At 42.7% G+C, this 57,671-nt stretch carries 51 protein-coding genes and 1 pseudogene (2 of these 52 running past the window's edge); 30 read left to right on the top strand and 22 right to left on the bottom strand.

Features of this window, described 5'->3' with window-relative positions; genetic code table 11:
- The 5 genes from Q0895_RS01905 to Q0895_RS01885 form a co-directional block, all read left to right on the top strand.
- Positions 1 to 1,493: the 3' portion of a contractile injection system protein, VgrG/Pvc8 family gene (locus Q0895_RS01905; protein WP_299185087.1), read on the top strand. 1,489 nt of this gene lie to the left of the window's left edge; 1,493 of the gene's 2,982 nt are visible here — the last part of the coding sequence; its start codon lies beyond the left edge, outside the window; the stop codon is at positions 1,491 to 1,493.
- The gene (locus Q0895_RS01900) at positions 1,493 to 3,835 is read left to right on the top strand and encodes an N-acetylmuramidase domain-containing protein (protein WP_299185086.1); all 2,343 of its coding nucleotides are present in this window, start codon (positions 1,493 to 1,495) and stop codon (positions 3,833 to 3,835) included. The genes Q0895_RS01905 and Q0895_RS01900 overlap by 1 nt, the downstream gene beginning before the upstream one ends.
- 11 nt (positions 3,836 to 3,846) lie before the next feature.
- Entirely contained in the window at positions 3,847 to 4,551 is a 705-nt protein-coding gene (locus Q0895_RS01895; RefSeq protein WP_299185085.1) for a hypothetical protein, read from the top strand.
- A gap of 198 nt (positions 4,552 to 4,749) precedes the next feature.
- On the top strand, positions 4,750 to 5,949 hold the full coding sequence (locus Q0895_RS01890) for a hypothetical protein (RefSeq protein WP_299185083.1): 1,200 nt from the start codon (positions 4,750 to 4,752) through the stop codon (positions 5,947 to 5,949).
- 58 nt (positions 5,950 to 6,007) lie between these two features.
- Positions 6,008 to 6,607 carry a hypothetical protein gene (locus Q0895_RS01885; RefSeq protein WP_299185082.1) on the top strand — a complete coding sequence of 200 codons (600 nt, stop codon included), beginning with the start codon at positions 6,008 to 6,010 and terminating at the stop codon, positions 6,605 to 6,607.
- Between the two features lie 77 nt (positions 6,608 to 6,684).
- Here the strand turns inward: Q0895_RS01885 and Q0895_RS01880 are convergent, their stop codons facing one another.
- Together Q0895_RS01880 and Q0895_RS01875 are read right to left on the bottom strand one after the other, a co-directional pair.
- A complete protein-coding gene (locus tag Q0895_RS01880; RefSeq protein WP_299185080.1) occupies positions 6,685 to 7,137 on the bottom strand; it encodes an IS630 family transposase in 453 nt (150 codons plus the stop codon).
- Positions 7,138 to 7,192: 55 nt separating this feature from the next.
- A pseudogene (locus tag Q0895_RS01875) lies at positions 7,193 to 8,268 on the bottom strand (IS3 family transposase).
- Between the two features lie 156 nt (positions 8,269 to 8,424).
- Between Q0895_RS01875 and Q0895_RS01870 the strand changes: the two are divergent.
- From Q0895_RS01870 to Q0895_RS01830, 9 genes are all read left to right on the top strand, one after another.
- Positions 8,425 to 8,700, top strand: a complete 276-nt coding sequence (locus Q0895_RS01870) for a hypothetical protein (protein WP_299185078.1) — start codon at positions 8,425 to 8,427, stop codon at positions 8,698 to 8,700.
- A gap of 16 nt (positions 8,701 to 8,716) precedes the next feature.
- A complete protein-coding gene (locus Q0895_RS01865) occupies positions 8,717 to 9,127 on the top strand; it encodes a DUF5991 domain-containing protein (protein ID WP_299185077.1) in 411 nt (136 codons plus the stop codon).
- A 144-nt stretch (positions 9,128 to 9,271) separates the two neighbouring features.
- Positions 9,272 to 9,994 carry a TIGR02594 family protein gene (locus Q0895_RS01860; RefSeq protein ID WP_299185076.1) on the top strand — a complete coding sequence of 241 codons (723 nt, stop codon included), beginning with the start codon at positions 9,272 to 9,274 and terminating at the stop codon, positions 9,992 to 9,994.
- A complete protein-coding gene (locus Q0895_RS01855; RefSeq protein WP_299185075.1) occupies positions 9,972 to 10,526 on the top strand; it encodes a hypothetical protein in 555 nt (184 codons plus the stop codon). Before Q0895_RS01860 ends, Q0895_RS01855 begins: the two co-directional genes overlap by 23 nt.
- 638 nt (positions 10,527 to 11,164) lie before the next feature.
- On the top strand, positions 11,165 to 11,545 hold the full coding sequence (locus Q0895_RS01850) for a hypothetical protein (RefSeq protein WP_299185074.1): 381 nt from the start codon (positions 11,165 to 11,167) through the stop codon (positions 11,543 to 11,545).
- Between the two features lie 145 nt (positions 11,546 to 11,690).
- Complete coding sequence (locus tag Q0895_RS01845) at positions 11,691 to 12,188, top strand: M23 family metallopeptidase (protein WP_299185073.1); 498 nt, start codon at positions 11,691 to 11,693, stop codon at positions 12,186 to 12,188.
- Positions 12,189 to 12,190: 2 nt separating this feature from the next.
- A complete protein-coding gene (locus Q0895_RS01840; RefSeq protein ID WP_299185072.1) occupies positions 12,191 to 12,613 on the top strand; it encodes a hypothetical protein in 423 nt (140 codons plus the stop codon).
- 447 nt (positions 12,614 to 13,060) lie between these two features.
- The gene (locus tag Q0895_RS01835; protein ID WP_299185071.1) at positions 13,061 to 14,308 is read left to right on the top strand and encodes an FAD-dependent oxidoreductase; all 1,248 of its coding nucleotides are present in this window, start codon (positions 13,061 to 13,063) and stop codon (positions 14,306 to 14,308) included.
- Positions 14,309 to 14,372: 64 nt separating this feature from the next.
- Positions 14,373 to 14,711, top strand: coding sequence for a RidA family protein (locus Q0895_RS01830; protein WP_058368998.1), 339 nt, complete (start codon positions 14,373 to 14,375; stop codon positions 14,709 to 14,711).
- 115 nt (positions 14,712 to 14,826) lie between these two features.
- Here the strand turns inward: Q0895_RS01830 and Q0895_RS01825 are convergent, their stop codons facing one another.
- Complete coding sequence (locus tag Q0895_RS01825) at positions 14,827 to 15,732, bottom strand: LysR family transcriptional regulator (RefSeq protein ID WP_299185068.1); 906 nt, start codon at positions 15,730 to 15,732, stop codon at positions 14,827 to 14,829.
- Between the two features lie 217 nt (positions 15,733 to 15,949).
- Between Q0895_RS01825 and speB the strand changes: the two genes are divergently transcribed.
- From speB to Q0895_RS01810, 3 genes are all read left to right on the top strand, one after another.
- Positions 15,950 to 16,921, top strand: a complete 972-nt coding sequence (gene speB, locus Q0895_RS01820) for an agmatinase (protein ID WP_299185067.1) — start codon at positions 15,950 to 15,952, stop codon at positions 16,919 to 16,921.
- Between the two features lie 168 nt (positions 16,922 to 17,089).
- Complete coding sequence (locus tag Q0895_RS01815; RefSeq protein WP_299185066.1) at positions 17,090 to 18,793, top strand: 5-guanidino-2-oxopentanoate decarboxylase; 1,704 nt, start codon at positions 17,090 to 17,092, stop codon at positions 18,791 to 18,793.
- Positions 18,794 to 18,977: 184 nt separating this feature from the next.
- On the top strand, positions 18,978 to 20,384 hold the full coding sequence (locus tag Q0895_RS01810; RefSeq protein WP_299185064.1) for a YjiH family protein: 1,407 nt from the start codon (positions 18,978 to 18,980) through the stop codon (positions 20,382 to 20,384).
- Between the two features lie 198 nt (positions 20,385 to 20,582).
- Here the strand turns inward: Q0895_RS01810 and Q0895_RS01805 are convergent, their stop codons facing one another.
- On the bottom strand, positions 20,583 to 21,629 hold the full coding sequence (locus Q0895_RS01805; protein WP_299185063.1) for a helix-turn-helix domain-containing protein: 1,047 nt from the start codon (positions 21,627 to 21,629) through the stop codon (positions 20,583 to 20,585).
- Between the two features lie 182 nt (positions 21,630 to 21,811).
- Here Q0895_RS01805 and Q0895_RS01800 point away from each other — a divergent pair, with 182 nt between their 5' ends.
- From Q0895_RS01800 to Q0895_RS01765, 8 genes are all read left to right on the top strand, one after another.
- Positions 21,812 to 23,617, top strand: a complete 1,806-nt coding sequence (locus Q0895_RS01800) for an acyl-CoA dehydrogenase (protein ID WP_299185061.1) — start codon at positions 21,812 to 21,814, stop codon at positions 23,615 to 23,617.
- Between the two features lie 75 nt (positions 23,618 to 23,692).
- On the top strand, positions 23,693 to 24,475 hold the full coding sequence (locus Q0895_RS01795) for an SDR family NAD(P)-dependent oxidoreductase (RefSeq protein ID WP_299185059.1): 783 nt from the start codon (positions 23,693 to 23,695) through the stop codon (positions 24,473 to 24,475).
- 341 nt (positions 24,476 to 24,816) lie between these two features.
- Entirely contained in the window at positions 24,817 to 25,581 is a 765-nt protein-coding gene (locus tag Q0895_RS01790) for an SDR family oxidoreductase (RefSeq protein ID WP_299185058.1), read from the top strand.
- A 324-nt stretch (positions 25,582 to 25,905) separates the two neighbouring features.
- On the top strand, positions 25,906 to 28,251 hold the full coding sequence (tynA, locus tag Q0895_RS01785; RefSeq protein WP_299185057.1) for a primary-amine oxidase: 2,346 nt from the start codon (positions 25,906 to 25,908) through the stop codon (positions 28,249 to 28,251).
- Positions 28,252 to 28,414: 163 nt separating this feature from the next.
- Positions 28,415 to 29,839, top strand: coding sequence for an aldehyde dehydrogenase family protein (locus Q0895_RS01780; protein WP_299185056.1), 1,425 nt, complete (start codon positions 28,415 to 28,417; stop codon positions 29,837 to 29,839).
- Positions 29,840 to 30,045: 206 nt separating this feature from the next.
- Entirely contained in the window at positions 30,046 to 31,092 is a 1,047-nt protein-coding gene (locus tag Q0895_RS01775) for a histone deacetylase family protein (RefSeq protein ID WP_299185054.1), read from the top strand.
- 273 nt (positions 31,093 to 31,365) lie between these two features.
- On the top strand, positions 31,366 to 31,788 hold the full coding sequence (locus Q0895_RS01770; RefSeq protein WP_299185053.1) for a tetratricopeptide repeat protein: 423 nt from the start codon (positions 31,366 to 31,368) through the stop codon (positions 31,786 to 31,788).
- A gap of 212 nt (positions 31,789 to 32,000) precedes the next feature.
- Positions 32,001 to 33,545, top strand: a complete 1,545-nt coding sequence (locus tag Q0895_RS01765) for an acetyl-CoA hydrolase/transferase family protein (RefSeq protein ID WP_299185052.1) — start codon at positions 32,001 to 32,003, stop codon at positions 33,543 to 33,545.
- Between the two features lie 104 nt (positions 33,546 to 33,649).
- Here Q0895_RS01765 and Q0895_RS01760 read toward each other — a convergent pair whose 3' ends face one another.
- The gene (locus Q0895_RS01760; RefSeq protein ID WP_299185051.1) at positions 33,650 to 34,591 is read right to left on the bottom strand and encodes an acyltransferase; all 942 of its coding nucleotides are present in this window, start codon (positions 34,589 to 34,591) and stop codon (positions 33,650 to 33,652) included.
- 241 nt (positions 34,592 to 34,832) lie between these two features.
- Between Q0895_RS01760 and Q0895_RS01755 the strand changes: the two genes are divergently transcribed.
- The 3 genes from Q0895_RS01755 to Q0895_RS01745 all read left to right on the top strand — a co-directional run bounded on the left by Q0895_RS01755 (position 34,833) and on the right by Q0895_RS01745 (position 36,406).
- A complete protein-coding gene (locus Q0895_RS01755) occupies positions 34,833 to 35,075 on the top strand; it encodes a hypothetical protein (protein WP_299185049.1) in 243 nt (80 codons plus the stop codon).
- Positions 35,076 to 35,174: 99 nt separating this feature from the next.
- Entirely contained in the window at positions 35,175 to 35,588 is a 414-nt protein-coding gene (gene arfB, locus Q0895_RS01750) for an alternative ribosome rescue aminoacyl-tRNA hydrolase ArfB (RefSeq protein WP_299185048.1), read from the top strand.
- A 101-nt stretch (positions 35,589 to 35,689) separates the two neighbouring features.
- Entirely contained in the window at positions 35,690 to 36,406 is a 717-nt protein-coding gene (locus tag Q0895_RS01745; RefSeq protein ID WP_299185046.1) for a cupin domain-containing protein, read from the top strand.
- Positions 36,407 to 36,434: 28 nt separating this feature from the next.
- On the opposite strand, the gene Q0895_RS01740 is transcribed toward Q0895_RS01745, so the two are convergent.
- From Q0895_RS01740 to Q0895_RS01670, 15 genes are all read right to left on the bottom strand, one after another.
- Positions 36,435 to 37,259 (bottom strand): enoyl-CoA hydratase, encoded by an 825-nt coding sequence (locus Q0895_RS01740; RefSeq protein ID WP_299185044.1) that lies wholly within the window; start codon positions 37,257 to 37,259, stop codon positions 36,435 to 36,437.
- Positions 37,260 to 37,484: 225 nt separating this feature from the next.
- A complete protein-coding gene (locus Q0895_RS01735) occupies positions 37,485 to 38,849 on the bottom strand; it encodes an aromatic acid/H+ symport family MFS transporter (protein ID WP_299185043.1) in 1,365 nt (454 codons plus the stop codon).
- Between the two features lie 492 nt (positions 38,850 to 39,341).
- Positions 39,342 to 40,637, bottom strand: a complete 1,296-nt coding sequence (locus Q0895_RS01730; RefSeq protein WP_299185042.1) for a M20 family metallopeptidase — start codon at positions 40,635 to 40,637, stop codon at positions 39,342 to 39,344.
- Between the two features lie 129 nt (positions 40,638 to 40,766).
- A complete protein-coding gene (pcaD, locus tag Q0895_RS01725; RefSeq protein ID WP_299185041.1) occupies positions 40,767 to 41,549 on the bottom strand; it encodes a 3-oxoadipate enol-lactonase in 783 nt (260 codons plus the stop codon).
- A gap of 102 nt (positions 41,550 to 41,651) precedes the next feature.
- Positions 41,652 to 42,884 (bottom strand): 3-oxoadipyl-CoA thiolase, encoded by a 1,233-nt coding sequence (pcaF, locus tag Q0895_RS01720; protein ID WP_299185039.1) that lies wholly within the window; start codon positions 42,882 to 42,884, stop codon positions 41,652 to 41,654.
- An 82-nt stretch (positions 42,885 to 42,966) separates the two neighbouring features.
- Positions 42,967 to 43,626: a 3-oxoacid CoA-transferase subunit B gene (locus Q0895_RS01715; RefSeq protein ID WP_299185038.1), complete on the bottom strand. Its 660-nt coding sequence runs from the start codon at positions 43,624 to 43,626 to the stop codon at positions 42,967 to 42,969.
- Positions 43,627 to 43,652: 26 nt separating this feature from the next.
- The gene (locus tag Q0895_RS01710; protein ID WP_299185036.1) at positions 43,653 to 44,369 is read right to left on the bottom strand and encodes a 3-oxoacid CoA-transferase subunit A; all 717 of its coding nucleotides are present in this window, start codon (positions 44,367 to 44,369) and stop codon (positions 43,653 to 43,655) included.
- A gap of 148 nt (positions 44,370 to 44,517) precedes the next feature.
- Positions 44,518 to 45,702, bottom strand: a complete 1,185-nt coding sequence (gene benE, locus Q0895_RS01705; protein WP_299185035.1) for a benzoate/H(+) symporter BenE — start codon at positions 45,700 to 45,702, stop codon at positions 44,518 to 44,520.
- 225 nt (positions 45,703 to 45,927) lie between these two features.
- A complete protein-coding gene (locus Q0895_RS01700; RefSeq protein WP_299185034.1) occupies positions 45,928 to 46,713 on the bottom strand; it encodes a 1,6-dihydroxycyclohexa-2,4-diene-1-carboxylate dehydrogenase in 786 nt (261 codons plus the stop codon).
- A gap of 183 nt (positions 46,714 to 46,896) precedes the next feature.
- Positions 46,897 to 47,913 carry a benzoate 1,2-dioxygenase electron transfer component BenC gene (gene benC / locus Q0895_RS01695; protein WP_299185033.1) on the bottom strand — a complete coding sequence of 339 codons (1,017 nt, stop codon included), beginning with the start codon at positions 47,911 to 47,913 and terminating at the stop codon, positions 46,897 to 46,899.
- A gap of 176 nt (positions 47,914 to 48,089) precedes the next feature.
- Positions 48,090 to 48,587 (bottom strand): benzoate 1,2-dioxygenase small subunit, encoded by a 498-nt coding sequence (benB, locus tag Q0895_RS01690; RefSeq protein WP_299185032.1) that lies wholly within the window; start codon positions 48,585 to 48,587, stop codon positions 48,090 to 48,092.
- Positions 48,588 to 48,707: 120 nt separating this feature from the next.
- Entirely contained in the window at positions 48,708 to 50,087 is a 1,380-nt protein-coding gene (benA, locus tag Q0895_RS01685; RefSeq protein WP_299185031.1) for a benzoate 1,2-dioxygenase large subunit, read from the bottom strand.
- A gap of 135 nt (positions 50,088 to 50,222) precedes the next feature.
- On the bottom strand, positions 50,223 to 51,146 hold the full coding sequence (catA, locus tag Q0895_RS01680; protein WP_299185030.1) for a catechol 1,2-dioxygenase: 924 nt from the start codon (positions 51,144 to 51,146) through the stop codon (positions 50,223 to 50,225).
- A 142-nt stretch (positions 51,147 to 51,288) separates the two neighbouring features.
- On the bottom strand, positions 51,289 to 51,579 hold the full coding sequence (catC, locus tag Q0895_RS01675; protein WP_299185028.1) for a muconolactone Delta-isomerase: 291 nt from the start codon (positions 51,577 to 51,579) through the stop codon (positions 51,289 to 51,291).
- A 42-nt stretch (positions 51,580 to 51,621) separates the two neighbouring features.
- Positions 51,622 to 52,782: a muconate/chloromuconate family cycloisomerase gene (locus Q0895_RS01670; RefSeq protein ID WP_299185027.1), complete on the bottom strand. Its 1,161-nt coding sequence runs from the start codon at positions 52,780 to 52,782 to the stop codon at positions 51,622 to 51,624.
- 257 nt (positions 52,783 to 53,039) lie between these two features.
- Between Q0895_RS01670 and Q0895_RS01665 the strand changes: the two genes are divergently transcribed.
- Complete coding sequence (locus Q0895_RS01665) at positions 53,040 to 53,957, top strand: LysR family transcriptional regulator (RefSeq protein WP_299185026.1); 918 nt, start codon at positions 53,040 to 53,042, stop codon at positions 53,955 to 53,957.
- 27 nt (positions 53,958 to 53,984) lie between these two features.
- Here the strand turns inward: Q0895_RS01665 and Q0895_RS01660 are convergent, their stop codons facing one another.
- Together Q0895_RS01660 and Q0895_RS01655 are read right to left on the bottom strand one after the other, a co-directional pair.
- Positions 53,985 to 55,121, bottom strand: a complete 1,137-nt coding sequence (locus tag Q0895_RS01660) for a glycerate kinase (protein ID WP_299185025.1) — start codon at positions 55,119 to 55,121, stop codon at positions 53,985 to 53,987.
- 253 nt (positions 55,122 to 55,374) lie between these two features.
- Complete coding sequence (locus Q0895_RS01655) at positions 55,375 to 56,724, bottom strand: GntP family permease (protein ID WP_299185024.1); 1,350 nt, start codon at positions 56,722 to 56,724, stop codon at positions 55,375 to 55,377.
- Positions 56,725 to 57,010: 286 nt separating this feature from the next.
- On the opposite strand from Q0895_RS01655, the gene cobT reads away from it, so the two are divergent.
- Positions 57,011 to 57,671, top strand: partial view of a nicotinate-nucleotide--dimethylbenzimidazole phosphoribosyltransferase gene (gene cobT / locus Q0895_RS01650; RefSeq protein ID WP_299185022.1) — the 5' portion only. The gene runs 416 nt beyond the window's last position; only the first 661 of its 1,077 coding nucleotides appear in the window; it begins with the start codon at positions 57,011 to 57,013; the stop codon falls past the right edge of the window.

The following is a 57,671-nucleotide window of genomic DNA, read 5'->3' as shown; positions in this document are numbered from 1 at the left end:
TCATTAGCCGCAGCCTCTATGACGGTATCGGCATGGGTGACACCGATAATAAAGACATCACCAACCGCGATGAGGGGCTGGCTAATAGACATAACCTACAAAACGGATCCTCACCAAGATGGCATGGTGGCGGTATGGAACATTCGCAAATCAAGGATGACGACGCGCATAGCGGCTGGTTAACCGGTATCGCTCAATACGGACTTAACGATCAATCTGAAGTCAGCCTTCTCTTTGATGACAGCCCAAGCAAGATCGGCATGCAGTGGAGCGTTAATACCAACGCCCATGCTAACGCACAGCACCCAACGACCACCAACAAAGCGGTCTTTGCCCCAGATGAGCACATCCTCGAGCTTGGCGTCCTACGCCATCGCTACAGCAACCATCAATCAACGATAAGCGGTCACGGGGTTAACCTCGCCACCGATCATGGTTTGCAAGCCGCAGCAGACAGTGGCGTACTGCTCTCCACCTTTGGGATCCGGCACAGTCAATCCGAGCATGAATCGGCGTGGGTCAACGACGCAGGACAACGCCAGCTGAAACTTGGCACAGAGCTGAGTGAGACCTTAGCAGAGGCTAAGCAAGCACACTTGCAATCGACGAAAGCCATGAAGACCGCTAATCAATCGATAGAAGCTTTTAAAACCGCAGCGCAAGTGATGGACGACACGCTACAAACTGAAGTCTTAGGCGCACCCGATGTACTAGTAGTCAGCAAAGACAGTATTTTGGCATCAAGCAACAACACCCTAACCACAGCCAAGACCATCGTACGCCAATCAGGCGCTACCCAATCGGATGTGGTGGCAGGCAACTATACCTTAACGGCAGATACTATCGAGTCATTATCCGGGATAGCCGGACAGGCTGCGCTATCAGGACTGCATATCAGCGCCAACACAAAGCCGCTAGCGATACAAGCACAAGGGGGTGAGCTGCAATTGCACAGCCAGCAATCCATGACCATCGGTAGCGAGTCGGGACAGGTGAATATCGCAAGTCCTAAACGTATCAAGCTGCAAACCAGCGCGGGGGCGTCACTGACGATTGATGAGAGCGGGATTAAGCTCGTTTGCCCGGGGGAGATTAAGATAAAGGCGGTGAAGAAAGCGCTAGTCTCTGGAGCAAGGGCAAACTATTCTGTACCGATGATGCCTGAGACCGTTCCGCTGTTTAGTAATAAGCTAGATGTTTATGATTTGTTTTATCATAGAGATTTTAGTGAAGTTGATTATGTTGCGATGATGGATGATGGCCAGATTGTTGAAGGAACATTGGATGCGCATGGGCGGACTGATAGATTGATGTCTATGGAGTCTAAAGGCGCTGAAGTACTAGTGGGATATCTAGATAACTGGAGTATAGAAATTGATACAGAAGAGGAGGAGTCTGAAGCCGTTGAAAACGTTGAATTTGAGTACTCAGATGAAGAGTGTGCCTGCCTAGCACCAGAAGAAGACATTGATTTTTTAGAGGATGAAAAATAATGTCAAACAGTCAAAAGAAAATTACGGCAGGATTCATATTACTCGATGCAAACAGCAAACTCTTAAAAAATATTGAATATAAGGTTACAACAGTTGCCAATGAAAAAGAGCATCACTTAGTCAAAGGTAAGACTAATAGTAAAGGTGAAACTTACGAATTTGTCAAACCAATAAATACTAACGTATGTCTGTATGTAAAAATAGGAACAAAAGACTTTCAAAGGGTTGCCAGCTTATCGCTACCTTCAACTGAGAAAAGCAAACTTAAAATGAGAGCAAGAGTTAGCGCTATTTTAATCGACTCAAAACTAAAAAAACATGGTGAAAGCCCAGGTAGTATTAAGCGTAAGGACTATCAGGTAGTCAAAGGTGACACTTTAGAAGGTATTGCTAAGAAACATAATACTAATGTAGCTCAGTTGAAACGCTTAAATCCAAAGATACAAAGCATTCATAAAATTTATGAAGATGATTGGCTAAAGGTTCCTGCTCAAATAGGTGACGTGAGTAAAGAAACTACGGAAGAATTTCCTTCTAAATCAAAACCAACTAAGCCAGCTAAACCAGCTACAGTAGACCCTAAAAGCGATTCAGATAAGCCTTGGTATGATAATGTTTTGGAGGGTGTTAAAGGTACTGTTGATAAAGCAGACGCTATGATTGACAGAGTAGAAGAATCACTTAAACAAGGTCAACAAAAAATAATAGATGAGACTATTGATGCGGTAGAGAGTATCTCTGATGCGAGTGAGAAGCTATATGATAAAGTATTTGATGATAAGGAGGATACTATACCATCTAATACCAATCCTCCCCAAAATAAGGGTAAAGTTGATGAACCTAAATTAGATGTGAAGAAAGAAACTGGCAATAATCAAAAGGGTAACCCTACCGAACAAGTTACCTATGACAGTGATACGACTGTTTATCATATTTATTTCGATGGACGTATAGAACGTGCTAACAAACAAGCTGTTGGGTATGCTGCATTTATTTATTATGATGAAAATGGCGGTAAGCATTACCTAGGAAAGACGGAATATGTAAAGATAAAACGCTATGGAGGTGGTGATAATGTATATCTAGTCAACATTGGTGGAGACGAAGAAAGTAGTAAGTTTGGCGGTAGTAAAATTAATGATAATAGCAAAGAATTATCAGCAGCAGAGAAAGAGAAAAGGCTATCAAAATATAGAAAAGGCAAAATTGGCTATAATATATTTATGAATTCTAAAGAGTATCAACGCTATTATTTATCTGGGGTTGCAATGGCTACATTTTTAGGAGCACTATGCAAATTAGGATATGATGATATCTCTTTTAACGGAGCCAGTAAAATTGACGGAAGTCCTGGCCCTAGTAGTAGTCATACTAATGGTAAATGTATTGATGTAAGATATTTAAGAAAAGATAAAAAAGCGCTAAAAATGATATTAAACAATCATGATTACGACTCTCAATACGATCATGAGAGAAATGTGAAATTAGTTAATACTTTTCATGATTTTGGATGGGGTAAAAGAAAAAGAGCTGATGATTCTATAGTAAGAATGCTTAGTGTATATTTTACTAACCCTAAAGCTGGCTTGAAGAATTATCTTTTTGAACATTGCAAAGATCATGCTGGACATGATAACCATCTTCATCTTCAGGGGCTAGTGCCGAACATTAAAGATATTGATGTTGTATCTAGAGTTCCTGAAAATAACGAAAAGAACTCTTTTCTTGCAAAGTGCATTCCTCTCTACAGCGGTGAAAACCTTAATGCATCAGATTATCAAAGTGCAGCTAAAACTTTAGGATGTGAAGTAGCAGCAATTAAGGCTGTAGCAAAGGCAGAAACTAAAGCAGACGCTTTTAGACAACACAAGGGTAATACGTTCCCAAGTATACTTTTTGAAGCACATAAGTTCAGATCACATACTAATTCAAAATTCGATAGTTCACATCCTCGTCTTTCAGCTAAATATGGAGAATTTAAGTACGGTTTATACTCAGCTCAGTACGAAAAACTTGAAGAAGCAATAGACCTTAACCTATCAGCTGCCTTAAAGGCATGTTCTTGGGGTAAATTTCAAATTCTTGGTTCAAATTTTGAAGCTTCTGGTTTCTCTGATGTACAATCGATGGTTAAGGAAATGTTTAAAAGTGAGAAGGAGCATCTAGAAGCCTTTGTGAACTTCGTTAGTGCACATCCAACAATGAAAACAGCATTACAGAATAAACATTGGAAGACGTTTGCTAGTAACTACAATGGTCCTGATTATAAAAAAAATGAGTACGATAAAAAAATGTCTACTTACTATACTGAGTTCAAGAACACCCCATCTAAGTTACCTTAATGAGAGCTACAATGAAATTTATAACCGTAATTAGCTTATTAGTCATCAATCTAGTAGCTTGTAACTCCTACTCAGAAGAGGTAAGTCAGATAAACACTATCTCTGAGAGAAAAGTAGAAAAGACTCCTAAAGAATCAATTGATAACAATATACAATTAGAGAAAATTAACAATAATTGTATAGCCATATTGAATGTTAAAGGTAATATTGTATCTGAAATATATTTAGCTGGTAGTAAGCAAGAAGAATACTTTCTTCCTTGTGTTAAAAAAAATTACACAAAGATAATAACAACGCCAACTGCAACTTTTTATGTTTTCTCACTAGAGCAAGTTACACCAGATAATCGTTATTTTACAATAACTAGGATTATAGAGTTAAAAAATAACAAACTTATTGACAATATTAAGGCTTCTAATTTAATAAATGGATGTTTCGTAGAAAACCCAGTTAGAGATATTGATTCAATTAAGGAGTTAATGCTCAATATTACAGAATTAGAAAATCAATGCAATAGTAATACTCAACGCTTGAAAACTAATAAAACCATATCTTTATTTGATGATGAAATGAAAAAAACCGATAAATATCTATCAGCAAGTGAAATTTTTTATATTATTGAAAATAAAAGAGTTCAAGGAGAAACATGGTATAAAGTAGATAACGAGTCAAAAGAAAATTTATGGTTAAGTTGTAAAAGTATAAATTTTTGTTGAGCTAATATAATACATAAACTATTTATCCGTATATTTTTTGACTTGTAGTCTTACTATAACTGTTTCGTTTGAATTTTAGAAACATGATCAGTGAAAAGCACTCTGATGTTTTTTAAGTAGGTATTAAAATATTCGCAAAGCTTTGTAGGTGTTCACTTAATAAAGCCGCAAGCTATACTAACCCTAGGACAAGTAATTATGAAGAAAAAAGTTAAACATATATTGATAATTACTTCCACATTATTCCTAAGCTTAGGTTGTGAGAAATCTGTTAATACTTCAAATGAGGAAGTTGCATCATTTTCAACTAACGCTCAAAGCAAAAAACCATCTAACTATTCTCAAGTTTCAGATACGAAGACACTAGAATGCTTATTAGATAATAGCGAATCAATAAATATCTACTATAATGACAATTTTGAAGAATTAAGAATAAATAGCTATAGTATTTTCACACTGACAAGTATCAATGATATACAAACAGATGAGAGTCGCCTACTTGAATTCACTCGTATATACAAGAACGATCAAGGGTACACAGCAACTTTAATGTCTCAAAATTTCATTAGAAATTTAGAATTAACAGACGCAGAAGGTCAAACTACATCATATGCATTCAATTCTGGACTAAAGTGTAATACTTTGCTGAGTGATGAATATTCAACTCATATAGTTAGTGTAGATAAAGCTTTTATACATAAGAGACCTAATATTAATTCTAAGACTTCATCATATTTTATAGCAGGTGATGAGATTGAGGGGCTATCTATTAAGGATAATTGGGTAGAGACCTCTTATATAAAGGGTTCAAAAACAGGTTGGTTACGTCTTAAAGATCTTGAAGAAGACAGTTATTCCAGCTCACTGACCAAAGAATTGATTAGTAGTAAAATGGAGGATACATCAGAAGGTATTCAGTTGGTTGAATTTGATCAAAAAAAATATGTTTTAAATAAAGATGGTATTAGTAATATTTCTCTAGGACAAAAATTCGAACCGAATGCATTTGATGATGAGCTAAGTTATTTAGAAGGCGTTGATAACTGTTTCTTTACTACATCAAAACAATATAATGATTATAAACATACATTATCATTCCAAGTTGTTAATGATTTTATTACTGGTATTAATATTGGTGGTAATGATATATCAAACGGTAATATATTTAAGTCTTATACAGGTGTCAAAATTGGAGATAGTATTGAAACGGTGTTGAAGTTACATGACAAGCAACCTGATGAAATATTGGATAGTCCGCATACTGACGACCCTATATTTATCTATTGGACCGATAACTCTAAAAAAACGGGTATACGTTATGATATGTCTACTGGGAAAGTTTTAAGCATGAGTCTTAATTTTGAGCCACATATTCGTTATTTTGAAGGTTGTGGTTAATGGGTAATTTTTTAATTGTTAGAAAGTTAAAAGTGTATATATGCTTATAAGATTATCAATGTTACCTATCTTTTTAACCTTATTATTAGCATCTTGTGCTGAAAAAATAAACAATAATTATTCAGGTGATCTTAAAGCAACAGAAGTGCAAAGTAATTTCAAGAAAAGTAGTGATGTAAAAACTATTAGAACCAATACTGTCAGCGATAAAATTATTACCGCGAGTGGTACTAAAAACTTTACTCTACTCGATACTATTGAAGGTATTGAATCTAAACTAGGTACTCATCTAAAACTAAAACGATCTACCGATGAATGCTATACAAACGGTAGCAACTCAGATTTACAATTGATTTGTCTAAAAGATAAATTGATTTCAATCGATTTCTTTAGCTCCAATTATCAAACTGATAAAGGTTTCAAAGTAGGTGATAAAGTATCTAAACTTATGCTTACTCATCCTGAGGTTGAATATCATGAGTCAACAAGTAATATGGGCGATGAAAGTTACTATGTAACAACTAAGTCTTATACAACTCAATCTGACAACCAAGGTAATGCATTTACTTTTCATGTTTCAGATAGCGATCCTAATACTATTAGCATAGTAACGGTAACTAACTATATTGATGACCATAGTCCTTGCAACGCTTATTAGTTCAATTTAACTTCATATAAGTAATTTTTGAAATGTCCATGTCCTCATTTAATTAAACAATCTAACTCAATATATAGTCAATCCAACTTAAAGTTGTAACAGCAGACATTGCTGAATAAATGATTTAGATTATTCTCACCCCAGCCTTGCCTGAGCGTTTTTACTTCAGCCCACTTCTTCTCAATAGGGTTTAGATCAGGGCTGTAAGGCGGTAGCCAGAGTATGCGATGACCATGTCGGTTTAATAGCTTTTTGATACGTTTGTTCTTATGAAATCTGGCATTATCCATGACGATGACACATTTGCGACCAATCTTTGGAATGACGTTATACTTAAACCAGTCGTAAACCACTTGCCAGTTGATGTTATGGGGAAATATGTCCACGGCAAACAAGCTTTTTCGATATAGCGCCCCGATGACGTTAGTTCTTTTTGTTTTTTGATAGTTATAGATATCGATGCAAGGTTTGCCTACTGGTGTATAGCCAAAAGCTCTGATAACTTCTTGCTCAAAGCCGCTTTCATCCATATAAATAGGGCGTGTGTAAATACCCCATTCTTAACACAACATCATCGTAGAATAATTAAGCCACCTGCCTGTACTCAGCAGGTGTCATATCATTAAGTGAATCATGGGGTCTTTCGGTGTTATAAACCTTGATCCATTCCTCAGTCAGTTGACCGACTTCATTTAAATCATTGAATAAATAACAATCCAAAACCTCATTGCGATAACTACGATTAAACCGTTCAATATAAGCATTCTGATAAGGACATCCAGGCTCGATATAGTCAATATAGATACTGTGAGCTGATGCCCAATCAGTAAATATGCTGGATGTAAACTCACTGCCGTTATCCACACGAATTTGCTTAGGATAGCCATGCCACTCGGCTAGCTGGTCAAGGTAGCGAATCACTCGGAGTGAGGGAATGCTGGTACCAATATCAATGCCGAGTACTTCGCGGTTATAATCATCAATCACATTAAAGGTTCGAAAGCGAATATTGTTGTGTAGTCTGTCGCTCATGAAATCCATAGACCAAGTATGACCTAATGTATTTGGTACACTTAGCGGCTGAGGGTTACGTGTTGGTAGCCGTCTTTTAGACTTACGGCGTAGGTTTAAGTTTAACGCTGTATAAACACGATGTACGCGCTTATGATTCCATGAATAGCCAAGCTTGCGTATACGCTTAAAACACTTTGGGAAACCCCAACGATTGTGCTTATCTGTTAGCTCATTTAAGACATCAATAATCTCACTATCATCAGATAGTTTAGGCATATAGTAGTAAGCAGTTCGACTCATACAGACCACCTGACAGCTCAATGCAATACTAACACCATACTGCGCCTGCAATTCTTGCGCCCACACTTTGCGCTCGCAAGCAGGCGCTATAGCTTTTTTATGATCTCTTCCTACATTTGCGCTTTGAGGCTTAAATCAGCATACATCTGTTTAAGCCTACGGTTTTCTTCTTCAAGCTCTTTTAAGCGTTTGACGTCAGGCGCTTCCATGCCTCCATACTTGGATCGCCATTTATAAAATGTCGAACTAGCAATACCGTATTTACGGCATAGCTCTTTAGCAGGTATCCCAGCGTCTGCTTCTTTTAATATCGATACTATTTGGGTCTCGGTCATTCGTTTGCTCATATCAAAACTCCTTATGGGTATTTTATAAGAAATTCTACGTTTGAGCTGTGTTATTTTAGGGGATAGTTACATAGCTACTCCAATGACAATATTACTAGACTTCAGGAAATTGAATTTGACTCATCAGAAATTTTCCCACAAGGTGAAAGTTTTATTTTGTTATTAAAAAATGATAGATGTATACTTCAAGGGAAAAGCTATTCGGATTATGGGAGCTATGAATACAAATATATTTTTAATAATAAAAATTTAATTAATGCTACTATCACTGAAAACAAATACAAAGAGCCACTTTTTATTGAGTCAGAACCAGTGATAGAGAAAAGCACTATTACAGATTTATTGAAAGATGGAAATAATAAAAGTTCTTTTTTAGTGTTATTAAGTTACATTAGAAGTGAAAATTTAAAAAGATGTGAGTTTAAAGCTTAAGTTAATAAGGATTTATATGAAAATAATTATACTGCTTACATTTATGATTGGAATAATTTCTTGTTCTAATCCATCAATGATTGATAGTATTTCAAATACTCCAAAAAATTATGCTTCACAATTTTATGGTATGTATGAGTACGATGACTATCAAACTGATGAGGAACTTGGAACTGGCGTTGGTGTTTTTTATAATTTAGAAATATCTAAAGAAATTTGTCAAATTAGTATGGAGGGATATCAAACAGATAAACAATTAAGATGCTATATAAAACCGGTTGATAACAATAGTATTGAGATTTATGACATAGAAAAAGATAAAAAATTTGGTACAATTCGAAAAACTGATGAAAATAAATTTTTCATAGATATGAGTTATTATTTAGAAGGTGATAACTATTCTTACTATATTGAAAAGATAGAATAGTTTTCTTTCAATATATTGAATCATATTTAAAAGTATTACACTCCCAAACTTGAAAAAAATTTTACTCAAGAAATCAAAAAAATAATTTTATATTAAAATGTTAATAGCCTTGCTCAATCAACCTTCAATTTATATAATATTATTTTGAAGTTAAAAGAATTAAGAGTAAAAGCTTACCCTCAAAATAAAATTGATCCTAACAATGACGGTAAGGTCATGAAGTCTGAAATAGCAGAAGCAGTCAATCATTATTTGACAGATGGCCTAAAGCATAAGGATTTTAAAATCACCTGTTCACAAGTTGTTCAAATCCCCACAAATAATAGCTTAATTGATATTGCACCATGGATGAGAATAGCTATTCGTGAAGGTAAACAGTGGAAAGGTACTCATGAGAAAAATATAAAAGACAATTATCATAATTTAGTAGGTATCAGTAGCTATAAATCACTTGTAGGTACTGCTCAAGCTTGGTGTGCATCTTTTGTGAACTACTGCTTAAAAGATTCTGGTTATCCAATGGTCACCACTAATGATCCTTATGATAAAGTAAGAGCTAAAGCCTTTAAGAAAGATACTGTTAACTTCGTAAGAATTGAGAATCCAGTGTATGGTGCAATTGCAGTAAGCAAAGAAGTTAGTCATGTATGTTTTGTAATAGGTAGAAAAAATAAGGATAGATTCTACAGGTTGGGAGGTAACCAAGATCAAATGATAGCATTCGATAGTAGAAAAAGTAGTACGTATATTTATTACTATCCTAAAAAAGCTTGGGGTTCACACTCTCAGCAACCAGCACCTATAGTTGATACCCAATCTTTAATTGATCAAGGACTAAACTCCCATGACTCTACCTCGACTCGATAGTGTAAAGAAAACGGTTAGTTGGATTGTACTTCTACTGCTAATCACATCTGCCAGCACACAGGCAGAAATACACGATAATCAATTGAACTCAAGTGAAGTGATTGATGTTCAATACTTAATAAGCGAATCTACGTTGAACTGTTCTTTTAACGCCTCAAGTGGAGAACTAATAAGCTTTTATACGAATCTTTTGGAAAATTCATCAATAAAGCAAAGAAATAGCCAGTTTATCATTGGAAATAGATATAAAGTAAAAAATGTAAAATCAATAAATAGTACATTTAAGAAAACGAAAAATGAAATATCTAAAAATATGGATACCGATTTCAATAAATTCGGTGTGAGAGTACTTAGGATTTCTAGTTTTGCTCAAAATGGAAATAGTGAAAATTTTGGATATTATATTGTTTTAAAAGGTAAGCCTTCAATCAATAAGAGTATTTTACAGAAGCATAATATAGAATTAACTTATTCAACTATAGAAGAGACAATTGGCGGAAACACACGGGTTCGATGTATTTTAGTCGGTTAATAGTTATATTTAAAAACATATTGTTGGTAATTTGAAGGTTAGAATCATGTTTAAGATATAAATTTTCCTATTAGGTCTTTTACTTTTAGTATCTTGCACCCATGATGCTGTTAATCATAGTATTGAAGAAGAGAAAGAGTTAAATACCATAAATGATTTTTATAAAAATACAGCATTAGAAATAAAAATTTACTTTGACAGTAAAGATATAGAGTCATTTAGCACGTCTGAACATATTATTAGGCAATCAAATACAAGTGATTCTTTAGATTTTTCTATAAGATCTTATCTTGACGGTGTAAGTGAGGAAGAAGTAGATTTAGGTTTTAAGACAAATAACTTAGGGATTGAATATTTTAAAATTAAAGTTAAAGATAGAACAGCCTTGATAAACTTTATAAGTAAAGATCTGAATATTGAAAGTCCAGAGCAAATTTTAAACTTTGACTATAATATATTTAAAACAGCTGAACAATTTGATTATATAGATAATGTTAAAATATGCGTTAATAATATTTTCAACTATCAAATGTCTTTTTTAGCTAATGAACAACCTATTAAATGTCCTTTCTAATTTTAGACTTTACTCTTATTTAAACTAAGTCTGCATGTATAGGAAATACTAATCTATTTACAGCATGTCATTTCCCGTCACAGGCGACTTAAACGGACAGACCAAAGTACTTAAAGTCCCTGTTGTCTCCTTTAGTATCAAATTTGTCGATAACAACAATCAACCCATACCCCATTACGAGTTTAAAACCCTATATCGTGGCAGACAATCTGCTATAAAAAGAGCCAACCGTCAAGGTATTAGCACTATAAAAGCTCTTGCTGGTCAAAAGCTTACCGTTATCGATGGACAAGATAGAGCGCAAACTACCGCCATCGTTACCTATGGCTCCAAACAATGGACTATGATCATAGGCACAGACATCACTAGAGAAGATATTAGCGATGCCTCAGATATCTTAAATCAAGAAGCATTGACTACTCCCCAGACAAGTAACAGAGGTTGAAAAAAAGACAGAAACAGGGCCGACGCTTGAGGTTGCCTTAGATGAAGCTAGGATCACTATAAAGTTCGTTGATGAAGCAACAAATAAGCCACTATCGGGACTTTCATATATTACTCAGTCTACTATATATGGCAAGAACACTTCTGTGGCCGGAGAAGATGGTACGAGAGGTAGAACACACGATTCGCTGGTAGGTGTTGATATAACCGTACTGGTGTATGAAAACGGTAAGGAAGTTAAGAAAGATGTCATTACAGCAAGTGCTGATCGAAATGGTATTCCTTATGTTTATAAGGCTAGAAAGCCTAAAAACTACTTATACCCGTTGCCAATAAATGCAACTGCAGATTACAAATCAGGCATGAGATCTTTTGGAAGTAATCGTTCAAGCGGTAAACGCAAAAATGCGGGAGCAGATTTATATGCGCCAACTGGAACAACTGTAAGAGCAATGGAGTCAGGTGTCGTATTAAGTACTGGTAGCTTTTATGCGGGCACCGATTTTGTGACTATTAAGCATCAAAACCATATTATTAGATATGGAGAATTGGCACCGGGTTCGATAAAAGTCAAAGCAGAAGATGAGGTAGCTAGAAGTGACCTAATCAATCCTAATTCTTTTTTGGATAATGCGGATAAATAATCATGAAAAACTTTTCTTTTTTTCTTTCTTCTATGTTGATACTGTCTTCTTGCTATAACAGTGGTACAACTACAGAACCAGCTAATCCAAGTACAAATTTGAACGAAATCGAAGTAACATCAAAAATACCCATTTCTAACTTTACATCGGTATGCTCACATGACGAAGCGAAGCCTATGAGTATTAGTAGTAGCTTAACAGTTTGGGGCTTTGAGCCATTACTATCTGACAAAGAGCGAAAATGTGAAAAACTTAATCTTAAAGACTTCTCGGCAATGAACTGTAAATATGATGAAGACTTAATACAAAATTCAGGTATTCATCTGTATAAGGATTCTGAAGGTTGGTACAAATTTATATATGAAACCGCTGATATGTGCACTAATGCCTTAAACACTTATGCAGCACAAAGTGAAGAGCTTTAGATAGACTTCATAATAAATGTATACTATTTGCCACTCAGGTAGCCTTCTAACCCCTGCCGTCAAATCCGTACAACTAAAATTGGAAGGTTTTAATTACGCAGCTTGACAATAATAATCAAATCTCATCTGTCTTGGCGTCTTATAGCCCAAACCTGTCTGACCATGTATTAACTGATATGATGGCCTTGCTCTGCAAGATGAGCATGCAATCGCTCACAGCCATAGTGCTGTTTAGTTTCATTATGAGCCATGCGAACTAGCTTCCGCATCAAATATATATCTAATGACCCTATTATTCCTACCAATTTACCTCTCTTTAGATGCTCATAACCAAAAGTACCTAATAGCAAAAAAATCCGTCAAATATGGGTTTATTAATTATCAGGTTCGCGTTATTATCACCCCCTAATTTGCAAGACTCTACTACCTATCAAGAAAGGATGTTCTATGCGCTATGAGGTTATTGTTATTGGTGCTGGTATGGTTGGCACGTCGATTGCGTGGCACCTGCAAAATAATGGTTCGCAGGTATTATTGTTAGACAAAAAATTGCCAGGGTCAGAGACCTCATATGGCAATGCTGGTTTGATCCAGCGCGAAGCGATTCATACACATCCTTTCCCGCGTCAGATCACTGAGATGATTAGAGTATTGCCTAACCAAGGTACTGACATTCGTTATCGCATACCAGCCATTCTGCGTTATCATCAAGCGCTATTGCAGTATTGGAAATACTCTTCGCCTGCATCAGTCAAAAAAATCGAGGCTGAATGGCAGACATTGATTGAACATTGTACAAGTGAGCATCAGACCATGATTACAGCGTCCGGCGCTGATGAGCTGATTACTCGTGATGGTTGGTTACAGCTGCATCGTTCTGAAGACACCTTTAAAGAAGCGATTGCCTCAGCTATTGATGCTCGCGCGCAAGGTGTTGAGCATAACGTACTAAACCTTGAAGAATTAAAAGCGATGGAGCCAAGTGCTAATTTTGATGGTTTTGTCGGAGCAATTCATTGGAAAAACTCTTGGCAAGTATCTAACCCAAGCGCCTTGGTAAAAGCGTATGCAAAAAATTTCCAAGAGATGAAAGGTACGATCAAAGAGAGCGATGTAAAAGAGATCGTACAAGAGGGGGAAGGCTGGAAAATTGTTACTGATAACGACACTTATTATAGTGATAAATTGGTCATCGCGGCTGGCCCTTGGTCAAATGATCTGATCAGACCGCTTGGCTACAACCTGCCGTTGTTCCCGATGCGTGGTTATCATCAGCACTTTAAAGTAACGGATAAAAACACCATCCATCATAGTATGTTTGATATGGATAAAGGCTTTGTTATGGGGCCAATGCAGCAAGGCATTCGTATCACGACTGGTGCTGAGATGACCACTATGAACGCGCCAAAAAACTTTGGTCAATTGCAGACCGTCCTAAAATTCGCGCGCAAAATTCTACCGCTAGATGATGCTGTCGAGAGCGAAGCGTGGGCAGGCTCGCGTCCTTGTATGCCGGATATGAAGCCGGTCATTGGCCCTGCGCCCAAGCATGACAAGCTATGGTTTGCCTTTGGTCACAGTCATCAAGGCTTTACGTTAGGGCCGATGACAGGACGCGTCGTAGAAGAGATGATTCATGAAAAGCCGGTACTGGTCGATTTGGCACCATTTAGCGCTCAGCGTTTTTCTAATTAAGCGATTATTTTTTAACTGAGTCATCACCGATTCAAGTACTTTAATAAATTAAGGATTTAATACGATGAAAAAGCTACATAGTAATCAACGTATGAGTAAAATCGTTGTACATAACCAAACGGTATATTTATGTGGTCAAGTGGGCAATAGCGATGACGACATCAAAGCGCAGACATTGACTTGTTTGGAGAAGATACAAACATTGTTAGAAGAAGTAGGTAGTGATAAATCAAAACTACTATCAGTGACGGTCTGGGTAAAAGATATGGCAGACTTTGCTGCGATGAATGAAGTATGGGATGAATGGTTTGAAGGTATTCAGCCACCAGCTCGTGCTTGTGGTGAGTCAGCGCTGGCACGTCCTGAGCTCTTGGTTGAGATGATCGCCATCGCTGCCGAGTAATTGATTGGTTATAAAGTTTGTATAAAAAAGGAGATGATATTAATATTGTCTCCTTTTTTTGGCTTTTATGCTTCAATAGCATTTTAATAAATGTAAGCTGATAAAGCTAATATGTTTACTTATCCAATAGCCTAAGCATTTGTTGCAAAAAAGCACCAACTTGCTTGTGCAGGTTTTGTCGATAAGCCCAATGATGACTCACCTCATAGCTTGCCTCATCAGGTAATAAAATTTTCATCATTTCCATTCCCTCATAACGCTTTGCCAAATCATTTGGTAGGTAACCGACGTGATGACCTGCAAGAATCAACTGTGCTGTTGCCTCCATATGATAAGTGGTGGCGCTCAGTGTCTTAGGGCGAATATGGTTAATGCTATGCTCAGTAATGTAACCTCGTTTGATCCATGAGTAGTTTTGTTCTAAGTCCTCAAAAGTCAAGCCTTCTGCTTCATTAAACAAGACGTGCTTGCGGCCACAGCAGACCACTTGCTTTTCAACAAAGGCATGTTTAAAAGTTAATAGAGGAGGAAAGCTGCCAAAGTACCCGACACCAATATCACTCTCGTTGCTCAAAAGCTTATCTAGCATACTCTCTGGGCTTTGCACATCGATAGAGAAGTGAATCAATGGATTCTTACTATAGCTTGTAGATAAGCACTGTTGTAACGCCTCATAAAAAAACGCTGGCATCTGATCGATGAGACACAGCCGAATATGTCCGCCATGAACAGAGTCTAATTGCCGAATATAATGCAATTGATGTTGAAAGCTGGCAACTGCTTCGGTAAAGCTCAAACAGGCCTCATAGACTGCCGCGCCATCCTCGGTCAGTTTAAACCCCGCGCGTCCGCGATGACAGAGCGTCATACCCAAGCGATCTTCTAAATGCGTTAAATGACCGCTGATGACAGAAGGGGTCACATTTAAGCGCGTCTGAGCCGCTGTCACACCCTGACACTCTACAATAGCCATGAAGCTGCGTAAGGTTTTGATGTCTATTTTTATTAGTTCATCTAGCATTAAGAGTTATACTCCAGTCCTTATTCCATCAATTTTTTAAGCTACAATACCTCTCTAAAACTTTGGTAAACTTCTAATTATAACGAATAAATCAAAGTTACTACGAAAAACCAGAAGTTTACTTCTAAATTTTACCATGGTCTATACTCCGGTATTTAGGTATTGTCAAAGCATATAACAAATTGCCTACCGTAAATCAGATAAAACAAGGATGTGAATGATGAAATTCAATCAACCATTAAGCGGCAACGATATGCCAAGATTTGGCGGTTTTGCCTCTATGATGCGCCTGCCGACGCAAGCAGACGCCAAAGGCTTGGATGCAGCCTTTGTAGGCGTGCCTTTGGACATCGGCGCATCAAACCGTAGTGGTGCCAGACTGGGCCCAAGACAGATTCGTGATGAGTCACGTATGATTCGCCCTTATAATGTCGCCACGCGTGCAGCGCCCTTTGAGTCTTTACAAGTCGCTGACATTGGCGATGTGCCAATCAATACCTTTAACCTGCAAAAAAGCGTCGATATCATCGAAAAATTCTACACGGATAATATCGTCAGTCATGGCGCGATTCCGTTAACCTTGGGCGGTGATCATACCATTGCATTGCCTATTCTACGTGCGCTTGCCAAAAAACACGGCCCTGTCGGGATGGTGCATATCGATGCTCATGCTGATATTAATGACGATATGTTTGGCGAAAAAATCGCTCACGGCACCCCGTTCCGCCGCGCTGTCGAAGAAAACTTAATCGATGGCAACCGTGTGGTACAGATTGGCCTGCGCGGCACCGGCTATAGTGCTGAAGAGTTTGATTGGTCAACCCAGCAAGGCTTTCGCGTGGTGCCAGCGGAGGAGTGCTGGTACAAGTCGCTTACGCCGCTCATGGCAGAAGTGCGTGAAAAGCTTGGAGATGGACCTGTTTATTTAAGTTTCGATATCGACGGCATTGATCCAGCGTTTGCACCTGGCACGGGCACGGCTGAAATTGGCGGTTTAACCTCCACACAAGGTATCGAGATTATTCGCGGTATGCGCGGCCTTGACGTGGTCGGTGGCGATTTGGTCGAAGTGTCACCGCCATACGATCCGTTTGGTAACACCTCAGTGCTAGCAGCAAACTTGCTGTTTGAGATGCTATGTATCTTGCCAGGTGTGCGCTATGACGATAAGGTCAAAGCAGTCTACTAATCACAGGTTTGAATTACCACTCTTATCGAAAGGGGCTGTTCTAAAAAGACAGTTTTGAAAAAATATCTCTCTAACAAGCAACCTTTATAAATAACATAAGGGTTGTTTTGAGATACCGTTTTGATAATTGCCCGAATATTTAGTGAATTTTTTTAGGAAGATCGACTCATGACGCAAGCAACGCAAACGCCTTCTTTATCGCCAGACACCTCGTCCCTGACCTGCGGTGAGCTACTCGTACAGTGGCTGGAGTATTATGGGGTTGAGACCGTATTTGGTATCCCAGGTGTGCACACGGTCGAGCTGTATCGTGGTTTGCCCAATACCGATATCCGCCATGTGACCCCGCGTCACGAGCAAGGCGCAGGTTTTATGGCCGACGGCTATTACCGCGCGTCTGGCAAAGTTGGTGTGTGCTTTATTATCACTGGCCCTGGCATGACCAACATCATGACAGCCATGGCGCAAGCGTTGGCAGATTCTATTCCAATGCTAGTGATTTCTAGTGTCAATAAAGTCAAAGATACGGGTAGCGGTGAAGGGCACTTGCACGAGCTGCACGATCAGCAAGGCATGGTCAGTAAGGTCGCGCTTGCAAGCAAAACCATCTGGGAGCCTGAAGCCTTGCCCAAAGTTATCGCCGAAGCCTTTGCCATGTTTGATGGCGCGCGTCCGGGACCAGTGCATATTCAGCTACCTATCGATGTGATTACCGCTGATGCCAGTCATGTCGCTAAACCGCCTAAAAACGATAATAGTGTAGCAAGTTTGGCGCGACTGCAGGTCACAAGACCACTGCCCAATCCTGCACAGCTTGATTTGATCATTGAGCAGCTAAACCGCGCAAAAAATCCAGTGTTGCTTTACGGTGGCGGCTGCGTCGATGTCGATCACGATGCACAAAGGCTGGCAGAGCTTATCGATGCGCCGACGTTTTTGACCATCAATGCCAAAGGCTTGTTGCCACCTAGCCATCCGTTGAGTTTGGGGAGCAATCAGTCCTTAGAGGCAGGACGCGCCGTCATTAGCGAGGCCGATGTGGTCCTGGCGATCGGTACAGAGCTTGGTGAGACTGATTACGATGTGTTTTTTAATGGCGAGTTTCAAATCAACGGCACACTCATTCGTATCGACTGCGACGCTCAGCAATTGCAGCGTCCGTTTCGAGCAGATATCGCGGTATTGTCCGATGCACAAATGGCCATTAGCGGCCTATGCACACGTTTAGAAGGTCATCAGCTTAATCATCAAGCAACGACGCGCGTAACCGAGGCAAAGCAGGCATTGGTAGAAGCGATGACGCCAGACTTTGCAGGTCAAAATGCACTACTTAAGCTCATTCGCGATGAAGTAGAAGACGTCATCTTCGTTGGTGATTCAACGCAGCCTGTCTATAGTGGCAATCTTGGCTTTGAAGCATTAGCGACCCGTAAATGGTTTAACTCATCGACGGGGTTTGGCACCTTAGGGTACGGCTTGCCTGCCGCCATTGGCGCTATGATTGGCGCAAAAGCACCTGTCATTAGCCTTATCGGCGATGGCGGCGTTCAGTTTACTATTGCAGAACTCATCTGCGCGGCCGAGCTTGAGCTGCCATTGATCGTCCTACTTTGGAACAACCAAGGTTACGGTGAGATTCGCCGTTATATGGAGGAGGGCGGCTTGCCACTGATTGGGGTCAATATCAAAACACCTAATTTTGAGCCATTGGCCGCAGGGTTTGGCGCAGGCTATCGCAGAATCACCGATAAGCAGCAGCTAGTAGAAGCATTGCAACAGGATATCAACGGTAAGCAGCCAATCATTTATGAAGTGGACGAAGCCGATGAGTTTTTAACAAAGATGGGTAAGACCTATAAAAGTTTTAGCTAGCTTACTTTATTTAAAAGACAAGCACTTATCTACTATTAAATAGATAAGACTTATCAGCTATCTCTTAATGTAAAGAGTTTGTGTTTTTGGGATATAGAACTCAACTAACTCAGCAATTTTAAGAGTCAGTCAAACAGCCAAAATGGAAAATATTGGCGATAGCCGCCCATCATGGAGGAATTAAATGACGGTTAATATCAATAAGTCGCAACAGCCTGTTTTAGGCAATGATGCTGTCGACTCAAAAACGCCGCAAGGAGAGCAATGGCGCGCGTCATTGTGGAAGTTTTTATTGTTTTCAGCGCTTGGTATTGCGCTATTTATTATTCCGTTTCAATGGGATGGTAAAGTTACTATCTTACTTGGTGTATTAACCGATGCCTTGCAGGCCGCTTTGGGTGGTTATGTCGCTTATATTACCCTTGCGATAGTCACGACTTCTTTTATTGGCGCGCTCGCAGTCAAGGTATTACGTCCTAACTTACACCCAGACTCTTTACTAAAAAAGCTCTTCGATGTCGATTGGTTATGGCTTGTTGCACGTTTTTTAGGCACGCTGTTTATTTGGATGATTTTTTTACAGGTAGGCCCTGAGTTTATTATCAATCGTAATACGGGCGGCGTTATATTCGAAGATCTTATTCCTATTTTAATTCCTCTATTTTTCTTTGCTATCTTGTCCTTACCTTTTTTAACTGACTTTGGCTTGATGGAGTTCTTGGGAACCTTGGCCAGTAAAGTATTTATTAAACTGTTCAAACTGCCAGGTCGCTCAGCAGTCGATGCTATGTCCTCTTGGTTTGGTGCAGCTTCTATCGGTCTGTTGGTAACCATGCAGGAGTATGATAAAAGCTACTATAGCCAGCGTGAAGCGGCCATTATTGCCACGACTTTTTCGGTAACCTCTATCGCTTTTACTTATGTCGTTGCCAAGACTATCGGTGTAGACAATAATTTTGTTTTCTTTTACTTGACCATCGCGTTGACGGGCTTTATCGCTGCTACTATTATGCCGCGTATCCCGCCACTGTCATTAAAGCCTGATACCTACCATTCTGGTAAGTGTATGTTGGATGAAGACATCCCTGCGCAATATAGTATGCCGCAGTGGGCACTAAACCGAGCAGTGACTCGAGCATACTCTATGCCAGGCTTGGGTAGTGTATTCAAACATAGCTTAAAAAACCTGTTTGATATTTATTTTGGGCTTATTCCGATTATTTTTGCAATCGGTACTATTGGTCTGGGTTTAGCTGAATACACCCCTGTATTTGATTGGATTGCCGCGCCATTAGTTCCCGTACTCGATTTATTACAAATTCCAGAGGCGACTAAAGCTGCCCCTGCCATGATTATGGGTTTTGCTGATATGTATTTACCGGCATTGGTAGGTAAAAGTATCGAGAGTGAGATGACACGTTTTATTGTGGGTGCAGCTTCTATCACACAGATCATTTATATGTCTGAAGTGGGCGCGCTGATTTTAAAATCAAACATCAAGCTTAATGTTTTAGAGCTGTTTGCAATCTTTATTATCCGTACGCTTATCAGCTTAGTCGTTATTACGTCAGTGGCACATCTACTGTACTAATAGAGACTTATAATACTGACAAAGCCAGTTTGGTTTAAAATCAGACTGGCTTTTTGCTTTCTGCTTGAAGTGCGAACATTTATTATAACGTGTTACAGAGGTAAATTTTTCGCAGCCTCTGTCTGCGTAGAAACAGCAAGCAAAGAAACGTTTATCCCAGTAGCAACGTATTACTTTTGAAAAATATCTACTATAAAGTTAAATCGCCAGTCGTGAAAACTTCTCTTGGTACTCTTTTGGGGTCAGCTCAGTGGCGCGTTTAAACAGCCGCGTAAATGATGAGATATCATCATAGCCGACTTGGCAGGCGAGCGATTTGATCGTCACATCGCCTGATTCTAATAAGCGCTTAGCCTGCTCAATACGCACTGCTTGAATATACTCAATCGGGCGCATCGTAACGGCGGCTTGAAAGCGTCTATTTAAGGTGCGCGGGGTGATATTGACCATCGCGGCCAAATGGCTCACCTGTAGAGGTTGCCTAAAATTCTCTTCGATAAACTCTTGTACTTGCTGAACCAGCTGGTCAGCATGCGGCTTATGCAAAGTCACGTTGGTATAACTGTTTTGATTGCCACGTTTGCTATCGATAATTTGAGTTTTCGCCACTTGGGTAGAAATCTCTCGCCCGCAATAGCGCTCGATTAATAACAATCCCAAATCATAAAAGGCGCTGCCTCCTGCTGCACAGAAGATACTGCTCACGTGGTCGGTTGCTGGACTGTCCGTCTGGCTGTGAGAGACGCCTCTTGCTTGCGTGACAAATTGGTTTTCTTGTAAATCCACCCGTGGAAAATCTGCCTTAAACTTACTGGCATAACCCCAATGAGTGGTCGCGACTTTGCCATCGAGCAAGCCTGCCTTTGCCAAAAAAAACGCCCCGCTACAATTACTGGCGATATCGGCTTTGGTACTCGCCAGTCGCTTGATATGTTTAAGTAACTCAGTGTTCTGACTCAGCACTTTATCGATAGAGTCGCCAATCGTTGGGATTAACAATAAGTCACAGTCCGTCACCTGCCGAATATCGCAATGCGCTTGCATGATTAGGCGATTGCTGCATCTGATATCGACGCCACCAAGGCTGGCAATCTGCACCTTAAACCTTGGTTCTACCGTCTCATCCAAAAAGCGCTGCCAGCTGACGCCAGTAAATGAAAATAAATCCAACGCCCCTGTCAAAGCGCTGCCAAGCACGCCATCGAAACCGACAATGATGACTTTAAAGGGTTTAAAGTACGGCATAGCTGCGTAATTTCCTTTAAAAATGCTTATTAAAAATGACGTTTTTTGACGAGGTTTTTCTAATTTAATACATGAGTTTTGTCTTATTTGACCATAATTATGTCATAAATGACAATACGGCAAAACGTTAAATTAGATTACTATCAAGTCATCACCACATTTAATGAGCCAGCGAGGACACTATGGCAGCAGATACGCTTATCAACGACTTTGAATTACCGTTTCAGTTATATGATGTACTGAAAGCAGAAACCTTAACCGAGCATCCTAAGTTCGCCGAACACAGCCGCGAAACCTTTGATGCGGTATTGGGTACCGCTAATAAAATTGCCACTGACTTGTTTTTGCCGCACAATCACGTGGCGGATAAAAACGAACCACAGTTTGATGGCAAAAAAGTCAGCATGATAGACGATGTCAAAGTTGCCTTTGATGCCTTTCGTGAGTCGGGCTTTATCGCCGGACGTTATCGCTTTGAAGATGGCGGCATGCAACTGCCTGAAACGGTCATGACCGCGGTGGCAGGCTATTTTATGGCAGCCAACCCATCGACGACGGCTTATCCATTTCTGACCACTGCCGCCATTAATGTTATCTCGCATTTCGCCAGTGATGAGATTAAACAAGCCTTTATGCCGCGCATGCTAACAGGTGAATTTACAGGAACGATGGCGCTAACGGAGCCGCATGCCGGCTCGTCACTGGCCGATATCAAAACCACCGCTGTCAAGCAAGACGACGGTAGCTATCGAATCAAAGGCAGTAAAATTTATATCTCAGCGGGCGATCATGAGTTGTCTGATAATATTGTGCATTTGGTCTTAGCCAAAGTGCCGGGCGGTCCTGGTGGCGTCAAAGGCATTTCTTTATTTGCCGTACCCAAGTACCGACTCAATGACGATTTGTCAGTCGGCGAACGTAACGATGTGCATTTAACTGGACTGATTCACAAGCTTGGCTATCGCGGCGCGACCTCGACGGCATTGAGCTTTGGCGATGCAGGCGAGTGTCACGGCTATCTGATTGGTGAGGAGCATTTTGGCCTTCGCTATATGTTTAAAATGATGAACGAAGCGCGTATTGCGGTTGGTTTTGGCGCAGCTATGATTGGCTATCGCGGTTATCAGTACTCGCTCGATTATGCCAAAGACAGAACGCAAGGCAGAATTGCACCGAATAATAAACCTGAAGATGCAGCGGCGGCAATTATTAATCATGGTGATGTCAAACGTATGCTGCTTGCGCAAAAAGCCTATAGCGAGGGCGGTATTTCACTCTGTCTTTACGGCTCAAACCTGATTGACCGTATCAATACCTGTGAAGACGCCACGCATCAAGCTGAGCTGTCAGAATTACTAGACCTACTCACGCCTGTACTCAAAGCATGGCCGTCAGAGTACGGGCCAAAAGCCAATGATTTAGGTATTCAAGTATTGGGCGGGGCAGGCTATACGCGTGAATATCAAGCCGAGCAGTTTTGGCGTGACAATCGTTTGAACCCCATTCATGAAGGCACAAATGGCGTGCAGGCGTTAGATTTGTCATTTCGTAAATTATGGCAAAAGGGTGGACTTGGTATTCAAATTCTACAACGTGAAATCACCCAAGATTTAGAGAGTATCAGCACGCCAGAAACTGCCAAACTTGCGGGCAAATTGACGCCTTATATGGGGCATTTGCATGAAGTGCTCGTGCATTTAAGCAAAATTCTGCAAACCCAAAAAGCCATCACCTTAACTGGTAACGCGCAAGCCTTGATGAATATTTTTGCGACTATTGTGGTGAGCTGGATTTGGATTCGCCAAGCCAGTAAGGCGGAACAGTTATTAAGTGATACCACAGACGCTGACAAGCAAAACTTCTATCATGGCAAAATACAAGCGGCCAAATACTTTATCGATTGGGAATTGCCACTTATCAACCGCGATATCGAGTTATTAAATAACGACAATGCCGTATGCACGGATATGCGAGCAGAATGGTTCTAACCAATGAGAGGTTAGTAGTATCATTTTGTAGAAACTTGCATCAGATAAAATATAACTCTTTTAAAGGAATATTATATGACGTTAAATACAAATGGAGTTGCCTCAGACGTAACTGGCAAACGTATTTTAATCACCGGCGGCGCGTCTGGTATCGGCGCCGCAAGTGCGCTACTGCTTGCCAGTCGCGGGGCCAAAGTCGTGATTGGTGATTTGGCAGAAGAGATGGGCTCTGCTGTTGCCAAGCAAGCACAGGATGCAGGCAATAGTATTGTGTTTCAAAAAGTCGATGTCACCAGCGGTGATGACGTGCGTGCGCTATTTGCCTTCGCCATGGAGACACTTGGTGGTCTTGATGTGGTGATAAATAATGCTGGTATCGACCATCAGCCTGCACCGATGCACGAGCTAAGCGATGAGGATTTTGATCGTAATATTGCGGTAAATTTAAAAGGTGTCTGGCATTGTATGCGCGCTGCTGTTGCGTGTATGGCAACCAATGGCGGCGGTCATGTGATTAATGTCGCGTCTATCGCAGGTTTGCGTTCGGCGCCGCTATTATCCGCCTATAGCGCGGCCAAACATGGCGTGATGGGACTGACCAAATCTGCCGCTCACGAGTATGCGCGCGTCAATATTCGCTTTAATGCAGTATGCCCAAGCTTTATCGATACGCCGATGGTACGCAATACCATGGCAAATATGGATGAGCGCGCGCAAAAAGCCACTATTAATGCCAGTCCGTTGCGCCGTTTGGGCGAGGTCGATGAAGTATCAGGTGCAATTGCGTGGCTGGCGAGTGATGAAAGCAGCTTTATGAATGGGCATGCGTTTACTCTTGATGGTGGCATGTTGGCTTAATAATCACATAACTGCTAAACCATTACGGCGTTAGCCTCGCTCGATGTACTATTTGTACTATCTACGCTCGGCTGCCTTGTAATGAGTTTGCAGTTTTTCGATTATAATTTATTAAGTATTTGCGATAAAAAATTGAAAAATGAATAGGGCGTGTCTTTATTTCAAAAATGGTGATAAAAATGAGATAAATTGCGGTCAAACAAGGAAAATAGCGCCGTTAATATCGGGATATTGACCAGCTATTCGACAATGTTTGGCAAAATTTGGCCATTTTTAGCCCATTTAGATAACTATCGAGTGAATTGAAGACACGCCCTAGCTAGTTCAAAATATAAGGAGTAATGATGAAAGATTTATTTGATTTAACCGGTAAGATTGCGTTGGTCACAGGCGCGAGCCGCGGTATTGGTGAGTCTATCGCCCGCCTATTGGCATCTAGAGGCGCACATGTCATTGTCTCTAGCCGTAAGATTGACGCGTGCCAAGCAGTCGCTGATAGCATTGTCGCCGACGGCCATAAAGCCAGCGCCTTTGCCTGTCACGTGGGCGAGATGGACCAGATTGAGGCAATTTTTGAGCACATCAAAAGTGAATTTGGCCGCATTGATATCTTAGTCAATAATGCCGCAGCAAACCCTTACTATGGTCATATCTTAGATACCGATCTGGGCGCGTTCAATAAGACCGTAGAAGTCAATATTCGTGGTTATTTCTTTATGTCGACGGCGGCAGGCAAGATGATGCGCGAGCAGGGCGGTGGGGTGATTTTAAATACCGCCTCGGTCAATGGCTTGGTCGCCGGTGATAAGCAAGGTATCTACTCAATCACCAAGGCGGCGGTGATTAGCATGACTAAAGCCTTTGCCAAAGAATGCGGCCCATTAAACATTCGCGTCAATGCGCTGCTGCCAGGTCTGACCGATACCAAGTTTGCCTCGGCACTAACTACCAATGATAAAGTCTTAAAAATGGCGCTACATGCCATTCCACTAGGACGCGTGGCCGATCCGGATGAAATGGCGGGCACGGTGTTGTACTTAGTGTCTGATGCGTCGAGCTATACGACGGGCGCGACGGTCGTTGTCGATGGCGGTATGCTTGCCTAAAGTGATAAGCTCTTAAGGTAGCAAAACCGTATGATGCTAATATCATGCGGTTTTTTTATATTTATACTCTATATTCAGCTTATGCGATCTAAACTTATAAATAAATTAACTGTGAAGCTGCGTTAATAAAAAATAGAGATGAGTTATTGTCCTGCAATATAACTATTGTTATAGTAAATATCGGTTTGATCTTAAAATGAGTCGCCTATAGCGTATGCACTAAGCCCTTTTATTGTCTACCGCTCATAACCAAGCACGAAATGGAATTCGTCACAGAGTTAGCAGATGCTATCTCTATACCCAAATACGATAAGGAAATCGTCAATGATACATGCTCATAACTCCACCGATAATAAGCAAAAACTCAATAATAAAACCAATAAAAATTCCACTACTACTAGGGCACTGAAGTCAACTTTTACTGCATTGGTGGCCAGTCTGGCGCTTGCATATAGCGCGCAAACATTTGCTCATGGCAGTAAGGTCAATATGGTTCCGATCGAGGAGGCGATGAGTACCGCGGGTGCAGACGTTGAATATGATAGTTATGCCGAGATGTATACCATCACCAAGAACTCTACCCGCGTACAAATCAAACCCAACAGCAAAACTGCCATGGTAAACGGCCAGTCTCTAGCCATTACCAATCCGCTCGTCATAAAAGATGGGCAAGCTTTAGTGCCTGATTCATTAGTAAATGAAATCTTGCAATCAGGTTTGGATCAAACCTTTAAAATAGAACAAAGCCCGCATCCACTCAATGTGTTGAGTAGTGAGGAGATCGAGCAAACATTGGCTATTATCAAAAAAGCCAAACCTACCGAGACCAATCTACGGTTTTCTGACATCCGCCTAAAACAGCCTGATAAGGATGCAGTATGGCGTAATGTCACTGAAAACAAGCCCTATAAAGGTGATCGCGTGGCAACCTTTAGCATTTTAAAAGGCAATACGGTCATTGAAGGCGAGGCAAACTTAAACAAAAATGCTCTAACCAGTTGGAATGCGATAGAAGATACCTTTGGTATGGTGCTGGTGGATGATTTTTATGCTATACAAGACATCATCCAAAACAGTCCTGAATATAAAGCGGCACTAAAAAAACACGGTATCGATGATGTGACCAAGGTTGTCGGAACCCCGCTGACCGTTGGATATTTCGGTGATCAGGACAACTTGGATCAGCAGCTGCGCGTCCTCAAAATCGTCTCTTATCTAGATGTGGGCGATGGCAACTACTGGGCGCACCCTATCGAAAACTTAGTAGCAGTGGTAGATTTGGATGAGAAAAAAATCATCAAAATAGAGGAAGGTAGCGTTATTCCAGTGCCGATGATCCCGCGTCCAATTGATGGTCGTGACCAAGATATTGTCACTAGTAAGCCGTTAAATATCATCGAACCAGAGGGCAAAAACTATACCATCACCGGCCGAAACGTTGAATGGCATAACTGGAAGTTTCATATTGGTTTAGACAGTCGAACAGGTCTACAGCTTAGTACGGTCACTTTTAATGATAAAGGCGTTGATCGCAAAATCATGTATCAAGGTAACTTAGGCGGTATGGTCGTGCCTTATGGTGATCCAGACATGGGCTGGTACTTTAAGTCTTATCTTGATGCTGGTGAATACGGCATGGGAACTCTGACCTCGCCACTAGAAAAGAACGTCGATGCACCAGAAAACGCGGTATTCCTTGATGCTGTGCTGCCAGATTATCAAGGCAACCCTTATACTATTCCTAATGCAATTGCAGTGTTTGAGCGCTATGCAGGTCCTGAATTTAAGCATCAAGAAATGGGTCAAAAAAACGTCAGTACCGAGCGCCGTGAGCTGGTCGTACGCTGGATAAGTACGATAGGTAACTATGATTATATCTTTGACTGGGTGTTTGAGCCAAATGGTACGATAGGTATCGACGCTGGAGCAACTGGTATCGAGGCTGCTAAAGGCGTACTTGCAAAAACCATGCACGATCCAACGGCTAAAGAAGACACTCGCTATGGTACATTGATTGATCACAATATCGTCGGCCCCACGCACCAGCATATCTATAACTTCCGCTTGGATATGGATGTCGATGGCGAGACCAATCATATCAAACGTATAGATCCCATCGTCGCTGACAATACACGCGGAGGGCCGCGTACCAGTGCTATGGAGACTCGCGAAACCACAGTAGTGACCGAGACAGCCGCCAAAGAAAACTTCGATCCTGCTTCTGTGCGCCTAATCAGTAATGCAAGCAAAGAGAACCGTATGGGAAATCCGGTATCGTATCAGATGATTCCGTTTGCAGGCGGGACTCATCCTATCGCAAAAGGCGCCAACTTCGCTGATGATGAATGGATATACAATCGTCTTAATTTTATGGATAAGCAGATTTGGGTGACCAACTATGATCCAGATGAGCAATATCCAGAAGGCAAATACCCCAATCGCTCTGACAAAGACACCGGCTTAGGGCAGTTTACAAAAGACAATGAAAACATTCACAACAAAGACTTGGTGGTGTGGCTAACGACAGGCACTACTCATATTGCACGCGCTGAAGAGTGGCCGATCATGCCGACAGAATGGGTAAATGTGCTACTAAAACCATGGAATTTCTTTGATGAAACGCCATCGCTGCATTTAAATCAAGATAAAGATGAAAGCGAGAGCAAATAAGCACTTTTAGAATATAAGATGATGAATGCGGCAACGATACTGTCGCACTTATATCAATGACTGCTGATCAAACTGACTCTATAGCACATTTAACTTTATGGCTTGGTTTTAGTGTTTTTATTTAATTTCACAGGTAATAATCCTAACAATAAGAGTAAAAAAAATGAAAGAATTTAATTTAATTATCAACGGTGAAAGTCTTGGCACCACTGATTATTTTGACGTTATCAATCCAGCGGACAAATCTGTCATTGCTCGCTGCCCAAAGGCCACCACTGCGCAGTTAAATGACGCGGTAGCAGCGGCCAAATCAGCGTTTCCTACTTGGTCGGCACTGACTTATGAGGAGCGCCGAGATCGTTTGATGCAGCTTGCTGATGCTATCGAAGATAACGCTGAGGAGCTGATGACGCTACTGACCAAAGAGCAGGGTAAGCCGACCAAAGGCTTTGCAGATCTAGGTGCAGGCTTTGAGTTTGGTGGCACACTAGCTTGGATACGCGCGACCGCCAGTATGACATTGGAGCCGCAGGTCATTCAGGATAATGACACCGCGCGTATAGAGCTGCATCGCAAGCCGCTTGGGGTGGTAGGTTCGATTACGCCGTGGAACTACCCATTGCTGATAGGTATTTGGCATATTATTCCTGCACTATTGACAGGTAATACAGTCGTCATGAAGCCCTCTGAGATGACCCCATTGACCGTATTACGATTCGGTGAAATCGCTAAAGACATTTTGCCCGCTGGTGTGTTAAATATAGTGACTGGCGAAGGGGAAATTGGGGCTGCGATGACGTCACATCAAGATATACAAAAAATTGTATTCACAGGCTCGACGCCTACGGGCAAAGCCATTATGAAAAGCGCGGCTGACAATCTTACCCGCTTGACACTAGAGCTTGGTGGTAACGATGCAGGTATTGTCTTAGCGGATGCCGATATTGCCGCTAGTGCACCAAAGATATTTGCGACCTCTTTTATTAACAATGGTCAAACTTGTGCTGCCCTAAAGCGTCTTTATGTGCATGAATCTGTGCATGATGAGCTATGTGAAGCATTAACGAACATGGCTAATAGCATGAAAACAGGCAATGGCTTTGATGAAGATACTGACTTTGGACCACTACAGAATCAAGAACAGCTTAATATCGTCAAAGCACTTGCCAAAGATGCCAAAGAGCGTGGCGCCAATTTTTTATGTGGCGGTGACGTCATAGATGAGAGTGGCTATTTTTATCCAATCACGCTCGTGAGCAATATCAATGACGGGGCAAGGCTGGTCGATGAGGAGCAGTTTGGACCCATTTTACCTATTATTAAATTTAGCGATGTAGAAGAGGCAATAGATAGCGCCAATCGCTTGCAAGTTGGGCTGGGCGGCTCAGTATGGTCGCAGGATATTGAAAAAGCACAAAAGATTGCTTCTCGCTTAGAGTGCGGTACGGTCTGGATCAACAACCATGCCATGATACAGCCCGATGCGCCATTTGGCGGCGTAAAAGACTCAGGGTTTGGGGTGGAGTTTGGAGAAGCTGGCCTAAAAGAATTCACCTTCATCCAAACTGTGCAGACTTTTAAATCTTAAATCCGCTTTACTGATAACAAGAGTTATTAAAGATTCTATGCTGTAGTCACGTTTGCAGCATAGAATCTTTATTTGTATTTGACTCACGTCACGCACTGGCATATATTCAATGGTTGCTGATAATATAAGGATGGCTTTAGCCGTATATAAAAGCCCTGATGGCATCATAAAAAATGGACTGCGTCATAAACAATGGAGTGTACAGAGTGAAAATATACAGTCATGAAAACTTAAGTCTGCATAGACCACTGCCTTACTTTTCGTATGGAAAAATGCATGAGCCGCTAGAGATACCAGAGCGTATGGACGAGATGCTAAAAGCGCCAGCAGCCCTAGGACTGGAGGTGACGAATGCCAAAGAGGTCGGGATGGGACCGATCTTAGCGGTGCATGACTTTGGTTATGTTGATTTTTTAAAACATGGCTATGATGAATGGATGGCGGTAGAAGAGGACTTAGGGGACCAAGTACAGACAGGGATTTTTGTGCCGTATGACAATCCTGGACTGGGCATCATGGCAAAAGCGGCCAAATATCAGGCCGATGATAGCGCGCCAATCAGTGAGCATTCGTGGATATCTATCTATTGGTCAGCGCAAACGGCGCTTAATGCCGCCGAGGCCCTGCTCAATGATGACAGCGGCTCAAGCAATGACACCGATGTACAACTTTGCTTTTCACGGCCGCCCGGTCATCATGCACGCAAGAGCGCAGCAGGTGGATTTTGTTATCTAAACAACGCTGCCATCATCGCAGAACATTTACGGCAAAAATACGCCAAAATAGCTATTATCGATACGGATATGCATCACGGTCAAGGTATTCAAGAGATATTCTACGATCGTAAAGATGTCCTATATACCTCGATACACGGCGATACTGTCAATTTTTATCCGGGCGTCACCGGTCATGAGTTTGAAAGAGGGGTGGGTGAGGGTGAGGGTTATAACGTCAACTTTCCGATGCCACATGGCACTGATGAAGACGGCTTTTTTGAGTATGTCGATAAATCCATCGACACCATAAAGACCTTTGATCCTGATGTCATCGTTCACGTCTTAGGGTTTGATGTTTATAAAGATGATCCAGAAGCAAGATGTGAGGTCAGTACACAAGGCTTTAAGACATTGGCGCAAAAAATGAAAGCGTTAAACAAACCTTTGATTGTGCTGGTAGAGGGTGGCTATTATATCCAAAAGCTCAATGAGAATTTGCAGGCATTTTTATCAGGGTTAGTAGGAGAAGATAGCTAATCATTTGTCTGACTGCTTGACTGCTTGACTGCTTGACTGGTTATTCGATAAATATGGCTTCAATAAAAGCTGATTTAAAATATAAAAGACACGGTATTAATTATCGTGTCTTACTTTGTATTGTCTTATATTTATCCATTGGTAGCCTAAAACTTGACAGAACTTTCGGCATATAAATGCTAAGTATTTTTTATAACGCTTATCCAACCTGTCAATTTACGCTATAATCATCAGCAATTTATTCAATCTAGTCGCATAAAGGGGCTGTAAGTTATGATTAATACGAAAATATATAAGTCCATTTATGTACTCGCTGAAAAGCTACTAGAAGCCGATAGCAAAAACGATCAAGAGACTTTTGATGCCCTGTATGGTCAGCTAAAAGATCTTTGCATTGAAAATGAAAAGAGTGATAAAGATCACCCAGAGCAATGGGAGACGCTCGCTGACTTCACCGAAGACTTAGAGGCTGCGCTCATCATTTATGAAAAAGCGCTCAAAAAAGCCACCGCTATTAATTCAAAAGATCACATGGCATCGATTGCGTTTTCTATGGCTGAGTTACAGATTGAGTTGGGTCAAACTGACGCGGCTCTCACCAGTCTAAAAAACGCCAAAACCAGTGCCAACAAGATAGAAGATAAAGAATTTAAGGCTGAGATAAACAAGCTACTTGCCACGCTATCGGCCAAGTAAAGTCATACAGAACGGCGTTTGAGACGCTTTAACTTTAAAGTTAAACGCTTATACTTAAGCGCGTCTGCTTGCCTTTTGTAAAAAAATTGTCCAAAATGCTGCAACGAAATCGTATTAGCGGGTTCGTTGCAAATCTACCTCATTGTCATGTTTGTTTTAGTATTCGCTGCATTGAGGTTTTTTTTAATAAGGAAGTTAATAGGAATATTGCTATGGGTTCAATCAACCACGAAGAACGCGTCCGTCATGAAGGTTTGCGTGAAAAGATCATGTCTGCTGAACAGGCAGCTTCATTTGTACAAAATGGCATGACGCTTGGTGTCGCAGGATTTACAGGTGCAGGCTACCCAAAATTCGTACCAACGGCTATTGCTAATCGTGCTAAAGATGCTCACGCTCGTGGCGAAAAATTCGGCATCGGCATGTTGACAGGTGCGTCAACCGCTCATGATTGTGACGGTGTATTGGCAGAAGCCAATTGTGTTAATTTCCGTGCGCCGTTCCAATCTGATCCTGCCATGCGTAACCACATCAATGCTGGTAACACTCACTACGTTGATATGCACTTATCACACTTTGAGCAGCAAGTTCGTTTTGGCTTCTATGGCGATATGGATATTGCATTGATTGAAGCGACTGGCATCACGCCAGAAGGTAAAATCATTCCTTCAATGGGCATCGGTACTAATAACCAGTGGCTCAAAACTGCCAAAAAAGTCATCATCGAAGTAAACTCGCGCCAAAGCATGATGCTAGAGGGCATGCATGACATCCCAGCAGACCTTGGTGAGCCGCCGTTCCGTCAGCCTATTCCTATTGTCAAGCCAGATGATCGCATCGGTACGCCTTACCTAGAGTGTGACCTTGATAAGATCATCGGCATCGTCATGACCGATGCGCCAGATCGTAATAGTAAGTTTGCTGATCCAGATGAAAACTCAAAGACCATTGCTTCACAAATCATTGAATTCTTAGACCATGAGGTCAAAAAAGGCCGCTTGCCAAAAAATCTATTACCACTACAGTCTGGTGTGGGTAACGTGGCAAACGCTGTATTGATGGGTCTACAAGACAGCCCGTTTGATGATCTGATGGGATACACCGAAGTACTACAAGACGGCATGCTTGATCTGGTACTTAGCGGCAAAATGAAGTCAGCGTCGGCCACGGCATTGTCGTTTAGTCCAGATGCCTTGCAGCGCTTCAATGATAATATTGAGTTTTTGAGTGACAAGCTTATCTTGCGCCCGCAAGAGTTTACCAACCATCCAGAGGTTATCCGTCGTCTTGGTATCATCGCTATGAATGCGATGATCGAAGCGGATATCTATGGTAACGTCAACTCAACCCATATCATGGGTACCAAGATGATGAATGGTATCGGTGGCTCAGGCGACTTTACTCGTAACTCGCATTTCTCGTTCTTTGTGAGTCCATCTACGGCCAAAGGCGGCGCTATCTCTACTATTGTACCGATGGTATCGCATCACGATCACTCTGAGCATGATGTGATGTTCTTGGTGACGGAGCAAGGGTTTGCAGATCTACGTGGTAAGTCGCCGCGTCAACGCGCGAAGGCTATCATTGATAACTGTGCACACCCAGATTATCGCCCAATGCTGCAAGACTATTATGACCGCGCTGCTAAGGCCAGTGGCTTACAAACACCGCATCTTTTGAATGAAGCCTTGTCATGGCATCAGCGCTTTGTCGAGACGGGTGATATGCGTATCAATAAAATGCGCATCGCTGTATAAGTGATTTGTCGTTTTAAATTTATATTAGTAAAACAGTATGAACGCCTCTTATCTGTCATCAGATAAGAGGCGTTTTTTTACATCTAAAACTAGCTTGCAGGCTCCTATTCTTCAAAGTCAGCCAGCATCTGAGTGATTCGCTCATCTTTGTCTTGCCATAGCTGCGCGACCCAGTCGAACATTCTGGCTTTGACGCCATCATCATCTTCGTAACCACCATTTTGCACAGCGGCGGACAACCCCTCTGGTATATCAATATAGCGCACATCGACGCCTAAGCGCTTGATATTGCCTTTCCATAGGTCACTATAAGTCGGTACGCCATCAGGATACACAATCGTCATATCCAAGATGCCGTCTATCTCGGCACCTAGTGCATTAATAGCGAGTGCCAAACCGCCCGCGCGTGGCTTAAGCAAATGCTTATAGGGCGATTGCTGCTTTTTATGCTTAATGGGCGTAAAGCGCGTTCCTTCTAAATAATTGAGCAAAGTAAAAGGCTTGTCTTTGAGTAGCGCGCAGGCACGTTTTGCTTCTTTGAGATCTTGACCTTTTAGCGCAGGGTTCTTTGCGATATCCGCTTTAGAATGCCGACGCATCATAGGGAAGTCTAAAAAGTAAAAAGTCTGGCCGACGATAGGAATGTAGATCAATTCAAACTTAGTAAAAAACCGCGTCAAAGGCAGGCGATCTTGGCTGATATACTGGACAATACTGGTATCAACCCATGATTGGTGATTGCTAATCAATAGATATTTGCCGTCTGTATATACGTCATCAGGTAGGTTGATGCGCCAGTCCTTTTGCGGTAGGACCATATCGATCACCGCGTTATTACTATTAATCCAATGATTGGCGATTTTGATTACCGCCTTGTCAGCGATGGCCGCGCCAGTAATCATTTTGGTCGCACCCATAAGCCACACGGGAATACTACCTGCAAAGCTATTGCCCGCAATAACGCCTGTCGCCGTTGCGAGCGATACTGCTTTGGCAAGTTTGGGCGTACGGTCGTGCATTTTTTGAAAAACGGATGCCAAGCACATATCAAATCCTTTCTATCTGTCTATTGTTGGTTATTATCAATGTTATGGCACAATTTTAGCAGATATACATACTTGTGCAGCGCTGGCGGTGTGACTGGCCGTTACAAATAATGAATATAGCGGTAGAAGATGAATTGGAGCGAATGATAGGTACATTTCAACTATTAATATAATCAAATGTTAAAATTATTGTATGCAATAAAGATTTATTGCAAATCAAACTTATTTTAGGAATGCAACTATGGAAATCATAGGAATTGTTTTATTTATTGTCGGTGTCATCATCTCTTTTATCTATGGGATTAAGCTGATTATTATTGCCTTTCAAGAGTCCATACTTTGGGGTCTGTTGTATCTATTTCTTCCATTTGCCAACTTATATTTTATTATTACGCGCTGGGAGAAATGCAAAGCGTCTGTTTTTAAAATACTAATATCAATTCCATTTTTACTGATAGGCGCAATGCTAAGCTCAATGCAATAAGGTATTAGAAGGAACGTCCTATTTATAAATGCTTAATCACACCCCATATAGGAGCAAACCATCTAAAAAACCAATAATTAAAAGAAATAAAAGACAACTATGATTTTTATCAGTAACAACATTCGCCTAAGCGATAGTGAAGTCGAGATTAGCGCCATCCGCGCGCAAGGGGCAGGCGGGCAAAACGTCAATAAAGTCTCCTCCGCTATTCATCTACGCTTCGATATCAACGCCTCAAGTCTGAGTGACACCCAAAAACAGCGTTTATTAGACAGTAAAGATAGCCGTATCACTAAAGATGGGGTATTCGTCCTCAAAGCTCAGCAGTTTCGCACTCAAGAGCGCAACAAGATTGACGCGTTTGAACGTCTCAAAGCCTTTATCTTACAATCTACCCAAGTCGCCAAAACTCGCAAACCTACCAAGCCGAGCAAAAGTGCTAAGCGCAAACGTATCGATCAAAAGACCCAGCGCGGCAAGATTAAGGCGTTGCGTGGTAAGGTTGATTATTAAGCGGGCTATTATAGTTAGTATTAAATAAAAAATTACCCCAGTAGTACGGTAGTTATTTTAAAATGGATTGGCTATATCAAACCGAATTTGGACACTATTCTATGCTAATTAATGCAGATTTTTCACGTCGTGCTGAGCTGATGGCTGAAGAGCATCAATGGATTAAGTCACCACAGAATGGCGTCGAGCGCGTCATGCTTGATCGCGTAGGCGCGGAGAAGGCGCGGGCGACAAGCCTTGTGCGTTATGCGCCAAGTTCGCACTTTCCGCATCATCAACATCCCGGTGGCGAGGAGATTTTGGTATTGTCAGGTACGTTTTCTGCTGATGATAAGCACTATCCAGCGGGCTGGTATCTACGCAACCCGCCAGCATCAGGCCATACGCCTTATAGCAATGAAGGTGCGGTCATCTTTGTTAAACTGCGACAGATGTCACCATCCGAAGAGCGTCATGTCGCTATAGATACGCACGATAGCGCAAACTGGCAACGAGTCGGCAACCGCGAGGTTTGTGCTTTATTCTCAGATGATAGCGAACAGGTGAGCTTACAGCGTTTGAGTGCAAGTGACACGTTGTTTACACAAGACCTCATGACTCAAGCGATTGCAGGTGGTGCAGAGCTGCTGGTTGTCAAAGGCACGCTGCTAGAAGGCAATCAAACCTATAAACAAGGTAGCTGGCTACGCTTGCCCGTAGGTGCGCAGCCACAGATAAAAGCAGGTACAGATGGCGCTACCGTTTATCTTAAGACCGGACATCTTGCTCATGTCATTGGCGCGGATATTGAAGAGCACGTAGGAGAAAAGCATAGATAGTAAGGTCAAATAAACGCTAATAAAGCGATTAACGTCCCGTCCATACCGCATGGCGCTTTTCGATAAAGGCGTCAATGCCTTCTGTCACATCGTCTGCCATCATATTACAGGTCATCACGTTGCCAGCATATTCATAAGCATCGGCTAAGTCCATGTCCAACTGTCTATAGAACATATCTTTGCCCGTCCTGACAGCGACAGAGGATTTGGCAGTAATAGCATCGATTAAAGATTGCAGCGTTGCCTCTAACTGATCTGCTGGGGCCGCGCGATTGATCAGCCCTTGTTGCAGGGCCGTATTTGCATCAATAAACTCGCCCGTAATCAACATCTCAAAAGCTTGCTTGCGAGATAGGTTACGGCTGACGGCAACGGCAGGGGTTGAACAAAACAGTCCGACATTTATCCCAGAAGTCGCAAACTTAGCATCCTCAGAAGCAACCGCCAAGTCGCACGCAGCCACCAATTGACAGCCTGCGGCGGTAGCGATGCCTTGCACTTTGGCAATCACGACTTGCGGCATCTGATTGATGGTCAGCATCATCTGACTACACTGCTTAAATAACGCGCTGTGAAATGCTTCGTCTGAGTTTGCACGCATCTCTTTTAGGTTGTGACCTGCACAAAATGCTTTGCCATTTGCCGCAATCACGACCACGCGGATACTACCATCTTGGGCGATGTCATCAAGCTCTGCTTGCATGGCGGATAGCATATCGACCGATAGCGCGTTGAATTGTTTGGGGCGGTTTAAAGTAAGAGTGACGACGCCGCTTGCATCTTTACTGTCTTCTCTGATGACTAATGGTTCGCTGGTGTCAGTAGTAGGGGCGTCTGTATTGGTAGTATTCATTTATCATCCTTGATAATTAGTGTGTAAACGTAAGGAAAGATCTAAAAAGGCATCTGAATAATACTCTAAATAGTAACATGACTTATAAGTTATACAATAGGCTGCTGATATTGAAGTTGCATATATAAAAATAGCGCACTCATAATATGAGTGCGCTATTTTTGTTTACCGACCTATTAATCAACAAGTATAGAATCTGGCATCAATTAGCCATTATAACTGCTATTAAGTAGATACTGGCGTATCTAAAGCCACTGCTGGTACATTACTTTTTTTACCATCAACCGCAGCGCTTAGATTCACTAAGAAGATAGCAAGAGCAGCGATCATACCTGGTATGGCGATAAACAAGAAGTTCATCTGGTGGCTAAGCTCAAGCGTGAGTAGCGCCCCAGTCAAGATAGGACCTACGATAGCACCGATACGTCCAATACCCGATGCCCAGCCCATAGCAGTGGTACGCACAGCAGTCGGATAATACTGCGCGACAAAGGTATAGAGCAGTATCTGTGAGCCAATGGTGGTAGCACCTGCAATCGCGATAAGAGTATATAGTACGATCTGAGGACTGTTGTAGCCAAGTAATATCAATGCAGCAGCACCAGCGACAAACATAATCGTCAATACAGGTTTTAGATGGAATCGATCAGCGAGTACACCGCCACCAATAGCACCGATCATCCCGCCAATATTAAGCGCAAATAAGAACAACATACTAGCGCCTAGCGAGTAACCTGCTTGAATCATAAGCTTTGGCAGCCAGCTGGCAAGAGCGTAGACCATTAATAAACACATAAAAAAGGCGACCCAAAACATCATAGTAGTAAAGCCGCGGTTCTTTAAAAATAACGCTTTGATAGGAGCGTCATCGCCTTTGGTTGGCTCATCTAATAATAAAGTGGTAGAGGCAGTGATGTGTTCTTTGGGAGCAAGCTTTTGGACGATGACTTTGGCTTCACTTTCACGTTTTTCTTTGACCAAATACATCAAAGACTCAGGCAGCATTTTCCAAATGATAGGTAATAGCAAGGTAGGAATGCCTGCGATATAAAACATAATCTCCCAGCCAAAATCTACCACCAAAAACGAACCTAATAGTGCTGACGCCATACCACCTATTGCGTAACCACTAAACATAATGGCAACTAGAGTGCTACGAATACGTTTTGGCGCATATTCGGAGGTTAGCGCTACACAGATGGGCATCACGCCGCCGATACCAAGACCAGCGATGAAGCGTAAAACCGCAAACTGCATCGGACCATTGGCAAAGGCACCAAAAAAGGTAAAGCTGCTGAATAAGGCGACGCAGATCATGATGGTCTTTTTGCGGCCGATTTTGTCAGATAATGTACCAAAAATCATGGCACCGAACATCATACCAAATAGGGCAGCACTGGCAAGAAAGCCTGCTTGTACTGAAGTCAGTGACCACTCTTCCATAAGTAGCGGTAGGGCGACGCCATAGATGATAAGATCATAACCATCAAAAATGATAATCAGTAGACACCAAAACAGCACTTTCCAATGAAAGGGCGCAAACTTGGCTTCATCAATAACTTTATTGATATTTAAGGTGGGTGATTCCATTCGTGTTTCTCCATGGGTAATATCCTTATAAGTATTTAACAAGTTATGGTTTTCTGATGAGTAAGTCAAAAACTATCTAAGTATAAAAATATACCTATAAAGTATGGGTTTTGTTTTTATAGGGTGTGTGAAAGCATTAGTGCGTCTTGCTGATTTAAATAAAATCAGTAAGGATTTGATAAAAAACAGCTAAACAACTTGTAAGGCTATGAATATTCGCAACATTTATTTTTTTGTAGAAAGTTATGTTTTTATTAGTAATAGATGGTATTTCTTAAAAGATAGACAAAAAAACAGCTCATATATCTTTTAAATATATGAGCTGTTTTGATTGTATTAAAATTTGTCTGTTATTAAATATAAGTTAATAGCCAAAATAGATAAGATTTTATTTTTAAGTGCCTGTCTTTAAGGGCGGATTTAAGTCTTGATTCAAAAAATCCATTTATCCCAGTCTCACTTTATCGTTTTTATAGCCAATTGACTATAGAGTTATTTTTTCATCGCTAAATAGTCTATAGCCAGCTGGCTCAGCGCTTTTGTACCTACTTTAAATGATGACTCGTCTACGTAAAAATATGGGGAATGGTTATAGGGGGCTTTAGCAGGGTCTTGGTCTGCTGGTGTCCCACCTAAAAAGAAGAATAAACCAGGTACTTCTTGGGCATAGAATGAGAAATCCTCGGATGCTGTTATTTTAGGTATCTCTAGTACATTGTCTGTACCTGCTACGTTTTTAAGCGTCGGTAACATTTGCGTGGTAAGATCTGGGTTGTTAATCGTGGCCGGATAGCCTTTATTGATTTTGACGTCAGCTTTGGCGCCCGATGCCATGGCTATATGTGTTGCTGTCGTTTCTATATTACTAAAAATCTGCTCGCGATTATCCATGTCAAAGTTACGAATAGTGCCAATCATATTGACATTATCTGGAATAATATTATTGCGTACACCGCCGTCTATTTTGCCAAAGGAGACAATGGCAGGCTCTTTAGTAATATCAATCTGACGACTCACTATATGATTCACTCCGGTTACGATTTGCGCTGCAGTCGCAATCGGATCGACCCCGTTCCAAGGTGCTGAACCATGTGTTTGCTTGCCATTTACTGTTATATCGAAGCTATCAGCACTAGCCATAACAGGGCCACTTCGGTAACCAATTTTTCCACTATTTAAACTCGATGTAATGTGTAACCCAAACGCTACCTCAGGCTTATACTTTTTAAAAATGCCCTCTTTTAACATAAGCTCAGCACCGCCTTCTTCACCTTTAGGGGCACCTTCTTCAGCAGGCTGAAACACAAACATAATATTGCCGTGCAATTCATTTTTAACCGCAGCTAGTACTTCAGCCGTGCCCATTAGCATAGCAACGTGGGTATCGTGACCGCAGGCATGCATGACGCCAACTTCTTCGCCCATATATTTAGTGACAATGGTTGATTTAAATGGTACATCCACCTTTTCGGTGACGGGTAGGGCATCCATATCTGCGCGTAGCATGACTGTAGGGCCAGGTTTTGCACCCTTCAAAAAACCAACGACACCTGTATGTGCGATATCAGTTTCGACCTGCATACCTAGTGATTTTAGATGCTTGGCTACTATTGCGGCAGTACGAGTTTCTCTATTGCCCAGCTCAGGATGCTTGTGAATATCTCGACGCCATTCAATCACTTTGTTTTCAACACTTTTGACTTCTTTATCGATATTGATGTTGGCATGAGCGCTAAAGGTACTACAGGCTACAATACCGACGGCCAATGATAATAATGCTTGTTTCATAGTCTCTTCCTTGATTGGTAATTCCTTGGTGGATGCTTGGTTGATTGATTGATGTGTCTTCCTTGTAATTACTTTTCTATTCTATTCTCACATCTCACGTTTTATAGAGAGTTTTAATGAGCAATAGAGTTACTTATCATACAAATACTGCCTTACTAGCTGATTAAAGGCGTCCGGCTGTTCAATATTAGAGATATGCGAGGCATCGATAGTCGCAAGCGTAGCATTAGGGATATGATCGACCATATATTGACCATCGGCAACCGTCGTCACTGGATCCTCGGTACCTGCCACCACGGTGATAGGCACGCGAATATCTTTTAGTTGCTCGCGAGTGTCAGCAGTAGCCAATGCCTCACAGCAGCTGGCATAACCTTCGCTACTGCCAGCCGCGAGCGCGCTAGACAATGCTGCGACTATATCAGGATAATCATCGATAAAATCCGCTGTGAACCAACGCGGAGCAGCGGTAGCCGCGATAGGGTCTAGACCCTGCTCACGTACCAATTGCGCGCGATCTCTCCATGCCGCCTCATTACCAATCTTTGCTGCGGTATTGCATAGCATTAAGTGATGGAAGCGGTCGGGGTAATTGATAGCTAGCCATTGACCCGTCATACCGCCCATCGATATCCCACAAAAAAACGCTTTATCGATACTTAGATGATCAAGCAGGTCAATGACGTCTTGCCCAAGCTGATCCAAACGATAAGGACTTGTTGGTGCGGAGGATTTACCATGACCACGGGTGTCGTAGCAGATAATAAAGTAATCGGTTTGCAAGACATCGATTTGCGGCTGCCACATATGATAGCTGGTACCCAAAGAGTTGGAGAATAGTAGAGCAGGGTTGCTGCTATCACCAAAGGTTGCGTAGTTTAGCGTTACGTCTTTATTTTCAAATTCAGGCATGATGAACGTCCTTGTTTGTGATTGTCATGTGAGTAAGGTATTGGTTTTTGCCTATCAATGAGTGCATCTATGTTTTGAGCTATCAATCGATTCTCAACATGCTCAACTCTCAACCCGCTCAATAATCATCGCGATACCTTGTCCAACGCCGATACACATTGAGCAGATCGCATAACGCTTATCAGTTTTTTCTAGTTGATTAAGCGCTGTTAAAATTAATCGTGCACCAGAGGCACCGAGTGGATGACCAAGGGCAATCGCACCGCCATTAGGGTTGACGCGCTCGCTATCATCAGCCAATCCTAAGTCACGCGTACAAGCTAGAGCTTGCGCGGCAAAGGCTTCGTTTAATTCAATGACATCCATCTCATCGAGAGACAGTCCGGTTTGCTTCAGCAGTTTTTTTATTGCGGGTGCTGGGGCAAACCCCATAATCCGCGGCTCAACGCCTACCGTAGTTGAGGCTACAATACGCGCACGCGGCTTTAGATTGAACTCTTTCACCGCTTGCTCTGACGCTACTAGGAAGGCTGCTGCACCATCATTGATCCCAGAGGCGTTACCAGCCGTCACCGTACCATCTGCGGTGACGATAGGACGCAGTTTGGTCAACTTCTCAAGCGTGGTATCAGCACGAGGATGCTCATCGGTGTCGACAGTGACAGGCTCGCCTTTACGCTGCGGGATGACGACAGGGGTAATCTCATCTTTAAAAAACCCTGATGCTTGCGCCGCTGCGGTACGTTGTTGGCTACGTAGCGCAAATTCATCTTGATCAGCACGGTTGACATCGAATTGCTCTGCGACATTTTCAGCGGTTTGTGGCATGGTCTCTGTGCCATACAGCTCTTCAAGCTTTGGATTAACAAAGCGCCAGCCCATGGTAGTATCTTCGAGCTTTTGACTACGTCCAAATGTTTGATCTGACTTGCCCATGACAAATGGCGCACGGCTCATGCTCTCAACACCACCTGCGATAATTAAATTGGCTTCACCAGCTTTAATCGCACGCGCCGCTATCGCTAACGCATCCATTGACGAGCCGCACAAGCGGTTAACCGTGGTCGCAGGCACTTGATAAGGTAGGCCGGCTAGCAATGACGACATACGTCCAACGTTGCGATTGTCTTCGCCGCTTTGGTTGGCACAGCCGTAGATGACGTCATCTACTTGTACCCAATCAACGTTGGGATTGCGTTCGATTAGCGCCTTAATAGGGATAGCGCCTAAGTCGTCTGTACGTACTGGTGCGAGACCGCCGCCATAACGCCCAAAAGGGGTGCGAATGGCATCGATAATATAAGCATCATTTGAACGAGTGATTGAATCAGTCATGACGATTGTCCTAATTTTTAATTATTTTAAATTTTAATTACTCTGAGCTTTGATGACCCTAGACTTTAATTAAGAACCGTTTTTATTTAGTGGCGTTGATGAGTGGCGCGCCAGTTAATGCTTGCAAGTCAGTAAAGCTCATGCCATCGACCATTTCAGTGACTGCTAAGCCTTTATCGGTGACATCAATGACACATAAGTCAGTATAGATACGATCAACGCAATTTTTGCCAGTTACAGGGTAGGTAAGCTTGCTGACGATTTTAGGGTCGCCCGTCTTGGTCGTATGATTGGTCATAACAAATACCTTTTTGGCACCGACGGCTAAGTCCATCGCGCCGCCGACAGCAGGTATTGCATCTTCTGCACCAGTACTCCAGTTGGCCAAGTCGCCATTGGCTGCCACCTGAAACGCACCCAAGGCGCAAATGTCGATATGACCACCGCGCATCATGGCAAAAGAGTCGCCATGGTGAAAGAAGCTACCGCCATCGAGCATGGTGACGTACTCTTTGCCAGCATTAATCAGCTCGGGATCCTCTTCGCCTTTAGCCGGTGGCGGTCCAAAAGCGAGCAAGCCGTTTTCTGAATGCAAAAATACTTCTTTATCATCCGGTAAGTATTGGGCGATTTTGGTCGGTAGTCCGATGCCCAGATTGACATAAGCACCATCTGGGATATCTTGTGCGGCGCGCTCGGCGATTTGGTCACGGGTTAAAGCGGTGTAGGAAGTATGGCTCATAATGACGCTCCTTATAATTGGCAATATTAAGCAGTGGCTGCGGTACTGGTAGATTCATCACTAGCAGGTTCAGTACTAGCAGGCTGGATTTGCACCACATGCTGCACAAAGATACCCGGTGTAACGATGTGTTCAGGATCAAGCTCACCAAGATCTACTATCTCAGAAACTTGAGCAATCGTCACATCAGCTGCCATTGCCATAATTGGACCAAAGTTACGTGCAGACTTGCGGTAGACCAAATTGCCCCAGCGATCACCTTTAGATGCTTTGATTAAGGCAAAATCCGCCTTGATCGGATATTCTAAGACATAGTCTTTGCCATCGATATGACGAGTCTCTTTACCTTCAGCAAGCAAAGTGCCAAAGCCCGTGGGCGTATATACTGCACCGAGTCCCATACCCGCAGCTTGAATACGGCAAGCCAAGTTTCCTTGTGGTACTAGCTCCAGTTCAATCTTGCCAGCACGATAAAGCTCATCAAATACCCAAGAGTCTGATTGACGCGGGAAAGAGCAGATGATTTTACGTACAGCGCCTGTTTTTAGGAGCTTGGCTAGGCCATGGTCGCCGTTACCGGCATTATTATTAATGATGACCAAGTCCTTTACGCCCAAATTAATCAGTCCATCGATGAGCTCAGCTGGCTGACCTGCGGTACCAAAACCGCCAATCATGATGGTAGCGCCGTCCTTTATTTGGCTAAGTACGTCAGTGATACTTTTTTCCGCTTTATTAATCATATTCATATCCTATGAAAAGTAATATTAAAGATCGTTTCTGTTGTGATATTTATTAGTGGTTTGACAATTAAAATGCTTTAGAAATCGTAATCGTTCATATTGTTTGTTGGTAACTGCTCTGAACCATAAAGATTTACAATCAGGCTTATTAAGCAAACGATAATAAATGTTTTTTGTTCAAAATATAATGAGCAATCATGCCAATCACAATACCCCAGAATACAGAACTAAGACCTAAAAAGCTCATACCAGATGCCGTCGCCAAAAAAGTAATTAAAGCGGCATCCTTTTGTTCGTCATCTTTCATGGCCATAGTAATGTTGGCAGAGATAGCGCCGATAAGGGCAAGGCCTGCTAAGGCGGCGACCAATTCTTTTGGCAATAAGCTAAACACCATCACAATACTACCAGCAAATAGGCCGCCTAAGAGATAAAAAATACCATTTGCCACGCCTGCGATATAGCGTTTTTCCTTTAGCTCGTGCGCATCTTTACCCGTACATAAGGCAGCGGTGATGGCTGCTAGCACAATAGTGATGCCGCCAACACATGCGACCGCTAATGAGGCGAGGCTTGCGATACTGACAATGGGCTTGGCTGGCGTGTCATAGCCGCTAAGATTTAAGATGGCCATACCGGGCAAAAATTGTCCAGTTAAACTGACAAGGATAAGAGGAATAGCGAGGTTAAAGGTAGCATTCCATGACCATTCAGGCCAAATAAGCGTAGGTATGGTGATGACTAAATTCATATCGACAGGGTTCATTTTGCCGAATATGACGCTCAAAATAACACCGCAAAGCAGTACCCAAATCATGGTGTAGCGCGGTGAAAAGCGCTTGGCAAACAGATAGCAACCGAGCATGCTAAAGACGATAAATGGCATAGTATCGGTAGCGACAAATAACTCTAAGCCAAATTGAAACAAAATGCCAGCCATCATGCCAGCAGCGATGCCATTCGGAATCCATTGTAGAATCTTGTCAAATGAGCCGGTGGCACCAACCAAAAATATCACAATCGCTGAGATAATATAGGCAGATATCGCCTCATTAATACTCATCTCTGGAAACACGGTCACTAGTAGAGCTGTACCAGGGGCTGACCATGCGGTGATGATAGGGGTTTTGTATTTAATAGATAAGAAAATGCCAGATATGGCAGCACCTATAGAGACGCCCCAAATCCAAGAGGCCATCATCGCTTCTGAGACTTGCGCTGCCTGAAAAAAGATAATCAAAGGCCCAGCATAAGAGATAAGGACAGCTAAAAATCCTGCAACGGACGCGGAGAGCGACCAGTCTTCTTTCAAGGTTTGAATTACAGTTGCCATATTGCTTCCTTGCAAATCAGCACTAGTCAGATAACATAGTTTGTTCAAAAAAAGATACGTTTACCGCTGGTATAAATTTTCCTCGCTTGCTGTGCGCTTTGCCAGACAAAGGCTTCGTAAAATTCATCCCAGCAGCCTTGAGCACTGTTTACATTTAATCAACTACAGTAGTTTAAACGCTGTTTAAACGCTGTATTGCCCAACTTAAAAGCTCAATTGATATGGTTAGCCCTCGTCACCGCCGCCCACAGGAATGGTACTCCCAGTGATATAAGATGACTCATCTGAAGCCAAAAATGCGATGGCGTTGACTTGCTCATCTATCGTACCGTAGCGTTTCATAAAGGTGCGGTCAATGGTCTGATCGACGACTGCATCCATCCATGATTTTTCATCATCAGTTAAAGGCTTTGCGTTACGTGGAATCTTTCTAGGCGGCGCTTTTGTGCCACCAGTCGCTACCGCATTAACACGGATACCATCGTTTGCGTACTCAAAAGCGAGTGATGCGGTCATAGCGTTGACGCCGCCTTTTGAGGCAGAGTAGGGGATGCGATTAATACCACGCGTCGCGATAGAAGAGACATTGACGATAGTACCAGACTGCTGCTCAATCATCGTTGGTAATACGGCGCGGCAGCACCACAATGTCGGAAATAATGAGCGACTGATTTCTTTATTAATCTCTTCTTCTGAGAAGTTAATAAATGGCTTCATCCATATCGCACCGCCGACATTATTGACTAGCACATCGATACGTCCATAGGTATCAAGCGCTTTATTGATGGCTTCTTGTGCCCCTTGATAAGTTTCAAGATCAGCTTGAATAGTCGTCGCGTTTCCGCCATTTGCAGTGATTTCTGCCAACACGTCTTCTACCAACGGTGAGAAGTCTGCCATGACTATCTTGCCGCCCTCGCTTGCTAAGCGTAAAGCAACCCCGCGCCCGATACCTTGCGCAGCCCCCGTTACGATACATACTTTATTATCAAAGCGCTTACTCATTGCCATTCCTTAAAAACAAAACTGTATTTTTAGAGCATATCTGTATGTGTTTAATTCAAGATAAATATAATAATTAGCAGATGTTACTGGCAAAAATTTATTGCCAGTAACAGTTTGTAGTTTTCAAACTCATCTGGCAGTAAGATTGATTTTTACTGGCATTGGCTAGGGTTTGACCTTAATAATCTACTACTGCTCACTAGGGGTGAATTTTTCATAATAAAAATTGCTAGGCTTTAAGCTGCTCGTATCCAACCAGTTACTGACAGCATCGACCATCGCTAAAGGACCACACAGATAAACATCCACATCGCCATCATTTAACCAATCAGCTTCGACATGGCTTGTCACATAACCTTTACGCTCATGGTTGCTGTCTTCGGTTGCCACGCACGTACGATAATCAAACCAAGCATGATTGCTTTTGACTTCTTCTAACTTCTCAATCTCTATCAAATCAGCGTCATTGGTAACGCCATAAACCATCTTGACAGGGTGATGAGCGCCCGATACTTCTAAGCTCTTTAGCATCGATAAGAAAGGGGCGATACCGGTACCACCCGCCAAAAATAGAGTAGGACGTACAAGAGGGCGTAGATAAAAGCTACCAAACGGCCCCTCAAAATCAATATCTTGACCTATCTGCGCGATATCGGATAAAAAGGTGCTCATCTTCCCATTAGGAATATTGCGGACGACGAATTCGGCCTGCTTAGCGCTAGGGACAGAGCTAAATGAGTAAGAGCGCGTCTCATCAGAATCCGGAATACGAATATTGACATATTGACCCGGAAGAAATACCAAAGCGTCTGGATTTTCAATATCAACGCCAAAATGAATGGTAGACTCGGACAGTACGTTTAGCTGTTGTAGCTTACCTTTGAACACTGACTTGCCAACTTTGCAGGCTTCAGAAGAGCTTGGCACTTTAATCACGCAGTCGCTCTCAGGAATCATCTGACAGGTCAAAACATAGCCTTCCTCGGCCTCAGCTTCAGTTAGCGCCTCTTCGATATACATATCAGGGTGCATATCGTAGCTGCCCGACTCACAATGGCAGCGGCACGTGCCACAAGCACCATCGAGACAGTCAACAGGGATGTTATATTTTTGGCGGTAGGCCGCTTCGGCGACGGTTTCATCATCTTCGCATTTGATGAATCCTGTGACACCGTCTTCAAACTGTAGAGCAATATTATATTCCATGAGAAATATCCCTTTTCAACATACGGTTACTAACTAATCTAACTGTCTTTTTAATCGGCTCATTGATAACGGCTAATTCATAAAGCTGGTTGATAACAGCTGGGCTATCAATGAGTCCGTTGTAGAAATCTAACTGTGCATATTGGCTGGTAAACATAACCAAGAGTGTGAGGCGTCTAGACGTGATATACATCCATAATTTGATGCACATAATCATCTTTTAAGACGACATATTTATCCAAAATCTTTGGGCTCTCTTGAGTCATGTCTATCTTGTATTTAGAGAATCCCCAATAAGTGTTGGTCTCGTGATAACGGTAGGATTTATTAATCCAGTTAAAACGGACGCTAACGATGCCATCGTTATCCTCCAGCAATTCAATATTGGAGAGATTGTGTGTGGTGCGAGTATCTGGGATAGTTGCAGAAGAGCGTTCAGTCTCGACACGGAAGATGCGGTCTTCAAGGCCACGGCGATCAGGATAATAAATAAGTGATATCTCTCGCAGTGGGTCGCTTATCAGCTCGCCATCATCATCCCAGCTTGGCATCCAAAACGGGCAGTCTTCGTCATAACAAGCGAGCCACTCGTCCCAGTTTTTCTCATCGAGTAAGCGCGCTTCACGGTACAAAAACTGACGCACATCTTCGATGCTAACCGTTGCGTTTTTCATTGTCGTAATCCTTTTATATTGGTGAGTCCTGACATATTGCAGCAAATGACTGGCAACATATTTGGCTTGAATACCTGCCTTCTGTTGCTTTAGATAAGTGTCTTATACATAGCGCTCATATTATCCTGCGCCGTGCAACTGCTGCTCATGCTCTAGGGCTTTTTTCATCTCTTCATGCCAGTAGCGATGCTGTACGGTATATAAGCCTTCGTCTTCGGTCTTGGCCCCGCTCAATAAAGGTTTAAGATCAATGGCTTTTGCGCCTTCGTCAGCGCCTTCTATCCAATGCTCAGAGCCTCGGCACATATCATTCCATTCAAGTTTGATACCGTTGTAGCCTTCTTGGCATGAGCGAAATTCTTCTAAGTCATCTGGTGTTGCCATGCCAGTCACGTTAAAGAAATCTTCATACTGACGAATGCGGCGAGTACGTGCTTCATCGCTCTCACCTTTTGGCGCGATACACCAAATGGTGACTTCAGTCTTATCAACGGCTAATGGGCGTAGCATACGTATCTGTGAGCTGAACTGATCCATGATATAGACATTTGGATATAGGCATAAGTTGCGCGAGCGTCCAATCATCCAATCAGCCATTGCTTCACCATAATTGGCGATATAATCTTCACGATAAGCGTAGTTTGGACGATCTTGTGGGTTTTCCCATGTCGTCCAAAGCAGTAAATGCCCATTTTCAAAAGAATAAAATCCGCCGCCTTGACGACCCCATTTACCAGCGTTCATGGCTTTGATGTTATCTTCTTTGGCCGCTTCTTGCTCTTTGCGGCGAGCCGTTGTAGCCGCATAATTCCAATGCACCGCCGACACATGATAGCCATCAGCGCCATTTTCAGCTTGTAGCTTCCAGTTACCATCAAAGGTATAGGTTGAGGTGCCGCGTAATACTTCTAGACCCTCTGGTGATTGATTGACAATCATATCGAGGATTTTGGTTGAGCCGCCCAGCCAGTCTTCAATTGGTTCGACATCATCGTTAAGGCTGGCAAATAAGAAGCCTTTGTAATTGGCAAGTTTGACTTGCTTTAAGTCATGCGAGCCATCTTTATTAAAGCCTTCAGGATAACCAGCACCGCGCGGGTCTTTCACTTTTAACAGCTTGCCTGAGTTATTAAAAGTCCAACCATGGAACGGGCAGGTATAAGTGCTTTTGTTGCCTTTTTTGTGACGGCACAGCTGAGCGCCGCGATGTGAGCAGGCATTAATCATACAGTGCAGCTCACCTTCTTTATTACGGGCAACGATGACCGGTTGACGCCCAATATATGAGGTGTAGTAGTCGTTGTTATCAGGGATTTGCGTCTCATGAGCCAGATAAACCCAATTGCTCTCAAAGATATGTTTCATCTCAAGCTCAAATAGCTCTTCGTTGGTAAAGGCGCTGCGATGCAGGCGATAAATCCCTTGTTCTTTATCTTCTTCTAAAAATTCATCGATAGCGATATCTGATCCTTCAGGTACAAGATTAATTCGATCGCTCATGGCTGTCTTCCTTGTAAATAACGGTGTTAGACGATGTTAGGGTGCGGCGCTTGATACGACAACTGTGTGCCTATCAAGCAAAAATCTAAAAAATTTAGGAGCTAATGGGGTTCAATAGCTGGTATTCAATAACAACTAAGCTTGCGCGCGGCGGCGTTCAACTTCACTGCCTTGTACTGGCTCATCAATGTCTTTGACCAGATGAAAGTCAAAGTCGATACTGGCATAGGGTGCATCCAGTCCTTTTTCTTGTAGCTTGTCCGCGTCTTCAACCATCGTCACTTCTGGTACCAAACCTTCACGGCTAGCAAAGGCAAAGTCATCCCATAAATACTCATCGCCATCGATGTTAATCTGCGTGGTTACTTTACGATGATCATCAGCACTTACAAAGAAGTGAATATGAGCTGGGCGATGACCATGACGTCCAAGCGCGCTCAATACTTTTTGGGTCATCCCTTCTGGTGGCACTGAGTACCCTAATGGGACAATGCTACGAAAAGCATAATGGCCGTTTTCATCGGTGATAATGCTACGACGTAAGTTAAAGTGCGACTGCGACTCATCAAAGAATGAATAGTTGCCTAAGCTATTGGCGTGCCATACTTCAACTTTGGCGTTGGGTAGTGGCTGTCCATCTTCGCCATAGACGTATCCTTGCATAAACAGCACCGTACCATTATCAAGATCAGTGCCATCATCTAAACGCGCAAAGCCTTTTTCTTCTGGCGCCCCAGCGACATAAAGTGGACCTTCGATGGTACGAACAGTGCCACCGTCAAGACCGGCGGCCTTTAAGTCTTCTTCAATCATCAAGTCCATAAAGTGATCAAAACCAAGCCCCGGTGAGAGTAGACCGGCTTCTTTGCCTAGATCTCCGATATATTCGACCCCCGCCCAATATTCATCGGCGGTGATGTTGAGATCGTTAATGGTTTGCATGAGGTCGGTTACGATGCGTAGGACGATTTCTTGTACGCGTGGATTGACCTGATCTGGAAAGTCAATCTTGCCTTTGATGAACTGGTTGGCCAATGCTTCAATTTGAGTACGTTCCATGTCTCTCTCCTAGTGAGGAATTAATTAAACAAACGTGTAGATAATTAAGATGGTATCGAGCAGACTTGCTCGATATCTTGGTACATCTAAAAAATAGTTTTATAGGCTTAGCTGTCATGTTTTTTTTAACTATTATTACTTTTTAACTGTCATCACTACGTATAGAAGAGGGATGACGTAGTAATGGCGTGACCTCGACTTTCATATACGGATAAAGGGGTAGCGACATCATAATGTCGTGTAGCTCTTCGTTGCTATCGACATCAAAGATGCTAAAGTTAGAATACTCGCCCGCCACACGCCAAATATGACGCCATTTGCCTTGTTCTTGTAGCTTTTGCGAGAGTGCCTTTTCGGTGGCTTTTAGTTCGTTAACCTTATCAGCATCCATATCTGTGGGTAGCAAAACATCCATTCTCACGTGATATAACATTGCTATTTCCTTATTAGTTGTTAGTAAATAAACTTAACTGCATTAAGTGTCAGCGGTATATTTGTTTTTCTCCGAAAGCTTGGGCAAGACGCCGCTGCCCTGTTCGGCATAGTGATAAACCTTGTCTCTATCGACTTCTATACCAAGCCCAGCGCCTGTGGGCACGGTCAAGCCAAAGTTTTGATAGTCAAGTGGCTGCGCTAGCACATCATCTGTCAATAACAGAGGGCCAAAAAGCTCAGTATCAAAGGCTAGGCTAGGATAAGTTGAGAACACATGCGCCGATGCGGCAGTGCCAATCGGGCCTTCTAGCATTGTGCCGCCATACAGCTCAATACCAGCCAGATGTGCCATTTGACCGATCAGACAAGCTGCTTTGAGTCCGCCTGCTTGATTGATCTTGACGGCAAAGACATCAGCACAGTGATTGGCGGCTAATTGAAAAGCGTTCTGTGGATCATGGACAATTTCATCTGCCATGATGGCCACATCAAAGCGCTCTTTTAAACGTTTTAGACCCGCTTGATTGCGCATAGAGATAGGTTGCTCTATTAAGTCAACGCCGCCCGCTTGCAGTAGGCTGATACCTTGCGTGGCATCAAGCTCCGTCCATGCTTGATTGACATCCACGCTAATACGGCAATCAGGCAGGGCTTTTTTAATTGCCAATACATGCGCAACATCATCAAGGATAGGGTTGCTACCGATTTTTAATTTAAAGATGCGGTGTTTTTTTTGCTCGACCATTTGTTTGGCTTCGCTGATATCGGTTGCGGTATTGCCACTGGCCAAGGTCCACGCCACTTCAATGCGATCCCGTACGCGTCCACCGATGAGCTCGCTAACGGGTAGGTTTAGGCGTTTGCCTTCAATGTCGAGTAGGGCGGTTTCGATGGCGCATTTGGCAAAGCGGTTACCATTGATATGCAGACTGAGCAGCTGCATGGCTTTTGCCGTGCTCGCTGGCTGCTCTTTCAATAGCAGGGGGGTAAAGTAGGTATCGATATTAGTCTTGATACTGTGAGGGCTTTCTTCAGCATAGCTTAGACCACCGATAGTGGTCGCTTCGCCCCAGCCTTCATAGCCATCTTCTGTTTGAATATGTACTAAGACTAATACTTGCTCTTTCATGACCGTACAAGCGAGCTTGTGCTCTCGAATCGTCGGTATCGGTACTAGCAAGGTGTTAATTGAGCGAATCATAGTTGTCCTTAACATAAGCGTTATCTTTAATTTATCTGCCGTACATCCTTATGCTTAATAAGAACTATAGATGTTAAATAAAGCCATGTCTAAGACCTATTTAGTTCATTTTTAATACCTTTTAGGTATTTTGTGGTTTAACCTTTATCATGTTATGTTCCCATAGGTATAAAGCTTAGGGATAAGGTTCGTCCTTGTTGTTGGCTTCTGATATACCTATTTGAAACACATTTATAGCCAAGTCAAGGAAGATGAAAATGGAGCTTAGGCATTTACGCTACTTTGTGGCAGTAGCAGAAGAAAAGAGTTTCAATAAAGCGGCCGAGCGCTTATTTATCTCTCAGCCTCCGCTTAGTCGGCAGATAAAACAATTAGAAGAAGAGATAGGGGTGACGCTCATTGATAGAGAAAATCGCCCTTTAAGACTTACTGAAGCGGGTGAGTTTTTTTATGATCATGCCATTCAGATATTGACAAAATCAGACAATCTGCGGGCCATGACGATGCGTAAGGGCAACTTCGACAGCTCGTTATCTATTGGCTTTGTATCATCAATACTATATGGCATATTGCCAAGAGTGATTGCACGCTTTCGTGAGATTTATCCCAATATAAATATTAAGTTATATGAGCTGAACTCTTGGCAGCAAACACAAGCGCTAACAGATGGCAAAATAGATGTGGGTTTTGGCAGGCTTTTATTTGAAGATGCTTCTATTAGGCGGTTGTTATTAAGAGAAGAGAGTTTGGTCGTTGCGGCTCCTTCAGGACATCGTTTGGCACAAGAACAACAAGCTGGCGTGCGCCTGATGGATCTGACAAATGAGAATTTATTGCTCTATCCGACAGCGCCGCGTCCCAGTTTTATTGATTATGTATTGGAGTTATTTGAGGCGCGTAACTTAAAAGCGAATTATTTTACCGAAGTCCGTGAGTTACATATTGCGTTGGGCCTAGTAGCAGCAGGGGAAGGGCTGACGATCGTGCCAAAGACGCTTGAGCATATGCGAAGTCAAGAGGTGGCTTATATTCCGTTTGAAGATGGACTCTTAACCTCGCCTATTGTCATGAGTGTAAGGCATTTTGATAAGTCAGAGCTATTAAAAACCTTATTAACCGTCACTTACCAAATATACGACGAAGAAGGCTTTAATTATAAACGTGAAGAGATATAAGCAAGCATTAACCATTATAAATAGGGCTTATCCTATGCGTTGCCCAAGCTTAATAGCCGCTGCAATATTGGCCGCAGTGGTCTCGATACTGTCATAAGCACTGCCTAATACCTTATCTAGGCTATCTAGTTTTTGGATACTGGGCATGACAATGTCAAAGTGACTGGCTTGAGCTGCGGTCAGTTTGTCTACGCTACCGCAAATGGCAATCACAGGTTTGCCGCCAGCTTTGGCAAGTTGGCTGATACCACCTGCGACTTTGCCCATGGCGCTTTGGGCATCGAGCCTGCCTTCACCAGTAATCACCAAGTCAGCGTTTGTAATGTGCGCTTGTAAGCTGACCGCCTCGGCCACGGTATCAAACCCTGATTTAAGATTAGCTCCGCAAAAGCTCATCAAGGCAAAGCCAAGACCGCCTGCAGCGCCAGCACCCGCGACGTCTTGACAGCTTTGATAGCCATGCTGTTCAGATACCTCTCCAAAATGACTTAGTGCCTTATCTAGTAGCGCCACTTGCTCAGGGCTAGCGCCTTTTTGTGGCCCAAAGATAGCACTAGCTCCTGATGATCCGCATAATGGATTGGTGACATCGCAGGCCACTTCAAAGGTGGTATCTTGCAGTTTTGGATGTAGTTGTGAGATATCTAGCTGTGACAGATGAGCAAGCGCACTACCGCCTTGTACCAAAGGCATGCCATCATGATCATAAAACTTAATACCCAGCGCCATTAGCATACCGAGTCCGGCGTCGTTGGTAGCACTACCGCCTAGCCCAATAATGATGCGCTTGACGCCTTCATCCAACGCATCGGCGATCAGCTCACCCACCCCGTAAGTGCTGGTGACTAGCGGGCTGCGCTCATCCGTCGTCAATAAATGCAGACCGCAGGCGTGTGCAATCTCAATCACGGCCGTCTCGTTTTCTAGTAATAGATACTTGGCGGTGATGGGGCGCATAAGTGGATCGTTGACCGTCACTTCTTTCCAGCGTCCGCCCCGTACATAAGAGAGAACCGCAGAGGTGCCTTCGCCGCCATCAGCCATGGGCAGCAGCGTATAGTCAGCATTGGGAAACACCTGACTAAAACCAGACTGAATAGCGCGGCAAACATCCAGCGCTTCTAAGCTTTCTTTAAATGAGTCGGGGGCAATTAAAATTTTCATGTATTTCTCTTTGCTTATCTTATATTTTTTGCTTATATGGTCGATTCATTCTAAAAACGACATAGCGCTACTGGTATAAATGTTATAGTCGATTCTAAATAAAAGAGTCATGTGTTTATTGACCAGCAAGGCCGATAAAAATTTTCTGGCGTGCTGTGCCGTTGCTGACAGAGGCTGCAAAAATTTCTATCAGCCTTGCTATAACATTTTTATATTGAACTGAACATACTTGCATGATTTTATCAACCAGCAATTAAATAAATACCAAGGTCAACAGCCAGATAAAGAGGATGCTGGTCATACCTTGAATGCCGGTCGCCATTGAGTGTGCTTTGTACGCTTGCGCGACACTCATACGGCTAAACTGACTGACAATCCAAAAGAAGCTATCGTTAGCATGCGAGATCGTCATGGCACCGGCGCCAATCGCCATCACACAAAACACGCGGCCAAGCTCGCTGTCGAGACCAATTTGATCCAATAACGGTGCGACCATCGCTGAGGTGGTGACCAGCGCGACAGTGGTCGAGCCTTGTGCGGTTTTTAGCGCAGCCGAGACGATAAATGGCATAAAAATACCCAGCCCCAATGCCGATAGTGTGGTGCCTAAATAGTCGCCAATGGGTGTGACTTTTAGCATAGCGCCAAACGCACCGCCTGCGCCAGTGATGAGCAAGATAGGTGCTGCTACCACGAGACCTTGCGAGATGCTATCGCTAATCTCCTGCGTTTTTTGTTCAGTGTTGATCAGTAAAAACGATAAAAACAGCCCAATAAGCAGTGCCGTCAAAGGATTGCCAATAAAGATGAGGATGTCTGCCAGCGTGCCGCTACCGAATGGCGCGCTTGGGAAGTTGGCAATAGAAGATAAGCAAATCAAGACGATAGGCACGATAATCGGCAAAAACGCCATCGTGGCAGACGGCATACTGCCATAATCATCGCGTGTTTTGATATTGTCAGGCATTGTCGCTGCGGGTGCACTTGTATTATCAGGCGTGACATTCAAAAAACGATTGGACCACCACCAGCCTGCCAATACCGCAACCGCTGTCACTACCACGCCGACCATGATGACCAAACCTAGATTGGACTCTAAGCCCAAGTTACCCGCTGCAGCAATGGGCCCTGGGGTCGGCGGCACAAAGGTATGAGTGGCGTATAGACCAGTTGCTAAAGCAATACTCATCGCCACGCTAGATACTTTTAAGCGCTCGGCCAAAGACTCTTTTAATGAGTTTAAAATAATATAACCTGAGTCACAAAATACAGGGATTGAGACGACAGAACCGACGATAGACATGGTCAAAGTTGGGAAGCGTGGCCCCAAAACCTTGATGACAGACTCCGCCATCACAATGGCAGCGCCGGTCTTTTCTAGGATAAGCCCGATGATAGTACCAAAAACAATGACCAGACCAATATAGCCTAAGATACCACCGAAACCATCAGAGATAGTCTTGGCAACGGTGTTGAGCGGTACTTGATAAAATAGCGCGACCAAAAAGGCAGATAGGATCAGCACTAAAAAAGGATGCCATTTTAGCTTTGCGGTGGCAAAAATAATAAAAAGAATGGTCAGCACAAGCCAAAATACAATCATTACTGTCTCTACATAATAGGGTGGATATCATCACGGCTTGTGTCGCTGGTTATGCTCGTGCTTGTGTCAGTGCTGATATGCTTATCAGCAAGCATCTGCCATCAAGCAAAGCCATCATAGAACAACAGCAGTCATGATATGAGTTTTTAAAGGCGCATATTCTATAGCAAATACAGGCAGCGAGGAAATTTATTTAACACAGCAGGCGGTATCAACTGCCTTTGGTTATGCCAAAAACCCCATACTCTGCTAGTATGTCTCTTTGTTTAATAGCATCGACATTAGGATGACTGCCTTGACTATCTTGCCCACCTTTACTGCCCCAACCATTGCCACAATAGAAAATAACGAGCTACGCCAACAGCTACAGCAAATCATCGACCTCAAAACCAAACCACGTGACGCGCTGGGTCGTTTAGAGTCGCTGGCGCTGCAAATCGGTATGATTCAAGGGACGACGAGGCCGCAGATTTATCAGCCGCAAATTCGAGTGTTTGCTGCCGATCACGGTTTGACCAAACATGGCACCTCAGCTTATCCAAGTGCTGTCACCGCGCAAATGGTCTATAATTTCTTGCAAGGCGGCGCGGCGATCAATGTGTTTGCCCGCCAGCATAATATCGAGCTAAAGGTCGTCGATGCGGGAGTGGATGCAGACTTTGCCAATTCTCCTTTTAAAGACCATCCGCAGCTGCTCGATTATAAAGTTCGATACGGTAGCCGAGATGCCATGAGCGAGCCTGCCATGAGCGAAGCGGAGTGCATCGCTGCTCTAAACAATGGTATAAAAGTGGCTAAAGGCCTGGCAGGTAATTTGCTCATCGTCGGTGAGATGGGTATTGGCAATACGTCGGCGGCGAGTCTGTTACTGGCACGCTTGGGTGAGGTGTCGATTGCGGATTGTATCGGCCGCGGTACAGGACTTGACGATGCAGGACTACAGCATA

The sequence above is a fragment of the uncultured Psychrobacter sp. genome, from assembly GCF_947495825.1.
In the GTDB taxonomy this organism is placed as follows: Bacteria; Pseudomonadota; Gammaproteobacteria; order Pseudomonadales; family Moraxellaceae; genus Psychrobacter.
Note: the sequence above shows the minus strand (reverse complement) of the source record. Positions and strands in the feature narration are given on the sequence as shown.

Excerpts from the sequence above, each read along its gene's own strand:
- Q0895_RS01900 (WP_299185086.1), top strand. The coding sequence starts at position 1,493 with ATGTCAAACAGTCAAAAGAAAATTACGGCAGGATTCATATTACTCGAT.
- Q0895_RS01895 (WP_299185085.1), top strand. The coding sequence starts at position 3,847 with ATGAAATTTATAACCGTAATTAGCTTATTAGTCATCAATCTAGTAGCT.
- Q0895_RS01890 (WP_299185083.1), top strand. The coding sequence starts at position 4,750 with ATGAAGAAAAAAGTTAAACATATATTGATAATTACTTCCACATTATTC.
- Q0895_RS01885 (WP_299185082.1), top strand. The coding sequence starts at position 6,008 with ATGTTACCTATCTTTTTAACCTTATTATTAGCATCTTGTGCTGAAAAA.
- Q0895_RS01880 (WP_299185080.1), bottom strand. The coding sequence starts at position 7,137 with ATGGATGAAAGCGGCTTTGAGCAAGAAGTTATCAGAGCTTTTGGCTAT.
- Q0895_RS01865 (WP_299185077.1), top strand. The coding sequence starts at position 8,717 with ATGAAAATAATTATACTGCTTACATTTATGATTGGAATAATTTCTTGT.
- Q0895_RS01855 (WP_299185075.1), top strand. The coding sequence starts at position 9,972 with ATGACTCTACCTCGACTCGATAGTGTAAAGAAAACGGTTAGTTGGATT.
- Q0895_RS01850 (WP_299185074.1), top strand. The coding sequence starts at position 11,165 with ATGTCATTTCCCGTCACAGGCGACTTAAACGGACAGACCAAAGTACTT.
- Q0895_RS01840 (WP_299185072.1), top strand. The coding sequence starts at position 12,191 with ATGAAAAACTTTTCTTTTTTTCTTTCTTCTATGTTGATACTGTCTTCT.
- Q0895_RS01835 (WP_299185071.1), top strand. The coding sequence starts at position 13,061 with ATGCGCTATGAGGTTATTGTTATTGGTGCTGGTATGGTTGGCACGTCG.
- Q0895_RS01830 (WP_058368998.1), top strand. The coding sequence starts at position 14,373 with ATGAAAAAGCTACATAGTAATCAACGTATGAGTAAAATCGTTGTACAT.
- Q0895_RS01825 (WP_299185068.1), bottom strand. The coding sequence starts at position 15,732 with ATGCTAGATGAACTAATAAAAATAGACATCAAAACCTTACGCAGCTTC.
- speB (WP_299185067.1), top strand. The coding sequence starts at position 15,950 with ATGATGAAATTCAATCAACCATTAAGCGGCAACGATATGCCAAGATTT.
- Q0895_RS01815 (WP_299185066.1), top strand. The coding sequence starts at position 17,090 with ATGACGCAAGCAACGCAAACGCCTTCTTTATCGCCAGACACCTCGTCC.
- Q0895_RS01810 (WP_299185064.1), top strand. The coding sequence starts at position 18,978 with ATGACGGTTAATATCAATAAGTCGCAACAGCCTGTTTTAGGCAATGAT.
- Q0895_RS01805 (WP_299185063.1), bottom strand. The coding sequence starts at position 21,629 with ATGCCGTACTTTAAACCCTTTAAAGTCATCATTGTCGGTTTCGATGGC.
- Q0895_RS01800 (WP_299185061.1), top strand. The coding sequence starts at position 21,812 with ATGGCAGCAGATACGCTTATCAACGACTTTGAATTACCGTTTCAGTTA.
- Q0895_RS01795 (WP_299185059.1), top strand. The coding sequence starts at position 23,693 with ATGACGTTAAATACAAATGGAGTTGCCTCAGACGTAACTGGCAAACGT.
- Q0895_RS01790 (WP_299185058.1), top strand. The coding sequence starts at position 24,817 with ATGATGAAAGATTTATTTGATTTAACCGGTAAGATTGCGTTGGTCACA.
- tynA (WP_299185057.1), top strand. The coding sequence starts at position 25,906 with ATGATACATGCTCATAACTCCACCGATAATAAGCAAAAACTCAATAAT.
- Q0895_RS01780 (WP_299185056.1), top strand. The coding sequence starts at position 28,415 with ATGAAAGAATTTAATTTAATTATCAACGGTGAAAGTCTTGGCACCACT.
- Q0895_RS01770 (WP_299185053.1), top strand. The coding sequence starts at position 31,366 with ATGATTAATACGAAAATATATAAGTCCATTTATGTACTCGCTGAAAAG.
- Q0895_RS01765 (WP_299185052.1), top strand. The coding sequence starts at position 32,001 with ATGGGTTCAATCAACCACGAAGAACGCGTCCGTCATGAAGGTTTGCGT.
- Q0895_RS01760 (WP_299185051.1), bottom strand. The coding sequence starts at position 34,591 with ATGTGCTTGGCATCCGTTTTTCAAAAAATGCACGACCGTACGCCCAAA.
- Q0895_RS01755 (WP_299185049.1), top strand. The coding sequence starts at position 34,833 with ATGGAAATCATAGGAATTGTTTTATTTATTGTCGGTGTCATCATCTCT.
- arfB (WP_299185048.1), top strand. The coding sequence starts at position 35,175 with ATGATTTTTATCAGTAACAACATTCGCCTAAGCGATAGTGAAGTCGAG.
- Q0895_RS01745 (WP_299185046.1), top strand. The coding sequence starts at position 35,690 with ATGCTAATTAATGCAGATTTTTCACGTCGTGCTGAGCTGATGGCTGAA.
- Q0895_RS01740 (WP_299185044.1), bottom strand. The coding sequence starts at position 37,259 with ATGAATACTACCAATACAGACGCCCCTACTACTGACACCAGCGAACCA.
- Q0895_RS01735 (WP_299185043.1), bottom strand. The coding sequence starts at position 38,849 with ATGGAATCACCCACCTTAAATATCAATAAAGTTATTGATGAAGCCAAG.
- Q0895_RS01730 (WP_299185042.1), bottom strand. The coding sequence starts at position 40,637 with ATGAAACAAGCATTATTATCATTGGCCGTCGGTATTGTAGCCTGTAGT.
- pcaD (WP_299185041.1), bottom strand. The coding sequence starts at position 41,549 with ATGCCTGAATTTGAAAATAAAGACGTAACGCTAAACTACGCAACCTTT.
- pcaF (WP_299185039.1), bottom strand. The coding sequence starts at position 42,884 with ATGACTGATTCAATCACTCGTTCAAATGATGCTTATATTATCGATGCC.
- Q0895_RS01715 (WP_299185038.1), bottom strand. The coding sequence starts at position 43,626 with ATGAGCCATACTTCCTACACCGCTTTAACCCGTGACCAAATCGCCGAG.
- Q0895_RS01710 (WP_299185036.1), bottom strand. The coding sequence starts at position 44,369 with ATGATTAATAAAGCGGAAAAAAGTATCACTGACGTACTTAGCCAAATA.
- benE (WP_299185035.1), bottom strand. The coding sequence starts at position 45,702 with ATGGCAACTGTAATTCAAACCTTGAAAGAAGACTGGTCGCTCTCCGCG.
- Q0895_RS01700 (WP_299185034.1), bottom strand. The coding sequence starts at position 46,713 with ATGGCAATGAGTAAGCGCTTTGATAATAAAGTATGTATCGTAACGGGG.
- benC (WP_299185033.1), bottom strand. The coding sequence starts at position 47,913 with ATGGAATATAATATTGCTCTACAGTTTGAAGACGGTGTCACAGGATTC.
- benB (WP_299185032.1), bottom strand. The coding sequence starts at position 48,587 with ATGAAAAACGCAACGGTTAGCATCGAAGATGTGCGTCAGTTTTTGTAC.
- benA (WP_299185031.1), bottom strand. The coding sequence starts at position 50,087 with ATGAGCGATCGAATTAATCTTGTACCTGAAGGATCAGATATCGCTATC.
- catA (WP_299185030.1), bottom strand. The coding sequence starts at position 51,146 with ATGGAACGTACTCAAATTGAAGCATTGGCCAACCAGTTCATCAAAGGC.
- catC (WP_299185028.1), bottom strand. The coding sequence starts at position 51,579 with ATGTTATATCACGTGAGAATGGATGTTTTGCTACCCACAGATATGGAT.
- Q0895_RS01670 (WP_299185027.1), bottom strand. The coding sequence starts at position 52,782 with ATGATTCGCTCAATTAACACCTTGCTAGTACCGATACCGACGATTCGA.
- Q0895_RS01665 (WP_299185026.1), top strand. The coding sequence starts at position 53,040 with ATGGAGCTTAGGCATTTACGCTACTTTGTGGCAGTAGCAGAAGAAAAG.
- Q0895_RS01660 (WP_299185025.1), bottom strand. The coding sequence starts at position 55,121 with ATGAAAATTTTAATTGCCCCCGACTCATTTAAAGAAAGCTTAGAAGCG.
- Q0895_RS01655 (WP_299185024.1), bottom strand. The coding sequence starts at position 56,724 with ATGATTGTATTTTGGCTTGTGCTGACCATTCTTTTTATTATTTTTGCC.